The sequence below is a fragment of the Nocardia africana NBRC 100379 genome (assembly GCF_001612635.1).
GTDB lineage: Bacteria > Actinomycetota > Actinomycetes > Mycobacteriales > Mycobacteriaceae > Nocardia > Nocardia africana.
In genome coordinates, this window is record NZ_BDAV01000028.1 from 1 (window position 1) to 42791 (window position 42791).

At 65.4% G+C, this 42791-nt stretch carries 44 protein-coding genes and 1 pseudogene; 21 read left to right on the plus strand and 24 right to left on the minus strand.

Annotated features, from left to right (window positions below):
• Window positions 1-40 precede the first annotated feature (40 nt).
• The 8 genes from NA3_RS33370 to NA3_RS33400 all read right to left on the minus strand — a co-directional run bounded on the left by NA3_RS33370 (window position 41) and on the right by NA3_RS33400 (window position 6591).
• Window positions 41-1297, minus strand: a complete 1257-nt coding sequence (locus NA3_RS33370) for an IS256 family transposase (RefSeq protein WP_062968611.1) — start codon at window positions 1295-1297, stop codon at window positions 41-43.
• A gap of 629 nt (window positions 1298-1926) precedes the next feature.
• A complete protein-coding gene (locus NA3_RS37345) occupies window positions 1927-2364 on the minus strand; it encodes a hypothetical protein (RefSeq protein ID WP_128145642.1) in 438 nt (145 codons plus the stop codon).
• Window positions 2365-2546: 182 nt separating this feature from the next.
• Window positions 2547-3083 (minus strand): DUF8020 domain-containing protein, encoded by a 537-nt coding sequence (locus NA3_RS33380; protein WP_128145641.1) that lies wholly within the window; start codon window positions 3081-3083, stop codon window positions 2547-2549.
• Window positions 3080-3376, minus strand: a complete 297-nt coding sequence (locus NA3_RS37350) for a hypothetical protein (RefSeq protein WP_128145640.1) — start codon at window positions 3374-3376, stop codon at window positions 3080-3082. Before NA3_RS37350 ends, NA3_RS33380 begins: the two co-directional genes overlap by 4 nt.
• Before the next feature lie 53 nt (window positions 3377-3429).
• Window positions 3430-4587, minus strand: a complete 1158-nt coding sequence (locus tag NA3_RS33385) for an NAD(P)-dependent oxidoreductase (protein ID WP_167355079.1) — start codon at window positions 4585-4587, stop codon at window positions 3430-3432.
• Between the two features lie 195 nt (window positions 4588-4782).
• Window positions 4783-5595, minus strand: a complete 813-nt coding sequence (locus tag NA3_RS33390; RefSeq protein ID WP_227995599.1) for an SAM-dependent methyltransferase — start codon at window positions 5593-5595, stop codon at window positions 4783-4785.
• Window positions 5596-5750: 155 nt separating this feature from the next.
• Window positions 5751-5966, minus strand: coding sequence for a hypothetical protein (locus NA3_RS33395; protein ID WP_062968617.1), 216 nt, complete (start codon window positions 5964-5966; stop codon window positions 5751-5753).
• A 310-nt stretch (window positions 5967-6276) separates the two neighbouring features.
• Complete coding sequence (locus tag NA3_RS33400) at window positions 6277-6591, minus strand: hypothetical protein (protein ID WP_128145639.1); 315 nt, start codon at window positions 6589-6591, stop codon at window positions 6277-6279.
• A 275-nt stretch (window positions 6592-6866) separates the two neighbouring features.
• Between NA3_RS33400 and NA3_RS33405 the strand changes: the two genes are divergently transcribed.
• Window positions 6867-8243, plus strand: coding sequence for an NsdA family TPR-like regulatory protein (locus NA3_RS33405; RefSeq protein WP_128145638.1), 1377 nt, complete (start codon window positions 6867-6869; stop codon window positions 8241-8243).
• On the opposite strand, the gene NA3_RS37885 is transcribed toward NA3_RS33405, so the two are convergent.
• The 3 genes from NA3_RS37885 to NA3_RS33420 all read right to left on the minus strand — a co-directional run bounded on the left by NA3_RS37885 (window position 8210) and on the right by NA3_RS33420 (window position 11036).
• On the minus strand, window positions 8210-8785 hold the full coding sequence (locus tag NA3_RS37885) for a GNAT family N-acetyltransferase (RefSeq protein WP_167355080.1): 576 nt from the start codon (window positions 8783-8785) through the stop codon (window positions 8210-8212). The genes NA3_RS33405 and NA3_RS37885 overlap by 34 nt on opposite strands.
• A 522-nt stretch (window positions 8786-9307) precedes the next feature.
• Window positions 9308-9835: a VOC family protein gene (locus NA3_RS39120; protein ID WP_084492085.1), complete on the minus strand. Its 528-nt coding sequence runs from the start codon at window positions 9833-9835 to the stop codon at window positions 9308-9310.
• Window positions 9735-11036, minus strand: a complete 1302-nt coding sequence (locus tag NA3_RS33420; protein ID WP_062968628.1) for an ATP-grasp domain-containing protein — start codon at window positions 11034-11036, stop codon at window positions 9735-9737. Before NA3_RS33420 ends, NA3_RS39120 begins: the two co-directional genes overlap by 101 nt.
• Window positions 11037-11080: 44 nt before the next feature.
• Between NA3_RS33420 and NA3_RS33425 the strand changes: the two genes are divergently transcribed.
• Entirely contained in the window at window positions 11081-11773 is a 693-nt protein-coding gene (locus NA3_RS33425) for a DNA alkylation repair protein (protein ID WP_084492086.1), read from the plus strand.
• A 35-nt stretch (window positions 11774-11808) separates the two neighbouring features.
• On the opposite strand, the gene NA3_RS33430 is transcribed toward NA3_RS33425, so the two are convergent.
• The 5 genes from NA3_RS33430 to NA3_RS33450 all read right to left on the minus strand — a co-directional run bounded on the left by NA3_RS33430 (window position 11809) and on the right by NA3_RS33450 (window position 17795).
• Window positions 11809-12915: an IS110 family RNA-guided transposase gene (locus NA3_RS33430; RefSeq protein WP_372464294.1), complete on the minus strand. Its 1107-nt coding sequence runs from the start codon at window positions 12913-12915 to the stop codon at window positions 11809-11811.
• A 242-nt stretch (window positions 12916-13157) separates the two neighbouring features.
• Window positions 13158-14177, minus strand: coding sequence for a pyridoxal phosphate-dependent aminotransferase (locus NA3_RS33435; RefSeq protein WP_062968631.1), 1020 nt, complete (start codon window positions 14175-14177; stop codon window positions 13158-13160).
• Window positions 14174-15160, minus strand: a complete 987-nt coding sequence (locus NA3_RS33440) for a hydroxymethylglutaryl-CoA lyase-like TIM-barrel protein (RefSeq protein WP_062968633.1) — start codon at window positions 15158-15160, stop codon at window positions 14174-14176. The genes NA3_RS33435 and NA3_RS33440 overlap by 4 nt, the downstream gene beginning before the upstream one ends.
• A gap of 59 nt (window positions 15161-15219) precedes the next feature.
• On the minus strand, window positions 15220-16371 hold the full coding sequence (locus tag NA3_RS33445; RefSeq protein ID WP_062968635.1) for a pyridoxal phosphate-dependent aminotransferase: 1152 nt from the start codon (window positions 16369-16371) through the stop codon (window positions 15220-15222).
• Window positions 16368-17795, minus strand: a complete 1428-nt coding sequence (locus NA3_RS33450) for a coproporphyrinogen-III oxidase family protein (protein ID WP_167355081.1) — start codon at window positions 17793-17795, stop codon at window positions 16368-16370. The genes NA3_RS33445 and NA3_RS33450 overlap by 4 nt, the downstream gene beginning before the upstream one ends.
• Before the next feature lie 396 nt (window positions 17796-18191).
• Here NA3_RS33450 and NA3_RS33455 point away from each other — a divergent pair, with 396 nt between their 5' ends.
• From NA3_RS33455 to NA3_RS33475, 5 genes are all read left to right on the plus strand, one after another.
• Window positions 18192-18425, plus strand: a complete 234-nt coding sequence (locus NA3_RS33455; protein WP_084492092.1) for a helix-turn-helix domain-containing protein — start codon at window positions 18192-18194, stop codon at window positions 18423-18425.
• Window positions 18426-19505 carry an NsdA family TPR-like regulatory protein gene (locus NA3_RS33460; protein WP_501193626.1) on the plus strand — a complete coding sequence of 360 codons (1080 nt, stop codon included), beginning with the start codon at window positions 18426-18428 and terminating at the stop codon, window positions 19503-19505.
• Between the two features lie 17 nt (window positions 19506-19522).
• Window positions 19523-20425, plus strand: a complete 903-nt coding sequence (locus NA3_RS33465) for a phosphotransferase (protein WP_167355082.1) — start codon at window positions 19523-19525, stop codon at window positions 20423-20425.
• Window positions 20426-21270: 845 nt separating this feature from the next.
• Complete coding sequence (locus NA3_RS33470; RefSeq protein WP_128145637.1) at window positions 21271-22290, plus strand: hypothetical protein; 1020 nt, start codon at window positions 21271-21273, stop codon at window positions 22288-22290.
• A gap of 85 nt (window positions 22291-22375) precedes the next feature.
• Window positions 22376-22987 (plus strand): cysteine hydrolase family protein, encoded by a 612-nt coding sequence (locus NA3_RS33475; protein WP_062968647.1) that lies wholly within the window; start codon window positions 22376-22378, stop codon window positions 22985-22987.
• Window positions 22988-23132: 145 nt separating this feature from the next.
• Here the strand turns inward: NA3_RS33475 and def are convergent, their stop codons facing one another.
• Both def and NA3_RS33485 read right to left on the minus strand, forming a co-directional pair.
• Window positions 23133-23705 carry a peptide deformylase gene (def, locus tag NA3_RS33480; protein WP_062968649.1) on the minus strand — a complete coding sequence of 191 codons (573 nt, stop codon included), beginning with the start codon at window positions 23703-23705 and terminating at the stop codon, window positions 23133-23135.
• 19 nt (window positions 23706-23724) lie between these two features.
• On the minus strand, window positions 23725-24669 hold the full coding sequence (locus NA3_RS33485) for a helix-turn-helix domain-containing protein (protein ID WP_062968651.1): 945 nt from the start codon (window positions 24667-24669) through the stop codon (window positions 23725-23727).
• 147 nt (window positions 24670-24816) lie between these two features.
• On the opposite strand from NA3_RS33485, the gene NA3_RS33490 reads away from it, so the two are divergent.
• The 7 genes from NA3_RS33490 to NA3_RS33515 are packed head-to-tail and all read left to right on the plus strand — an operon-like array spanning window position 24817 to window position 29697.
• Window positions 24817-25977, plus strand: coding sequence for a glycosyltransferase family protein (locus tag NA3_RS33490; protein WP_062968680.1), 1161 nt, complete (start codon window positions 24817-24819; stop codon window positions 25975-25977).
• A complete protein-coding gene (locus NA3_RS33495) occupies window positions 25974-26678 on the plus strand; it encodes a hypothetical protein (RefSeq protein ID WP_062968653.1) in 705 nt (234 codons plus the stop codon). Before NA3_RS33490 ends, NA3_RS33495 begins: the two co-directional genes overlap by 4 nt.
• A complete protein-coding gene (locus NA3_RS33500; RefSeq protein WP_128145636.1) occupies window positions 26675-27523 on the plus strand; it encodes a glycosyltransferase family protein in 849 nt (282 codons plus the stop codon). Before NA3_RS33495 ends, NA3_RS33500 begins: the two co-directional genes overlap by 4 nt.
• The gene (locus NA3_RS37355) at window positions 27484-27858 is read left to right on the plus strand and encodes a glycosyltransferase (RefSeq protein ID WP_128145635.1); all 375 of its coding nucleotides are present in this window, start codon (window positions 27484-27486) and stop codon (window positions 27856-27858) included. Before NA3_RS33500 ends, NA3_RS37355 begins: the two co-directional genes overlap by 40 nt.
• Window positions 27855-28712: a glycosyltransferase family 2 protein gene (locus NA3_RS33505; protein ID WP_062968655.1), complete on the plus strand. Its 858-nt coding sequence runs from the start codon at window positions 27855-27857 to the stop codon at window positions 28710-28712. Before NA3_RS37355 ends, NA3_RS33505 begins: the two co-directional genes overlap by 4 nt.
• The gene (locus NA3_RS33510; RefSeq protein WP_218021937.1) at window positions 28679-29224 is read left to right on the plus strand and encodes a P-loop nucleotide/nucleoside kinase family protein; all 546 of its coding nucleotides are present in this window, start codon (window positions 28679-28681) and stop codon (window positions 29222-29224) included. The genes NA3_RS33505 and NA3_RS33510 overlap by 34 nt, the downstream gene beginning before the upstream one ends.
• Complete coding sequence (locus NA3_RS33515) at window positions 29221-29697, plus strand: GNAT family N-acetyltransferase (RefSeq protein WP_062968659.1); 477 nt, start codon at window positions 29221-29223, stop codon at window positions 29695-29697. The genes NA3_RS33510 and NA3_RS33515 overlap by 4 nt, the downstream gene beginning before the upstream one ends.
• An 803-nt stretch (window positions 29698-30500) precedes the next feature.
• Here NA3_RS33515 and NA3_RS33520 read toward each other — a convergent pair.
• Window positions 30501-32312 (minus strand): IS481 family transposase, encoded by a 1812-nt coding sequence (locus NA3_RS33520; protein ID WP_084492095.1) that lies wholly within the window; start codon window positions 32310-32312, stop codon window positions 30501-30503.
• A gap of 218 nt (window positions 32313-32530) precedes the next feature.
• Here NA3_RS33520 and NA3_RS33525 point away from each other — a divergent pair, with 218 nt between their 5' ends.
• The 4 genes from NA3_RS33525 to NA3_RS33540 all read left to right on the plus strand — a co-directional run bounded on the left by NA3_RS33525 (window position 32531) and on the right by NA3_RS33540 (window position 35561).
• On the plus strand, window positions 32531-33313 hold the full coding sequence (locus tag NA3_RS33525; RefSeq protein WP_128145634.1) for a hypothetical protein: 783 nt from the start codon (window positions 32531-32533) through the stop codon (window positions 33311-33313).
• A gap of 168 nt (window positions 33314-33481) precedes the next feature.
• Complete coding sequence (locus NA3_RS33530) at window positions 33482-33967, plus strand: hypothetical protein (RefSeq protein WP_062968663.1); 486 nt, start codon at window positions 33482-33484, stop codon at window positions 33965-33967.
• Between the two features lie 36 nt (window positions 33968-34003).
• Window positions 34004-34987: a hypothetical protein gene (locus NA3_RS37360; RefSeq protein ID WP_128145633.1), complete on the plus strand. Its 984-nt coding sequence runs from the start codon at window positions 34004-34006 to the stop codon at window positions 34985-34987.
• A 40-nt stretch (window positions 34988-35027) separates the two neighbouring features.
• Window positions 35028-35561 (plus strand): AAA family ATPase, encoded by a 534-nt coding sequence (locus tag NA3_RS33540; protein ID WP_062968667.1) that lies wholly within the window; start codon window positions 35028-35030, stop codon window positions 35559-35561.
• Window positions 35562-35751: 190 nt separating this feature from the next.
• Here the strand turns inward: NA3_RS33540 and NA3_RS33545 are convergent, their stop codons facing one another.
• Together NA3_RS33545 and NA3_RS33550 are read right to left on the minus strand one after the other, a co-directional pair.
• On the minus strand, window positions 35752-36432 hold the full coding sequence (locus tag NA3_RS33545; protein WP_227995598.1) for a cysteine hydrolase family protein: 681 nt from the start codon (window positions 36430-36432) through the stop codon (window positions 35752-35754).
• A gap of 527 nt (window positions 36433-36959) precedes the next feature.
• Window positions 36960-37895 (minus strand): nucleoside hydrolase, encoded by a 936-nt coding sequence (locus NA3_RS33550; protein WP_062968669.1) that lies wholly within the window; start codon window positions 37893-37895, stop codon window positions 36960-36962.
• Between the two features lie 253 nt (window positions 37896-38148).
• Here NA3_RS33550 and NA3_RS33555 point away from each other — a divergent pair, with 253 nt between their 5' ends.
• Complete coding sequence (locus NA3_RS33555) at window positions 38149-39018, plus strand: dihydrodipicolinate synthase family protein (protein WP_167355083.1); 870 nt, start codon at window positions 38149-38151, stop codon at window positions 39016-39018.
• On the opposite strand, the gene NA3_RS33560 is transcribed toward NA3_RS33555, so the two are convergent.
• The 3 genes and pseudogenes from NA3_RS33560 to NA3_RS33565 form a co-directional block, all read right to left on the minus strand.
• Window positions 38999-39649 carry a P-loop nucleotide/nucleoside kinase family protein gene (locus NA3_RS33560; RefSeq protein WP_084492094.1) on the minus strand — a complete coding sequence of 217 codons (651 nt, stop codon included), beginning with the start codon at window positions 39647-39649 and terminating at the stop codon, window positions 38999-39001. The two genes, NA3_RS33555 and NA3_RS33560, sit on opposite strands and share 20 nt — an antisense overlap.
• 169 nt (window positions 39650-39818) lie before the next feature.
• Window positions 39819-40223: pseudogene (locus NA3_RS36465) on the minus strand (transposase); the annotation flags it as partial.
• Between the two features lie 439 nt (window positions 40224-40662).
• On the minus strand, window positions 40663-41775 hold the full coding sequence (locus NA3_RS33565; protein ID WP_233427348.1) for an IS630 family transposase: 1113 nt from the start codon (window positions 41773-41775) through the stop codon (window positions 40663-40665).
• A 202-nt stretch (window positions 41776-41977) separates the two neighbouring features.
• On the opposite strand from NA3_RS33565, the gene NA3_RS35610 reads away from it, so the two are divergent.
• Both NA3_RS35610 and NA3_RS33575 read left to right on the plus strand, forming a co-directional pair.
• Window positions 41978-42214 carry a helix-turn-helix domain-containing protein gene (locus NA3_RS35610; protein WP_063917860.1) on the plus strand — a complete coding sequence of 79 codons (237 nt, stop codon included), beginning with the start codon at window positions 41978-41980 and terminating at the stop codon, window positions 42212-42214.
• A gap of 28 nt (window positions 42215-42242) precedes the next feature.
• On the plus strand, window positions 42243-42791 hold a 549-nt coding region (locus NA3_RS33575; RefSeq protein ID WP_233427349.1), incomplete at its 3' end, for an IS630 family transposase.

A 42791-nucleotide genomic window follows, 5' to 3' on the forward strand; every position in this document is an offset into this window, starting at 1 on the left:
AGTGTCGGAATTTTTGTGGGCAGAACAGTGAATTATCCTGCTAGTTTCCGGTTATCCGCTCACCGTAGAACAGGGCGAGCGTGTTGAGTATATCCTTCCATCCACTGATCTTTCCAGTGATATTCTGCCGATTCTTCAGCGGGTTTCTGATGACCAGATAGAGCACCTTGAGTGCGGCCTGCTCGTTGGGGAAATGCCCGCGCCGGCGGGTTGCTTGCCGGAATCTGGCGTTCAGGCTTTCGATCGCATTAGTGGTGTATACGAGTTTCCGGATCGGCGCCGGGAACCGCAGGAACGGTGTGAATTGCTCCCAGCTGTTACGCCAGACGGCAATCATCGCCGGATACTTGGGTTCCCACTCGGCGGCGAACTCCTCGAAAAGAGATTCGGCGGCCTCGACCGTGGGGGCGGTGTAGATGGCCCGCAGTTCGGTGGTGATCCGGCTCCAATATTTCCGAGAGGAGTATTTCAAGCTCGCCCGCACGAGGTGAACCACACACTGCTGGACATCCGCCAGCGGCCAGGTGTCGTTGATCGCCTCGGGCAGCCCTTTCAGCCCGTCGCAACAGACGATCATGACGTCCACGACCCCGCGATTCCGCAGCTCACCGAGAACACCGGCCCAATGCTTGGCCCCTTCGCCGCCGGTGCCGACCCACAGGCCCAGCACCTCACGCTCACCAGCCAGGGTGACACCGACCGCCACGTAGATCGGCCGATTCACCACCCGGCCATCCCGGATCTTCACGAAAATAGCATCGATCGGTACGACCGGATACACACGTTCCAGCGGACGTGACTGCCATTCATTCATCTCCTCGACCACCTTATCGGTGATCTTCGAAATCAATTCGCGCGAGACCTCTACGCCATAGATCTCCGACAGATGCTTCTGAATTTCCCCGGTTGTCAACCCCTTCGCATAGAGCGAGATGATCGACTCGTCGAAACCCTCCACCCGCCGGGAATGCTTCGGAACCATCTTCGGCTCGAATTCCGAATTCCGGTCCCGTGGCACATCGATACGCACCGACCCGACATCCGTATGCACCGTCTTCTGCGACCGTCCGTTGCGGTGATTCCCGTCCCCACGGATCGGCTGATCACCCTTGGAATACCCGAGATGCTCGTCCATTTCGGCGTTCAACGCCGTCTCCAGAACGGTTTTCGTAATCTGCGACAGCAAACTGCCCGGCCCGGCCAGCGACACCCCCTCTCTCCGAGCCTTGTCCACCAACTCCTGGGCGATTCGGACATCCAGACCGTCCACTGCCGACCGCTGTCCGGCCGTCGGCATCGACTCCTCCGACACGATGATCCCTTCCGCTGAGACAGGCCGCCTCAGCTTCTCCGATCACCGTCCCGCCCACAAGATCTCAGACAGTCCCTCGGTGGATCGAGGTTAAGGGGATTTCAGTTAGGTAGGCGCAGAGTTCGTCGTGCGGTATCGGCCCGGAGCATCGAGAGCCTGGGCCAGCACGTCGATCTCGTTGATCAGTGTGTTCAGTTGAGCAGCACCGCCTGTGCTGTCTGCTTCAGCAAGGACACGCTGCGTGGCTGCGTGTTGCCGTGCGAGCAAGGTGACGTGGTCGCAGTACGCATCGATCGTTTGCTGGCGAATTGACTGTGTGTCGGGTCGTTCACCGAGTGCTCGCGCCGCCTGTCTCTTGATGACCCATACGAGTATGGCCTCCAACTGCTCGCTGCGATCATCAAGGCCCCCACCATTCCGGTTGTGCACATGGCGCCACAGGCCGGATAGGCTGCGAATGGCCTGCAGTAATACGGTATCTGCTGGCTCTTCGCCGGTGAATATCTGCAGTAGCCTCGCACCGCCTGGAAGGGGGGCGGTTCCTCCGCCTGCACTAGTATGGTGCCTGGTGGAGGCGGTGTTCGATCGGTCACCTGCGGACCTGGGCCCGTTGATCATGAGCGATCGAGGTCTGGAGGAGGCAGGCGGACGCGGCCGGCCTGGATGTCTGCGGCAAGACTATCGAGATGTAGTTTGCACGCTTCGAAGTCGAGCGTGGCGTAGCAGGGATGCCCGTGAGCCTCCTCGAGGCTGGCATAGAGTTGGGCGAGGCTGGAGATGAGCTGGCCATAGGTGCGGCGCGCCACCGGTGCATCGCGGTCGGGCGCGCGAATGGTATCGGCGACGGTGTTGAGAACCTCGTTGTCGATGAACCACACCAAAGGTGCGACCAGATCCGCAGGTTGGACGTCGCGTGAGTTCGACGTATTCGGAGAGTTGCGGTGGTGGGCGTGCCAAACCTTGAATAGGTCTTGCGCTGCTTTGAGGAGGGGTTGTGATTCGTTGCTCCCGGTGAACGCGCGCAGAACCGTGGCGGAGTCTGGGAGCGACATTGTTTTCCTTCCTTGTCGCAGGCTCTGGTCCGGTCGTTCGTCGTGACCGATGAGGCATCTGAGGCGATGGATTGATGTCCGCGGATGGACGGCAGGCCGTCGCAGCGGCTGTCGAAATGCCGTTCGAGGACGGTGGTTCCAGTGGTCGGGTGGCCGCGATGTGGCTACGCTGCGGGCCGTTTCTACGGTGTGGAATATCCGATGAGCGCGCCGATCCCGGCGCCTATCGGAATGGTGACCAACGCACCGACGCCGCCGAGGAAGAATCCGAGGACCGCGCCGATCCCGCCGCCGACCAGCGCTCCGACCACTGCGTTGTGCTGTTTGCGTGCGAGGCTGTCGGCGTCCTCATCAATCGTTTGCGTGGGCGCAGGGGCGGATTGCCGGGCGAGGGCGAGCGTTCGGCCGCTGTTGCCGATCGAGGCCGAGACCTCGACCAGATCCGAGGGGGTCTGCGAACCGAGCGGGATAGTGGTGACCACTGCGCCGGCGTCATCTGTGAGCACGACGGAGAGGTCATCAGCCGCAGTGAATCGGCCGTGGTCGATGGTAGCGATCACACCCCCGTCGGGGTTGGCGGCGACGGTGTAGGTGACGCTTTGGTCGGTGGCGATCACTGTTGCGGTGGGCTGGAGTGTGGTGGGTTCGGCGTGCGCTGTTGCCTCCGCCGTGGCGATGGCGACGCTGACCAGTGCAGCGGTGGCGAGGGGTTTGATCATTGGTTGCTCCATTGTCCGATTGGTGCGGCCGATGTTTCCGCCGATCCGCGCGGCGAGGATTCCGTCGGCGTCGCGCCGACTCGGGTGGTCGCAGCGGCGGGGCGAGGGGCGATGGTGGCAGATCGGACACCATCGGCGATGCGCCACTGCTGTCTTCCAGAGGGGTCGCGAAACTCCGTACGGCACAGCAGCTTTTGGTCGCTCAAGGCTTTCACTGCGCTGTAGACGCTGCGCTTGCGCGCCGGCAGCTCCGCGTCGATTTGCACGCAGCTGCGCGACGCGCCATCGCTCATCAGCTGAAGGATTTGTAGCTGGCAGTGGCCTCTACCTCTCGGGGCCATGCCCCTCACCTCCCAATCGCTTCATCGGCCGAGCCCCGCAGGTGGCCGCTTTCCCCGCCCGCGGTCAGAGATCGTCCGCCCCCAGCGGAAGTGGCTGTGCTGCAGTTGGATGCGCAGTGTCCGGTTGCCTGCTGCGGGGTGGTGGATCGGGCCGGCGGTACACGGTCCCAGGGCCACGGGGGAACCCCACACGCGACACGGAAGATGTTCTCGCTCAACACGTCTGCGACCGCAAGGTTGGCGTCTCGCGTCTTCCCGGCGATGCCCGGTGTGTGGATCATGTTGTCGCGGCCCAGGATCGGATCGGCCGGGTCCGCGTGGTCGGATTCGTATACGTCGGTGGCCCAGGCCAATTCGTTGCTGAGGACCCGCTCACGCAGGGCTGCGATGTCGATGCCGGTGCTGTCGAGGGTAACCACCAATGCCCCGGGGGCCAGATCGTGAACGACGTGTGCGGGCACCTGCAGCCGGGGAGATCCGTAGGCCACGATCACGATATCGGCGGCTGGCACCTGCTCCATCTCGGCCCTGTCGACTCCGCAGACGAGGTAGTCAGTGTGCTCGGCGTCGGGATCGACCACCGATACCTTGGCGCCGAAGGCATTGCACAATTCGGCGACATACGTGCCTACCGGATCCAAGCCCACGACGACCACGCGCTTGTCGCGTAGCGTTCCGCCGACGTATAGCAGGTGGTCGGAGAACTGCCAGCGCACCGGCACGGCCACCGTGTAGCGCATGGCCATCGCCGTATGCCAGGTCGGCAGCCGTCGTAGTGCTGCCAGTGTCAGCATGATCGCCATCTCCGCCTTCGAGTGGGCGTGGCCGCGGGATCCTTCGACGAGGGGAATGCCGCGTGCGGCTAGCGCCTGCGCGATCGCCATGCTGCGGCCGTCGATGTCCGCGACGATCGCCAGCTCTGGCAACGCGGCGAGGTCGGCCTCCTCCAGTTCCGCGCCGAGCACAACCAGTGCCGTCACGGACGCGGTCCCTGAAAGTTGCCGAATGGTTCGGCCAGGCCGAAGCGTTTCCCACTTGATGGCGCACCCATGCCTGGTCAGTCCTTCGCGCAGGCGCTCGCCCAGAAAAGGCCAGCGGGCCCGCAGATTCCCGTCGTCGACCACCAGCACAACCGGGCTGTCCGGCGCCGCCGCCTGGTGCATGTGCCCGAACCGCTCGATGGCTTCTGGCCGTGCCGGCTGTCGCATCGGTGGTGTGCCGAGTGATCTCGGCACAGGAATACAAGTCATCGGATCCTCCCTGCGGTTGCCGCGCAGGACTCTCGGCAGGAGGCGCGCGTCGCACGTAGTCGTTCGGTGGGTTGTGCCGTGGCGGTATCTGATCGCCCTAGGGGCACGTCATCGCTTGACACCGACACCACCCCACAGTGAGATCTGCTTGTCCAGGCTCTGCGGGGGCTCGATTCCCCGGGGCCGCCAGCGATGGACCATCGCGACGCCGGGATCGATCAAATCCATCCCGCCAAAGAGGGACTCCACCTGCATGCGTGTACGCGCGGCCGTGGGGATACCGCTCTGGTCGTAGACGTGGATCACCCGGCCGATGCCATTGGGGTCGTCGGGGCCGTCGTCGAGGTCGGTAGTCACGTGCGTGACAGTGAGGGTTGAGCCCGAGGCCAGCGGATCCAACAATGTGCTGACAATCTCGGCGACATCGCCGCGAATGAAGTTCAGCAACCCGATGAGCGATACCGCTACCGGCTCCGTCAGATCGAGGGTGTCGCGGAGCTCCTTAGCGGCGAGGATCGCCGTTGGGTCTGTCGCCTCGGCCTGCACGTAGGCAGTGCGCCCCTCGTCCGTGCCGGTCAGAAGTGCGCGGGCATGCGCGAGGACGCAGGGGTCGTTGTCGACGTAGACCACCCGGGACTCCGGCGCCACGGATTGGGCGACCTGGTGGAGGTTCGGTTCCGTCGGGATACCGGTGCCGATGTCCAGGAACTGGCGAAGACCCTGCCGTGCGACAAAGTGTGTTGTCCGGTGCATGAATTCGCGATTGGCGCGGGCAGCCAACCGCACCGAGGGGAAGGCAGCCAATGATCGTTGGCCGACCTCGCGGTCGAGCTCGTAATTGTCCTTGCCACCGAGGAAGTAGTCGTAGATGCGCGCCGGGTGCGCCACATCAGTCATGGGATCGGTCAGGCCGTTGAACACGGCGGAATCTCCTTAGAATCGAAAGTGTCAACGGGATTACAAGGGGCTCAACGCGACTGGACATAGCCCGCGATCTGGCCGCGGGATGGAACCGAGACCATATAGGTTGGGCAACGCTTGAGCCGTTTTCCCCTGACGGGGGCGGTATCCGCTCATTACGCACCGCCGTTGTCCAGCTCGGAGCGCCCGCTGCGGAATTCGTCGATGCGGGCGCGCGCCCGGCAGATCGGCGAGCACTGGGCGTGTAGTCGATGCGCGCGTTCAGCCTGATCGAGTGTCAGTTTGCCGGGGTCGGAGAAGCAGTCGTGCAGCGTGGATGTCACGTGACTCAGCAGGGCGGGCGCCAGATAGTCACGCTGAAGGCCGCTCATGACTGGCCACCGAGCGGTCCGGCAGTGTCTGCGGACCTGGGTGTGGTCGACAGGTGCCCCAGTGGCGACGGCTCGTAACCCGTTCCGAAGTCCAGTGCGTAGTGCCGGACGACCATTGTGATCCAGGCAAGAAAGCGGTCGTAATCCGCAATGGAATCCGGGCGCAATGTCAGCAAGTCGTCGGGGTCATAGCCGATGTTTCTATCGCGAGTTTGTACTGTTGGCGATAGACCCCGGTGTGGCCCGAATGTCGGCAGGTCACGTTGAACCGGATTGCGGTCATGTCGTACTGCTCGCGCAGTCGTCCCATTTACGCGATGATGTTGTGCGGGTCGCGGACTCGAATGGTGTTGTCCGGGTTGGTGCTTACTCTCGCGCCGCAGAAGGAGCAGTTGCAGGGGCGGCCGCGGGTGCCGACCATGCTGGCTTCCCGGCGGCCGACTTCGAGGTATGGGTCCTGGCACAGGTAGGTGCGGTCGACGAACGGCAGTGCGTTGATGTTCGGTGCCAGATGACGGTGCATGCCCGGAATCCCGCCGGTGGCTGACGTTTTCAGGATCGAGTCCAGCCACATCACGCAAGGTAGCCGAGTGCGGTTGTGGTGGTCGGCCAGCAACTCGGTCACCCGGGTTTCGGCTTCTCCCGGGACCAGGACTGCACACCGGGGACCGGTGGGTCACCTCGGTTTCCATCAACATCCCTTACGGTCGTCTTCGTTTTGGAAGGCGCCCGCCGCCGGGGAATCACGATGCTGCGTGTAATGGGCCTTCGTCCCGGCGGCGCGCGCTGAAACCACCATCCCGCCATTGCTGTTCCGGTGGAACCGTCCTGTGTTGCAACAAGATGCACGGAAATGCCATAGCGTTGCCATTGCGCGTAACGACGAAGGGAGCGACGAATATGGTCCTGTCGAGGCCATGGACTGGGCGCGACGCCACCATGCTCCGCGAAGCGCTACGCCTTTCGATCCGCGATTTCGCGGAAGCATCCGGGGCTGGCGTGCGCACCGTTGCGCGCTGGTCGGAACCTGCTGGACTCGCCGCCCGGGTTCGTCCCTTTAACGCTGGTCTGCTCGACGAAGTACTACGCCGCGCCGGGGACGACGCCCGGCAACGATTCGAGCAGATGACGGCCGCAACCACGGTGGCGCCGATCAGTACCAATGCCCCGGTTCCATTGCCTCTGGAACAATGCCAGGTGGATCCAGATTTGAGGCAGTGGATTGAGATGAATCGACGCGAGTTGCTCCAGTTGTTTGGCGGCGCGACCTTCGGATTGCCCGCGGTCGCCGCGATCCTCGCCGGACTCGACGCCGACGAGCGCGTGCGAGTCGAGAAAGTGCTGATCAACCCGACCCGTGTCGACGCCACTGCGATCGACAACATCGAGACCGCGTTGCGGATCCTGCTCGCGCAGAACGACAGCTACGGCCCGCAGGTGGTGCTGTCGATGGTGACGGGCCAGACCGCGATCGCCGAAGCCCTGCTGCAGCAGTGTCCCACCGCGCTCGAACCCCGCCTGTACGGGCTGCACGGCAGCCTGTCGCAGCTGGCTGGCTGGATGCGATTCGACCTCAAGGACCACCCCGCGGCGGCACGCCATTGGGCGGACGCCCGCAAGTCCGCCCACCGTGCGCATGATGACGCGCTGGCCGCCCTTGTTCTGTGCAACCTCAGCTACCTCGAAGTGTGGAACGGTGACCCCCGCGTCGGGATCGACCATGCCGTGGCGGCACAGAACTGGGCGCGTCGCTGCGACGACTGGCGGCTCCGCGCCTACGCCGATGACATAGCCGCCTACGCCTACGCCGCCGATGGCCTGCACTCGGACACCTACGCCGCACTGGATGCCGCCGACGCTGTTATCGCCGCAGCGCCGGCCAATGACGACACCCCCCGCTCCCACGCCTACTTCCACGGCCCCGGCCTGGCGGCGTCCTTCCGCAGCGACTGCTTCCACCAGCTGGGCGACGGCCGCTCGGCGCTGGCGGCCGCCGAACACGCACTGTCCCTGATCAATCCGGCACATGTCCGGAACCGGGCAATCGCTCATCTGGATCTCGCCACCGCCTACGCCGACATAGGCGATATCGAGGCCTCCGCCGCCGCGATCCGCGACGGCGCCCGCCTGGGCGCTTCCTGCCGTTCCGACCGGCTTACCGATCGCGTGCGCGAGGCCAGGACCGACCTGGACAAGTGGAGCACCACCAGCCCGGTCCGAGCCCTCGACGAGGAACTGGATGCTTACGGCTGCGCCGCCCTCAAATCCTTGACGTAGATGTCGAATTCGTCGGCCGTAAAACCCATGTCGGGCACATGCTGGCGGCCGACGACCTCCCAGCCGCCGACTGCGGCATAGAACGCGTGCGAACCGGTGGACTGCGGCTGCACCGCCAGCGTGGCCCGCTCCTCGGGGCGGCCGTCCAGCAGTGTGTCCATCAGACGGCGGCCGACCCCGCGCCTCCGCCAATCCTCACGCACCGCCAGGTCGATCACCGCGAAGGTCCGGCCGAGACGTTCCCGCATCACCTCGGGGCCGACCGGGGTGGTGAACCCTTCCCACCAGTTGGTGCCGACCGTCAACGTGTCGCCGTAGACGAACCCGATCAGTTCGGTTCCGGCGAAGGCGAGCGCTGCGCCGAATGTCGGTCGGCCCGCGAGTCTTTGCAACATGGCGCGCTGCCGTTCCTTTTCGCCTTCCGGCCACACGAACGGCGGCGCGGAGAATGCCGCTTGGTAGAGGTGGCTGATTGCGTCCATATGCGTCAGGACGTCGTCGGCTGACACCACGGTGACGGTGACGGTCTGCTCGTCGCTCATACAGCCCGACGATAGAGCTGTCACCGCTCCCACGCATTGGCCCAGCCAGCCCGCCGCTCGCCAGCGGGCGATCCGGCGGTCCCGTCGCGCGATCCGGAGCGGACCGAAACTGCGGGCCAGGAGATTTCGGATACGCGACTGATTCCACCTCTGCGCGACGGCGAGACGTTGTGTGGTGTCCATGCGCTTCGAATGGTGCTGAAACGCCAGTGGTTGCCATACGCGTACCACAAGGCGGCGTGCGATTGGGTGCGCGTACGCCGACTTCTTGGATGGCGCGCTCAGCGGAGTAGTTCGGTTGGGGCGTACATGCTCTTGTCCGAGCTGGACAACGACGGAACGATCGTTCGACAATTCGATTACACAATCGTCTTCGACGGCGCTGTTGATCCTGAGAACGGGCGCTACTCTGCGAACTTGCCTATTCGGTGGATTCGGGTGTGCCATTGATTCGTGAGTGGTAGCTGCGGCTGTGGACGAATGTCGGTGGTTGGTCGTGAGTGCTGTTGTGGCGGAGTGAGTTCAGTGTGGTGGTGTGGGAATGTGTGCGATTTCCCAGCGGATTCCGTCGGGGTCGGTGATGAAGACCGCGTAGTAGCCCTCGGCGTAGTCAGGATAGTGGCGAGGGTCGTGCACCACGTTCCATCCGCCTTGAAGGACGGCGTTGTGCACGGCGTCGACGGTGGCGCGGTCCTCGACACGCATCGCGGCGTGCTGCCAGCCGGGGCGGCCGTGGGTGTGGCGGCTGTGGTCGTCGCCTTCGACGGCCCAGAGCAGGATCTCCGGTGCACCCTCGGGCCGATCCAGGTTCGCAGCGCATCGCCGGTGTAGCCCGATCGGTAGTCCAGCAAGTCCAGGACGGCGTCGTAGAAGGGGCCGGACTTCGCCAGGTCGGTGGCAGACAGAGCAAGGTGGTGCAGTGACGGCACAGGATTCCTTTCCGGTGTATTCATGGGGCGACCTGGGCTTCGAGGCCGAGGTCGTTGTGTTGGGTAGTGAAGTGCAGTGGCGCGGTGAGCGTGTGCATCCGTGTGGTCGCGGTTGCTGCATCGGCGGCGCCGATGCCGATCGAGAGTCCTGAGTCGGGTTCGTAGATCGTGTCGTCGACATCGGCGATGTTGAGGTGCCAGCCGATGATGTCATCTGCGCGACGCAGTGTGTCGGCGAATGGGCTGTAGCGGTCGATGCGGATATCGCGACGCAGGCTCGGGTGGACGTAGCAGCAGGCGATGCAGGTCGCGGGATAGGTACCTTTGGCGGAGTGGACCGCCGCGGGGTGCAGGGGCTGGCCGATGCTGGCGGCGGCGTGCAGCAGCCGTGGGTCCACTCCGGTGCGGGCCAGCGCGGCGTGGGCGACCAGGCCTGCGCCGGGTCGTACGCCGACGTCGAGAACGTGCCAGCGCTGCTGGTGCAATCGCAGTTCGATGTGCAGGGTTGCGTCGTCGACGTCGAGAGTGGCCACGACGGCGGCGAGTATGGGCGTCAGAGCGGCGAGGTGGTTGGTGATGCGGGGATCGGTGGGCGGGCTGATCATCAGGTTGTCGATGTAGGGGGGTTCGGCTGTGGCGCTGCGTTTTTCGTGGATAGTCAGCGCGCTGATGCGGCTGTCGCACACGGGCACGTCGACGCTGATCTCCACCGGCCGCTGGTCGTCGCCGAGGTATTGCGCGGCGATGATGGTGGTGGTGCTGTCGATGTGGCCCAGGCGCAAGATCTGGCTGTAGAGGGCCAGGTTGTCGTCGATGTCGAGATCGGGCCGGTAGCGGTAGACCCCGCGTGAGCCCGCGCCGGTGGCTGGTTTGAGGATGGGGGCGGGACCGAACTGGTCGACGGCGACCCGGAGGAAGGAGGGTGAGAGTGTCCCGGATTTGAACGCGGCAACTGGGACACCGTGCTGTGCCAGCCGGGCATAGAAGTGGGGTTTGTCGGTGACCAAAGCGCGCGCGCCGGCGAGCGGCGAGCCGGGATTCAACGCGGCCAGGGCGATGTTCCACCAGTCGTCGAATCCGACGGCACCGAGCAACGGCATGCCGTGGTGGGTCGCGAGGTCCGCGAGCGTGGTGTCGGTCAGGGCGGGTCGGCCGGTGTCGAGGACGGCGAGCTGGTCGGTGGGAATCCGCGTCCAATGCAGGCCGTTGCGGCGCGCGGTGTCGAGGGTCAGCGCCCGCGGGTCGAGAGCTCCGTAGAGGGCATAGACGGCGCCGGAGCTGTGGGGTCGTGGGGCGGTCATGTCGTGGGCTGTGGCGCTCATGCGATGCTCCCGGAATCTGTCGGTGCCGGATCTAGGCTGTGGGGATGGACGCTGGGCGGGAAGAACGGATTTCGTCGCTGGTAACTGCGGTACAGCGGGGCTTGGATGCCCACGCCGACCCGGACTACGTCGCCGGCACCGTCGCGGCACGTCATCCGGGCAAACCTGTTCTGGGCGTGCGGATTCCGCTGCTGCGCGGTGCAGTCGAGGCCGCGTTGAAGGCCGATCGGGTGACCGGCGCGGACCGAGATGTGGTGCTGTGGGCGGCAGATGCGTTGTGGCACGGACGGACTCACGAGGAGGAATTGGCCGCGGCGAAGATGGTGCGGTCGACCCGGCTCACGCTCCCAGCGGGGATGATTCTGCGGTGGGCGCCCCTGCTGGACAACTGGTTGTCGGTCGACGAACTGGGCGCAGTGGTGGGAATCGGTATGGCTGTCGATCCCGGGATGCTCGATGAGTTGGTTGTGCTGGCGGTTTCGGAGTCGCCGTGGCAGCGCCGGCTGTATGTCGTGTCGCTGATCACTCCGGTCAAGGAGGGCATGTCCCCGGCGGACATACCGGGTTTGGCGCCGTTGCTGGCCGAGAGTCTGCCACCGGTACGCAAGGCCGCGGTGTGGTTGATCAAGGAGGCGCTCAAGGCTCGGGGTAGTGAGGCCGCGAGGGAATTCCGCACCGCGGTGCCCGGCGCGGAACCCAAGCCCCTGGTGCGCCTCCTCGATGCCGCCCTGACCTGATGTAGATGGCATCCGGTCTGATGCCCCTATGGATGTCAAGCGGCTGTGAGTAGTGCCGTGGCCGCTGGTCCGGGTTGAGATTCGGTGATGATTCGGTAGAGCTCACGCGCGATGTAGCGTTTGAGGCATCGGATAGCTTCGCGCCTGCTCTTGCCATCCGCCTCGCGGCGGGCGATGTAGCTCTTTGTGGCTGTGTCCCAGCGCAATCGGGCAATGACGACGGTGTAAAGGGCGGAGTTGGCTTGGCGGTCACCGCCGCGGTTGAGCCGCCGACGGATGGTCTTGCCGGAGGAGGCTTCGATCGGGCTGACACCGCAGAGGGCCGCGAACGATGCTTCGCTGCGGAGACGGTCAGGATTGTCGCCGGCAGCGATGAGCAACGCGGCCGCGGTATCGGGACCGACGCCGTAGCAGTCGAGCAGCGCTGGATGCGATGTGGCGATGGCGGCGGCGATGTGGGTTTTGAGGTCGTCGATCTCGCCTGTCAGGGCGAGGATCCGCCGTGCGAGCGAGCGCAGCGTGTAAGCCGCGGCGCCGACGCTGGTCGTGGGTGCGCTGCAATCCAGGTCGGCGCAGCGACGGACCAGCCGCGCGTTGCTCAATCCGGTCAGTGCTTCGCGCAGGGCCGGGTTCGCGCGCACGATGACCGCTTTGAGCTGGTTGATCGCCTGCGAGCGAGACTTTATGGCGGAATCCTTTGCCATCTCGAGCATGCGGAGTACTTCTGCTGGCCCATCACCGGTCTTGGCAACGGCGGTCGCCCGCCCGGCCAGCACAGCTCGGGCGGCTGTTTCGGCATCGATGACGTCGGTTTTGCCGCGACGCCGCCGATTCGCCTTATCGGGCCGGTTGACTTCGAGGACTACGACGCCTGCGGCGCGCAGGACGCGGGTCACGGCGATGCCGTAGGAGCTGGTTCCTTCGACGCCAGCGCGCTTCAGTTTTCCGAAACCGCTGGCCCAATCCAGCAACTGCTGGTACCCGGTTGCGGTAGTGGCGAAGATTCTGTGTCCCAGCGAATTTCCCTGAACGCTGATGACGAACGCGACGTGGAAGTCCTTGTGGGTATCAATACCTAGGATCACGGTCTCGTCATTGGTGTCTGGTTGGCTGGGGCGGTCGTCACGAGGAATGCTGGACACGGGTCGGCTGTCTCCTGATCGGCTTTCGGGGACCGAGCTGGCCGACGCCGGGCCGGGTGGGGCGGTCAGGACTGTGACGGTGCCTTGTTTGCGGCAAGGCCCCTATCGGGACACGCCCTGCCGGTCCGGCGGCAGCAAGCACCGCCCCAGGTGATGGTCGACAGATCAAACTCAAGGCACTCGCGGCCAGTCATAGCGCGGGTCATCCCGTTACCTGGGGCGGCACCCATTCATCATCACAGTCATAGCGCCTGGATTCGTGTGGCGGCCTGGTCGATCACGTTGCTGGGCTGGGCGATGCACAATCTGACCGCGCTGGTCTGCCCGTGGAACACCGGACCAGGGATTCCCACGACGCCTGCCTGCTGGAGCCGTTGCCAGGCGTCGCTGCCGTCGTGGGTGTGCACGTACAGGTGGGTGCCGTCGAGGGCGGGATCGGCGCGCAGACTCTGGCTCGAGCCGATTGCTTCCATGATCCGCTTGCGCCGTGCCGCCAGCCGCGCGGTCCGCCGGGCTAGCTCCTCAGCAGTTTCCGGATTGCGCAGCACACGTAGTGCTGCGTGCTGGCCGGGTTGGCTCGTCGACATGGACAGGTGGGTTTTCGCGCGGGACGCGGCGGCGATCAAGTCCAGATCGGTGGCGATGAGGCAGCCGACGCGAGCACCGGGCAGCCGCAACAGCTTCGACAGGGAATACACCACGATGTCGGCGGGGCCGAGTTCGGTGGTGAAGGCCGTGAGCAGGTCGCTAGCCGGTGAGGTGTGCGACAGATCCCAGATCACCCATCCGTCCCCGCCCCCGGCGCCGCAAGGGGCTGTGACCAACCCGGTCGGATTATGTGGCGTGCACACGACCAGCGGGGTACGACCGCGGACCGGGACCGGCCCGGGCACCGGATACGAGACCACCGACAGTCCCAGCAGCCCGGCCAGTTGCTCGAACCCAGGGAACGCGGGTCGCGGAATGTGCACGGGCGCACCGGGATCAGCGATGCACAGCAGGGCCAGAGACAGTGCTTCGCTGCCTCCGGCGGTGATCAGTACCTGATCTGCGCCGACACCGAACAGCTCGGCGAGCCGGGCCCGCAGCGCGGCGTCCCCGGCGACGTCGCCGTAGTCGGCGAGATCGTGATGGATTTGCAAAGGGGTGGGGGCGAGTGCGGGCATGTTGTCCCCGCGCAAGTCCAGTTGCCCTGCGAGGACCGGAAAGTCGTTGTAGCCGTAAGCGATGACGCCTCGAGCGCGGCAGCTGAGCGTGTTCATGCTACGGCCATCGTGTCGTGCCAGTGCGTGTGCAGGTCCGCCGTGCGCAGCGTCGGCAAACCGCGGGTATGGGTGAGTAGCCATAGTGCGGCCTGGTCGGGGCGTAGGTGCTCGTGGGCGGCGAAGGTGCGCAGTGCCTGTTCCTCGACCGGGGTCAGGTTCAGGGCGGCGCAGACTGCGGGTACCAGAGACGGCGCCAGTTGGCCAGTGGTGGCCGCGAGGGCGGCGCGGCATTTCAGCAGCAGCTCGGCTGCGGCGGGATCGGCGGCGGGCAGGCGGTGGGCCAGCAGCAGTGGTTCCGCGGCGAGGTTGCCTCCGCCGCGGCCGAGCCCAAGCAGTGAGCAATCGATCCAGGTGGCGCCTGCTTCGACCGCGGCGAGCGCGTTGGCGTAGGCCAGATTCAGGAAATCGTGTGCGTGGAAACCGATTTCGAAATGGGGGCCGACCGCGTCACGCACGCTGGTGACCAGCTCGGTGACTTGGCCGGGACGCAGTGAGCTGCAGGTGTCGGCCAGATATAGCAGATCCGGTCCGGCGGTATCGGTGATCCGGGCGGCGTGTTGGGCGATCTCGCGTGTGCTGTAGCGGGAAGCCATCGCGATGTTGATCGCGACGGTCAGGTCCAGCTGGTGCGCCTGGGTGGCGACGGCGGCGATGTCCGCGGTCCAGGAGGGATGATAGACGAGCCGGACCATGTCAAGCCCGGCCATGGCGTAGGGCTCAAGGTCCAGCGGGTCGGCCAGAGCGGTGGGGTGCACCATTGCGGCGAGTCCGTGCTCGTCGTGTGCGGCGGCCGCGACCTGCGCTGGGGTGACATAGGCGCCGACACCGGCGCGGGCCACGCTGTGGTCGAGCGGAACGCCACCGAGATAGCCGAGTTCGACGATCTCGACTCCGGCGGCGTGGCTGGTGGCCGGGACCAGGGTGAAATGGTCGGCAGGCCAGTGGAAGTCGACCTCGAACCCGCCATCGCGCAATGTCACATCCAGCAGTCTTGCCCATCGACCGGCCGGAGCAGTGGGGGCCGGCTGGAAGTGGTCGATCATCCACGCCTCCGTAGTGTCTCGATGACTCCTGCCGCGGCCGCGGCAGCGTCCAGACCGTCACGGGCCGTGCACACCCGCACCCGGCCCGGCGCGCCGAACCCGGACCCGTCGCTCACCTGAGCGGGTACCGCTCCCGGCGTGGTGGGCAGCAGCGCCGCCGGATTGGTTGCGGCGCACCACAGGTAGAGCGCGCCGTGGGAAATGACCTTGACACCGGCGCCGGTCAGCACGGCCGCGGTCTCGGTCCGCGTGGCCGCAACGTTTCGGCGCACCTCGGCGAACCATGACCGCGCCACTGCGCTGGTCAGTAGTTCAGCGGCGACGCGCTGAGACAGCACGCCAGTGTGCGAGGCGTACGCGCCGCGGTAGGCCGCCAGCGCCTCCACCACTGTGCGGTCGGCGACCAGGAATCCCACTCGCAGCCCGGCCACGGTCAGTGACTTCGATACCGAGTCCACGATCAGGTGCCGGTGCGGATCCCAGGCCGGCGCCGCGGCCGCCGACACCCCGGTCGGATCTCCAAAGACGCGATACACCTCGTCGGAAATCACGGCCACGCCCGAACGCACTGCGGCGGCGATGATTTCGTCCATCACCGCCTGATCCATCCCGATCCCGGTCGGGTTGTGGGGGTAATTCAGCACCAGCACGCCCGGCTGGGTACCGACCAGCGCCCGGGTCACGATGCCAGGATCGCGGGATGCCGCGATCGGGTCGTAGCCGATCACCGGCGCCCCGGCGGCTTCGGCCCACAGCGTGTAAGGCTGCCATCCTGGTGACGGTGCCAGGATGGGGCCCCGGTGGTGGTACAGCAGGTAGCGCACCGCGAGACCGGCGGCTTCCTTGCCGCCGCAGGTGATCAGCACCGCCGCGTCGCGGCCACCGGCCTCGCACAGGTCGGCCAGGTAAGCGGCCCGCAACGGTGCGTACCCGCGTGGGTCGCCGTACCACTGCCGGTCGGCCTGACCGGCGATCCGACCGATGGCCTCACACAGGTTGGACGGCAACGGGTATCGCGCCTCCCCGACCCCGAGATCGAGCCCGGCGGAAGGCCCGGGCGGCCGCGCGTATCCGATGTCGGGGCTGTTCAAGGTTTCCAGCAGTCGAGCAAAGAACGGGTCCCCGACCACGGTGTCCGCGACTCTCACCGGCGGGATCCGACAAGTGGGAGCCGACGGCGGCTCGAGGCACCGGGCAGCGCGGTGGCCGCGCCCATCGCCGCGACCCGGGCCGCCCCTGCCTGCCATTCGCGTTCGTCGATCACACCAACTTCGGTCGACAGGCGGCGCACCAGGCGCTGATAGACGCGTGCCTGCATGTCGGAGAAGAAGTGCGCCATCAGCTCGGAGTAGACCGACTCGCCCGAGGTGGTCAGCCGCAAGGTGTCGCCGTCGATTTCGGCGTGCCCGGCGGTCATGATGGATTCGATCCGTTCCCGGTAGACGTTTTCGAGTCCGAGGATCGGTAGGTCGCGCATGTCGAAGGTGAGGCGTTTGGGGAAGAACACCAGGCCCTTCTCGTAGGCGTGGCCGGGGGAGGACATGGTCACCGGCAGCACTCCAGTGCCCGCGGTTTTCACATACCGGCGTTCGTCGGCTTCGTTCATCCACGCCAGGCCCTTGATGAAACTGTAGGCACCGGACCCGACGCCCACGGCTTCGTCGCGGTAGCCGCCGTAGAGGGTGGAGAACATATAGCGGGTTGCGGGCGCGTTGGCTGGCCCGTAGCAGTACATGTTCTGCACACCCATCGACTCACCCAGCGCGGCGCGCGCGACATGGAACATCCGCGAGCGCTCGTCCAGCGCCGCGGGTGCCGGTAGCTGCCCGGAGCGGATGCGCTCCTGCCAGCCCGGCATGGTCATGACGTAGTCGACCGGGTAGATCGACACCGACGCGATCCCGGAGTCGGCCGCGGTTCGGGCATCGAGATATGCGTGGTCGCGGTCCTGGCCCGGGAATCCGGCCATCATGTCCAGGTTAGTGTTCGTGAAATACGTTCCGGCCCAGCGGATCGCGTCGTAGACCTGGTCCAGTGACGCGGTCAGGTTGACCATCTCCCGGATCTTCGGGTCGAACGACTGTACACCGAAAGACACCCGCGTCACGCCCAGCTCGCGCAGGGCAGCGAACTTATCGTGGTCGACGCTTTTGGCCTCGAATTCGAAGGAGATCTCCGCATCGTCGGTGATCTCGAAGTTGGCGCGGATCTCGGCCATCAGCGCGGCGATCTGTTCGACCGACAACACCGAGGGGGTACCGCCGCCCATGTAGATGCTGTCGATCTTCCAGTCGCGTATCCGCGGTGTCCCGCCCAGGACGCGCAGCTCGGTGTGCAGAGCCGCCAGGTAGGCGGTGATGCGTTCCGGTGTGCCGACGGACTTGGTGAACGGACAGAAACTGCAGATGCTGTCACAGAACGGGATGTGCACATACAGCGCCCGGTGGCCGGACGTGTGATCGCTGGGAATCGGTGTATCGGTAGCGGACAGATACGACGACACGACGCCTCGGTGGTCCGCGGCGGTGCTCAGGTCGAAAAAGGGATAGGAAAAGCTCTCGAACGGCAGCATCGAAACCTCATGTCGGTGAAGCGATTGCAGGAACAGATCGGAGGCCGAGGCTGCCGGCACCCGCAGCAGGAGAGGCGGGCGCCGACAGCTCTGGCAAGGGTGCGCCGGACCTCGACGTCCGGCTTGCTGGTTTACGCGCCGCCCGCGACCCACTCGGTCATATCGGTCACCTCCCTTCTGCTGTCGACGTGCCGGGCGACCAGTGGCCCTTTCGCGAGCACCGGTGCCGGCGACAGTGGCGACTCGAACTGCGTTGTCGCCCAGACAGGTCCGGAGACGCCGTATCGTCTCGCCGGACCCTGAACAGTCTGTGCCGGACATTAGGATCGACGAAGCCTTTCGATGCGCACAGAAATTTGTGCGCATGGATGAGCGAATCCCAAAGGGGGACCTGCAATGTCACAGCGAATGCGGGAGCTGACCATCGAGACGCCGAATCAGGTATTCGGCGCCGAACTTCGGCATTGGCGGACCCTGCGTGGCCTCTCTCAAACCCAACTGGGCGCTCTCACCCGTGATTCGGGGTCGCTGATCGGGATGATCGAGAAGGCCGATCGGGTCGCGAGCCGCGGTCTCGCGCAGCGAGCGGACCGAGCCCTCAACACCGGCGGGGCACTGGAATCGATGTGACTGCGCCTCGAACGCGCCGCCGCCGAAACCCGGACCGACACCACCGAAGATTCCCGCCAAGTTTTCCCGCACAATCCGTGGGCCACCCTGGCTGTGCCCGACCTGTTGCGCGAATGGCACGCCGACACCACGGGATTCACCATCGGACTGACCAGCATTGGTCACCGACGTGTCGGCCGCGTCGACATCGACATCATGTGGTCGATGGGCGATGCACTGGCCACCGCTGACCATCACCTCGGCGGCGGCTATGCGCGAGCGAGTCTCACTGCATTCCTCACCGGCACCGTGGCCTCCGCGCTGCGCGGGGTATACGACACCGCGACGGCGAGCGAGTTGCACACCGTCAGCGCCCGCCTGGCGAACCTAGCCGGATTCATGCACTTCGACACCGCCCGTCACCGGGCCGCGATTGGATGGTTCCACACCGCACTGGCATTGGCGAAAGCAGGCGGTAACGGCGCACTCGGCGCGCACATCCTCAGCGATATGGCCATGCAGGCCCACCACCAGCGCCGCCCGGCGGACGCGGTCGCCCTGGCCGAAGCGGCCGTCACCACGGCCCGGCACTCCGGATCGCCGGTCACATTCGCCCGAAGCAGCGCGCTGCTGGCCCGCGCGCACGCCCTCGCCGGGGACCGCGCCGCGGCCGCGCGCGCCCTGACCGACGCGGGCCGTCATCTGGATCGGGTCATTGTGGACGATGAACCGGCCTGGGTCCGGTTCTTCAACGCCGAACAACTCGCCGCCGAAATCATGTATGTCGCCGCTGACAGCGCACAGGACACACTCGTCCAGCGGCACGCGCCGCTGGTGCTGGGATCCACCGGCGCGATGGAGCGCCGCCATGTCCTGGCCTCTGCCGCGCTGGCCAGCGCCCAGCTCGCTGGCCGCGCCGGCGATATCGACCACGCAGCACAGACCCTTTCCGATGCACTACCCACGGCCAGCACCGTGGTCAGCAGCCGCGGACTCGACGCGATCAACGCCGTGCGCAGGCAACTGGCGCGTTACCCGGATCGGCCGTCCGTGCTCGCTCTGGAAAACCTGTACGCGCGGACTATGGTGCCGGTGAAATGATGAACCCCACCACCGGCTTGCGCGCCATCCTGCGCGCCGCCTGTCGCGAAGTCGGCTTCAGCGACGAGGCGGCCCACCTCATTCACCACTCGAGCAACGCCGTCTTCGTCCTACCTCACCATCAAGCCGTCGCACGCGTGTCCACAGCGGCAGCCGACCTGCGCAGAGCCCGATCCGTGACATCGCTGACCGCATGGCTGGCTGCACGCGGCTTCGGAGCCACCGCTCCACTCGCAGGCGCGCGTCCGCTCGCCGTGCACGGGCACGACGTCAGCTTCTGGCGCTACTACCCACAATCGGACGCGTTGCCTCCGACCTCGCGCGACCTCGGATCACTACTGCGGGAGCTGCATTCGACCCCGCCGCCCGCACACATCGACCTCCCGAACTGGGTTCCTCTGCAATCCCTGCGCACCGCCCTGCACGACCCTCGCACCGACACCGGACACATCACCGACCTCGAACGCTCGACTCTGCTGAACATGATCGAGACCGTGGCTGGCGAACTCGCCGACATGAGTTGGCCATTGGGCCACGGTCTCATCCACGGTGACGCCTGGGCGGGAAACCTACTGTGGGACAGAACGAACGACGACGCGGCACGACCGCGCGCCATTCTCGGCGACTGGGACTGGGTGAGCATCGGCCCATTCGAGGTCGACCTCATTCCGACCTGGCACGCTGCGATCCGTTACGGACGGGACCAGCACTGGGTAACGGAGTTCATCGCCACCTACGGCTACGACCTTTCCGAATTCGCCACCGGCTACGAGACCCTGCGCCGGATGAGAGACCTCGTGCAGGTCACCGGCCCACTCCGCAGGGCCGGTGACTCGCCAGCCAACGCAGCACGGCTACGCCAACGCGTCCACGCAATCCTCACCGGCGACACGACATCATCCTGGAGCCAGTACAGCTGACTCGCCCCCAGTCACCGCCACGGTGACCGTGCAGTGGACGTGCCGACCGTCAAAAGCGCACGCGCGCAAGCGCTCGCGCTGACCGCTCGGATACTGGTTGCGATGGCAGGGCAACCCAACCCAATATGGCTAACAGACATCTCCTGTGCCCTGCTCGGCAACTCGATCGAAACCTCTAGCGACGCAGGGTACTTGACCCCGCAACCTCTCCGGCCACCGCGCTGCCGGGCGTTCATCTGTCGCTCCTCGCGCCAAGCGCAGACGAGCGGCGATAGGTGTACCTCGATCCGGCGGCAAGAAGCACTGAAGCAGTAAGTACTGAATTGATGAAATACGCATCGTCGCAACGGCACCCAAAACTGCAACGCACCTGTCGGCTGCATATAAGGGTATAAGGCTTTAAGGGGATCGGGATATAAGGGTGTGGCGGGTATTCAGGTGGATCAGTAGGGCAGTAATTCAGTAATTAAGGACGATGAGGGGGATCGGCGTTAAGTAATCATGCTGTCATGTTGGCATGACAGCATGATTACTGCTGGTCAGTCCATGCGGCTCAAGGTGGGGAGCTCGAGATATGTGAAATCTCGAAAGGCGCAGCGGATGGCTCCGAAGCGATCTTGTAGCGGGAATTGGACAATTGGGTGAGTGGCGGTTCTAAAATCGATGGGCTGGTAGTATTAATCATTGTCATGCCGAAAAAGTCTGCCCGGAGAAAGGTGCGCAGGCACCATTCGAGAAGGTTGCGGCAACCTAGGTTGCGGCCTTTGCGACCGAGGAATGAAGAAGACCAGCCCGCAGTCGTGTCGCAGCCGGCGCCTGGTGCGGCAGGCGAGTCCGTCGAGGACGTGGGTGAACAGGTGTGGAGCGATCGAGAGTTGCTGCCGCGGCCTGGATTCGGTGCGCGGGACGCGCTCGTCGAGGCACTGCTGCGTGGGTGGGAGCCGCCGTTGCAGTACGACGTCGAGGGCGCGGCCTACAAGCTCGGTCTGGCGCCGTGGCAATTCGAGGTCGCGGTCCGGATAGAACTGCTCCCAGATCACAGCGGGACCGGCTACTGGTCAGAGCGTGTCCTGGACTCAGTCGCGCGACGCGTCGACGAGATCCGCGAGCGTGTCGGGAGCGAGTACCCTGTCGGGACGAAGAGGGCGGCGGAGCGGATCGAGAGGAACGTCGGAAAGCCCTTCTCCGTGGCGGACTTTCGGGCACTGATCCACCAAGGCGTCTTTACGCCGGTCAGCGAATACAAAGGCTGGCCCGTGTACTCCGTGGTCGACATCGATCACTACTGCGCGACCAATGCGGAGCGGATCCGCCGCGACATCGCCGATCGGGAGCACAGTTCTTCGCAGCTGTCTCCCCGGACTGCAACCGCGGCCCGGACCGAAGCTACACGCTGGGTGCGGGACCGAGAAACCGCCGCGTGGCGCGAGCAGCCAAGTCCGCCAGCCCGCGTACAGATAGAGCGCAATGTGCCACCGAAGGCTGTGATGCCCACATCCTGGGAAGTGTTGCAAGCGAAGTTGGTCGAGCGATTGGCCGCATCGCGTTCGCCGTCCTTGACGCGCCCCGACGCGGCAGCACTTGCAGCACAGCTGCGAGCGGTCTGCGTGCAGCCCGCAGACCTCGATCATCGTGAGCGGCTCCAGGGCGCTCGCCCATGGGACCATGAGAAGATCGTGCCCGGTAGCCCCGAGCACATCGCGATTCTGTGTGCATGGCTGGAAGCGGCTGTGGCGCAGCGGTTCGCAGCCAACCTGCGCGGCGCGGATGTGCAAGCGCTGCTCGACTTCATTACCCGAGCCGACTGCCGGGCCGAGCCCGGAACGCCTCTGGGGAACACGATGGAGGACACAGGAATTCGATAACTGCCCGGGCTGGGTCAACCGTGGGCGCTGCGGCCGCGGAGCGTGTGGCGAGACACCGGCAACGGCCATCATCGATGATGGTGCGATGACTGAATTCCCGTCTCCCTCGGTTTCGAAGGCTCCGCGTCGTGTGTGCCTCGACGCGGAACGTGCCGGGCTGATGGTCATCGACGTGCAGAATGGATTCGTCAACTCGTCATCGGCGCTCGTGGTGCCGCCGATTGTCGATCTCGTAGAGCGCTGGACCACGAACAATCGTCCTGTGCTGATGAGCCGATACCGGAACTATTCGGGAAGCCCGTACGAGCGGTTGCTCGGCTGGCGTGAGCTGCACCGTGCGCCGGACATCGACATCATCGATGCACTCGTCGGCTTCCTCGACCATCCGATGACCACGGTGATCGACAAGACCGGATACACCGCGCTCACCGTTGAGGCTGTCGAGCATTGGCATGGAGCCGGCGTCACCGATCTCATACTGTGCGGAATTGCTACCGATGGTTGCGTTTTCAAGACCGCGTTAGACGTCTTCGAAGCAGGATTCACTCCCTGGGTGGTGGTCGATGCTGTCGCGTCCAACACCACGCGCCATCGCGCGCAAGAGATCCACGAATCTGCGCTGCTGTTGCTCGCCCGCCTGATCGGCGCCGACCAGTTGATCCTGGCCGCCGACATCATTTCCGCGCTCATCCGGTAGAGCGACGGGAATGCGAACATATGACCGCACCGGAGGACCACGGCGGCGTACCACTGGAACCGAGAAGGCTCGTTTGGCTCGCCGCCTTCACGTGCTGGGGCGCCTCGTGGAGGCGAGCCTTGCGTTCCAGAAGCGTGTTCGGGCGTTACTGCTTGTTGTAGACCCACTTTCGGCCGGTCTGCTTGTACTGTTCGATGGGGATGGGTTCGATCCCGGATCGCATCCGAGCCCGGTACAGCGACCCGTCGAGATGGTCGATCTCGTGGCCGACGAGCCTGGCCAGGCCGTGGGCGTAGTTGGTGGTGACGAGTTCGCCAGTGAGCGTGGTGGTTTCGACGGTGATGTGCAGCGGCCGGGGCACCAGGCCGCGCACGTCGAAGAAGCTAAGGCAGCCCTCGTATTGCTCGTCGGTCTCGGTGGACTGGTCGATGATGCGGGGGTTGAGCAACACGATCGCCGGGGCGTCGGGGTCGGCTGGGCGCACGACGGCCGCGCGGCGATCGATCCCGATCTGTGGTGCGGCAAGGCCCATGCCCTTCGCGAATGAATGTACGCGGGCGACTCGGTCCATGACGGCGAACATCTCGTCGACGACTGTGGTCGCGGTGTCGGATTCGGCAGGCAGGGTGAATGCTCGGGTGGGCTCGGCGAGGATGGTCGCGCCGGCCTGCACGATGCCCAGTTCCGTCATCGTCGCCGATGGTTTAGTCTCCATCATAGTCGAACTCCATTCCTGCTCAATGGTTTTCCGTTTGTGAGCGGAACCGCCATTCGATGCGGTATCGGGTGTGTTGCGGCGGGCTGACGGTGTTCCAGGTGAATACCGCGGTTCCGTCGCGGTCGTGGCGTGCGGGAGGCGTGGCAATTGGGCGGGCGTCGGCGGTCGGGGAGGTTTCGATGCCCCACACCAAGGGGTCCAGGGCGGCCGGGAACGCCATTTGCACCTCAAGGCGGGCAGTGGGCAGCCGGATCGCGCGCTGGAACCAGCGGCCCCATTTGTCGTGTCCGACCCGATACGCATACTCGATCCATACACTTTCGCCCGGGTACAGGGGGAATCGGCCGCTGCTGTTCTCGAACAGTAGCCACACCTCCTTGAAGGCGTCGTGGTCGTGTTTGACCTCCCACCGCATCGGCTCGCCGCGGCAGGTCGCGGTCAAGGCGAGTTCGTCCCAGGTCAGGGGGTGTTGTCGGTAGTGGGCGCGGGAGGTGTCCGGTTCGCCGGGGTAGCGGTCGACGCTGATGCGGATCAGGTAGCGGGTGACGGGCTCGGTGCCGGTGTTGCGTAGTAGCCGGCGCATCGACAGGCTGTAGCTTGCGCCGTCGTAGTTCAGGTGGGCGGCGTCGTGCTCACACACCAGTGCGGCGGTAGCCAGCGCCGGATCCAGTTGCGGGGGCATCGGGGCGACGGCAGGACCGTGGCCCCGGGAGCGGGCTGTCTCGTAATCACGCCAGCGCCGCCAGAGCGCATCTCCGGAATTCAATGCGGCGTCGGCCTTGCGGGCGAAGTCCTCGGTCGGCTTGTGACGGCCGGCTTCGACATGGCTGACGTAGGACGGGTCGAAACCCATCTTCACTGCCAGTGCCTTCTTGCCCAGGCCCGCGATGTCGCGCCAGTAGGCAACTTCGGCGGCGAATGCCTCGGCGGCCTGGTCACCGGCATCGTGCGGTCGTGTTTTCAAAGTCTCGTCCCCCGGCGGCGTGCGTGAATGGAGTGAATCGTGAATGAGCTCAGTTCATTATTCCCTCACGTTGGCCACCAGCGTTTTCCTTAGATCCCCAGGCCGGCGCGGACACCCTGCCGCAGGCCCCTGCTCGTGGAGGACATCATGCGGTTGCTGTATCTGCTCAACATCTCCAATCCTGACCGGCTGGCCGCCGATTCGGGTTTCACGGTCGCCGAACTTCTGTTGCCCGCGTTGGCCGATCTCGGTGCCCAGATCACCATGGTTGCTCCGGTCAGGGTCACCGACGAACGGGTCTTCTTCGAGCGCACAGAGTTTCCGGGCACGAAGTACCGGGTCCGGTTCGGCGTCGACGCTGTGGCGCTGGCGCAGATCGTGGGTCGCGCTCGCCCGGATGTGGTGGTGGTCAATCAGATCGAGAACGCCCCCGCGGTCCGGGCCGCCCTGCTCGAGACCGGCATCGATGCGGTGGTGGCCGGGTACGCCCACTACTTGCCGTTTTCGGTCACCGACGTCGGTGAGGTGAAGCTGGATCCGTCCCTCGATGATGCTGGGCTCGGTTCAGCGGTTCTGCTGGCGTTTTCCGCTGGCCTGGCTGCTTGTGATCGGGTGTTGGTGCACTCGGCCGCCGCGTCGGCCTGGACGCTCGCCGTTGCCGAGCGCCACGGCATCGACCTGAGCAACCGGCTCGCGGTGGTGCCGCCACCCCGGGACGAGCGCCTCGTACGCGATCCGGCTGAGGACGGCGCTGCCTGGGCTGCAACGCTGATCGGCGTCTACAACCACCGCTTGTATCGGCATTACGGCACCGCGAAGTTCACTGAGCTGGCCACCCGTCTCACTGCAGGGTCGCAAGCGCAACTGCTGGTGACCGATCTGTTCGGGCGGCGCAGTCCCGCGCGGGTGCGGCTGGATCCCAGCCCCGAAGTCCACCGCGCCCAGCTCGCCGCCCTGCCCGGCGTCACGGTCGTCTCCGACAACGGTGACCGTCTCCGGTATCGGGAACTGCTGGCAGGCGCGCATTTCGGGGTCGCGCCACTGCGGGCGGGCTGCCCGTGGTCTATGAGCGTGATCGACTGCCAGGCAATGGGCCTGCCGGTGATCGCGCCGCGGATGGGGTGGTTCGCCGAGCACATCGACGAGGAGCTGTTGTTCGACACACTCGATGCCGGAGTCGGCATTGTGCAGCGGCTGGCCGGTGATGAGGAGTTCTATCGGTTGCACGCAAAACGCGCCCACGCCGCCACCGCTGACCTGACCCCGGCCGTCGTGGCGCGGGCCTACTGGGAGGCGGTTTCGCGATGACCGGTTTCGACGTGATCCAGCTGTCCTACGACGAACCCCTCGCCGATGTGTTGCACTCCCGGCTGACGCGGGTGTTCGGCGGCACGGTGAAACGCCTGCACGGGGTGCGGCCGATGCGCCGCGCCTACCGGCTCACCGCCGAGCTGGCTGACACCGATCAATTCTTACTCGCCGACGGCGACTTCGCCATCGACCAGGAATTCCCCGCTGCCGCAGTGCAACCCCTCGCCGAGGGGACGTCGATGCGGGTGTGGCGGGCGAGGAACCCTCTCAACGGCCTGACATACGGCTACGGCGGACTGAAGCTGATCCGCGCCGAAGCGCTGCGGCAGCTCGGCGACGCGGTGGATGTGCTGGCCGCCCTACCCGGCCGAGTCGAATTCGTCGAGGCCACGGCAGGGAATACGCGATTCAATCAGAGCCCGTATCACGCCTGGCGAGCCGGGTTTCGCGAATGCGCGATCCTGGCACGCGGCAGCGAATACGGCATGGACGACGTGACGGCGCGGCAGCGGATCGGTGCATGGCGGGCGAGTCGGACCGGCGAGTTCGCCTCTTACGCCGCGCTCGGTGCCCGTGATGGTGTCGCGTTCGCGCGCGACGCCGCCCGTGACGCGGAACAGTTCACCGCGCTCAATGACCCGGTGTGGCTGCATCGACAGTTCACCGGCCGCTACGGCGAGCAGGTGATCTCAGGATGAGCTGCCCTGCAACACGATTCGTGCTGATCGAACCCTACGCCGATCGGGTCGGCGGCCACTACCAGCACACAGTGGATGCTCTGGCCGCCGCCCGCCCTGACAGTCTGATCCTCACCCCGCCCTGGATGAGGGGTCCGGCCGCGCACGCCCTGGCGGCAGGTGCGGCCGTGGTGCGGGTGCTGGCCATTGGCAGCGGCTGGCTGCTGGGGCCGAGATGGTGGCCGGTTCGGCTGCGCCGCCTCCCGCACCAGGTCGAACTGGTACGGCGCTGCCTGGTCGAGGCCGCCTACCTGCGCACCGCCCGCCTCGACGGCGGCCGAAATGCGGCGGTTGTGATCCTGACCGCCAGTGAGGGGCTACACATACTCGCCGCGGTCCTCGGCGGCCTGGCGCACCTGAGGTACGTGCACGAGGTCATCACCACCGAAGACCTGCCGTTGCGTCTGCTAGGCCGACTGTTTCGGCGATGGGCGGGAGCTGTTCGGCTGGTATGCCCTACCGAGGCCGTGCAGCGGGCACTGCACGCTCGATTCCCCGAACTGGCCACCGTGGTGCGCACCTACGCCATCGACGACGGGCAGCGGTTGACCGACCGCGAGATCGACGGAGCCCGAACCATTTTCGGCATTCCCAGGGATGCAACGGTCGTGTGCCTGGTCGGCGGCTGGTGGCCACACAAGGACGTCGACACCATCGACGCGGCCCTGTCCCGGATCCGCAAGCCGCTGCATCTGCTGGTCACCGGGCATCCGATCGACCACGGATACTCGACCGGTGGCGAGGACTGCCGCAGGTCCAGCTGTGCGTGGAGCCCGGCCCGGTCCCCGAACAGATACTGCGGCTGATCTACGCCGCGGCCGACGCAAGCCTGGTCGCACGCCATCGCGGAGTGGACAAGGAATCCGGGCTGGTGCTCGGAGCGGCACGGCTAGGGGTGCCGCTGATCGTGTCAGACCACGCCCCGGACCTGACCCACCAGCTCATCGTGTGTGACTGGGTGCGGGTCTTCGCGTCCGGCTCCCCGGTTAGCCTGGCCACCGCACTGGACCGGCTTACCGACGAGCGGCTGCCGCGCCCACCGATCTCGGCGGGGAAGGCCGTGAACATGGCCACCCCGAGTGAGCAGGCGGACTTTCTGCTCGACGCCTGCGGCCAGCTGCTGGCGGGACGACCACGGTGACGCCGCCAGTGATCGCGGTGATCGGACCCGTCGAACCCGCCCTGCTCACAGCCTGGACCAGACACTATCGACGGATCGGCGTCGAAAAGTTCCTGATCGCCTTCCACTTCCCCGATCACGTCACTGCCCGGCACCGCGAGGAGCTACTGGCCACCGCCAACGATCTCGGCATCGGACCAGCACTGACAAGCACCGGCAGCTGGCACGAACACACCAACACCGAGCTACGCGAGCAACTGCGCACCCTGGCTGGCCCAGGATGGCACCTCCTGGCCGACAGCGACGAATTCCACCAATACCCCACCGCCGTCGCCGACGCGATCACCGCTGCTGAGAACTGCGGGGCCACGGTGATCGGTGGCCTACTCCTCGACCGGATCAGCCGTGACGGCCAACTGCGGCCGATCGCTCCCGGCATGGATCTGGATCGGGTGTTCCCGCTCGGCGGGCACCTGACCCACCGGATTTTGCACGGTGATCCCCGCAAGATCGTTGCGGTCCGCTCGGATGTCGTGGTGGCCTCGGGCAATCACCGCGCCCCGGGCCACCGGCCGGACCTGCAGCGGCTGGTGTGCGTGCACCACTTCAAATGGCGCCGCGGAGTCCTGGCCGATCTGCACCAGCGGGTGACCCGCTTTTCGAGCGGAGAATGGATCGAACACACCCCCGCGGTCCGCGACGAAGCCAGCCGGCTGCTCGAGCATGTCGGCCGCCGGCGCGGGCGCATCGATCCCACCGACCCGCGCCCGGCCTACCGGGCGGTGACTCTGGCCCGACTCCCCGCCAGCTGGCAGGCCGAAGCCCGTAACATCCTGGTCGGGTGGCGGCCACCAACACTGATGAGAGGGGACTGACCGTGGGCGAATCCGTCGTTGTCCTGTTGTGCGGCATCACCGGATCCGGAAAGACCGTGCTCGCAAAAGCGCTCGCCGACAAGGGCTTTCATCGACTGTCGGTTGACGAGGAAGTCTTCCGCCGGCACGGCCGCTACGGCATCGACTACCCACATGACACCTACTTCGACAAGGAACGCCCCGTCGTCGACGATATCCGCAACCAACTGGCGGGCCACATCGCCGCCGATCACAATGTCGTGCTCGATCACGGACTATGGCTGCGCAGAGACCGCGATGCATGGCGCGAGTTCATCGAATCCGCAGGCGGGCGGGTGCGTTTGGTGTATCTCCCGGTCGAGAAGACAGAACTGCTGCGCCGCCTGGACGAACGCAACCAGCGCGAAGATGCCAACGCCCTCACCTTGTCCCCGGAAGCGCTCGATGACTTCTTCGCCCGCTTCGACCCACCCGCGCCCGACGAGCACGCCATCGTCTACACCGGCGGCGACCCCGCCGTGGTACTGGAATGAGAATCGAGCCCCTGTCAGTGGCCCGGATCGGTGAGGTCACCGATCTCATGCGCACCGGCGCCCCCTACATCACCGCCCGCACCAGCTCGGACTACTGGCTATACGCGACACTGTTCTCCAGCACGTGCCCGCTCGCCGTCGTCGACAACCGGCTCGCAGGTGCCGTGATCGCCTTCCGTAGCCAGGACAACCCCGACGACATCTACCTCCAAGACGTCATCACCCACCCCGACCATCGGCGACAAGGCATCACCCGCGCCTTGATCGACGCAATCGCCTACATAGGCACCGACTGGGAGTGCCGACGGTTGTACCTGACCTCCGAACCCGACAACCACGCAGCTCACCGCGCATGGACCATGCTCGGGTTCACCAACATCCCTGGTGATCACGTCATCGACGGCGTCTCGGTGACCACCGACTACAAAGGGCCTGGCAAGACCCGCGCGGTGTACGAACGACACCTTCCATAACCGCCGCGACATCCTGTGCGTCGCCCCAAGCGTGTGCTGGGGGCAATCGCGTAAACAGAGGTCTCCCGCCAACCGGGCCCGTCGAGCCGCTCCCGCGCCGAGCCCGGCTCTTCGCTGTCATTCGCGTATCCGCGGGAGAGCCGGTCTTCGGCCATCAGACCGTCCCCGCCGTGGATACAGACGACCGAGGCGAACCGCTCCGTTGGCATCGCGCGCCCGTGCCTGCGCGTTGTGCCCCGTCGCGGTGTCCGGGTCTACCGGCAGGCCAGTCGATGAAACCTGATCCCGCCGACCATCCGGGATGTTGCTGTGCTGGAGTGTCCAGGTCCGCAGTCGTTACGACTTCCCACCGACCGCAGTGCGCCGCCTTCACGGTTGTGTGCGAGGGCGAGGCGGTCTCGGGTGAGCAGGTCCACGCTGCACACGCGGTCAGGGCACGGTGCGCAGAGCCAGCGTCGTTAGTGAATCCGATGGTGCGGGCGTGCTCGGACCAGGCACGAATATTCGCTTGCAGGGGCTCTTACTCTGAAAAGTTCGGTCCGTTTGCTTGTCGCGATAGGGTAGTTGTGGTCACCGTTTCAGCAAAATATGAGCTTCTGTCGCTTCCGCACCATCTGTGGGTTGGTTCTCAATGAGGTGTTGGGGACCCGGTTCGACACCTACATCGGTGATGTTCGCGCCACAGTGGTGACCCCGTGACAGCGGCCATGGAATCCTCCCCGTGTGTGAGGGTTCAACAGGTCCTTGGCTTCGGTTGCGCATCAGGTTCTTGACGGGTTCAGGACGTGGTGGACGAATTTCGTTCAGGTTGTTCGGGTTCGGGCGCTGGCCTTGTATTGCCGGATGGGTCCGGGGTTCTTGCGGGTGTGCACGGACAGCTCGATGTCGTTGTGCAGCACCCGGAACAGGGTGTCTTCGATGACGACGATGACCGTCTTCCCCGCGTGGCTGGCGCCGACGCGGAGGCGTTGCTTGGCGACCATGATGATTCCGTCCTTCGGCACCCGCCGCTGCGCGCGTGGCGTCTGCGACGGAGCGGGCGGGAGCGACTGGTCGGGGACACGGGCTCCGCGGAGCTTGGTGACCTGGTCAACGGTGACGGGCGCTGGGAGAGTCCTGGCGAGCAAGCCGTCTGCGATGACGTGCATGAGGTGACCGTCGATGCGCAGGGCGACTCGTTTGCCGGCGAGCTGGGCGCCGAGCGGTATGCGGTGTCCCGCGAGCTGGATATCGCCGTCGCGGCCGACAGTGCGCCCGATCTCGACGACCATGGCCGCGGGCAGCGGCCCTCGCGGGATCGCCGAGGGCCCGGGTTCGGGTCCTGCGGGGCGAGCGCCGCGCAGAACGAGGGTGGCCAGGTCTGTCGCCGACAACCGGGACGGCCGGGTGCGCAGCAGCTCGCCGCCGATCAGCACGTGGATGGTGCGGTCGCTGGCCCAAACGGTGACGGTGCGACCGGCCATGGTCGGGTTGAATTTCAGGTCCTGTCCGCCGGGCAGCACGATCCGCCCGGCCGGAGAGATCATCATCTCCAGCTCGACCGCGTAGATCTCGCGCTCGTCGACGGTGATCGGGAACTTTTCCGGCGATGGCCCGTCCGGGCGCATAGACCGCGCCGCGAGCCGATCTGGGACACGGACCGGCATGGCCGGCGCGACCGGCAGCGACTCCGGCGTCGCCGAGGCGACAGGGTGCGGGCGGAACAGCGAGTAGGGCGTGGCCATCTGCAGCGACTGGTGCGGGCGCCGATAGTTGTATCCGTGCACCCAGGCGTCGATCGCTGCCTGTGCGGTCGCGAGATCGGCGAAAGGGCCTGCGTCGTCGAGGAAGTCGCGACGCAGACTCTGGTGCCACCGCTCGATCTTGCCGGTCGTGGTCGGTGTGCGTGGTTTCGTCAGCCGCGCGGTGATCCCGTTCTCCCGGCAGATCCGTTCGAACAACACCTCCGCCGGATACGGCTTGCTGAATCGGCCGGTGAACTGCTTACCGTTGTCGGTCAATACTTCCGATGGCACGCCATAGCGAGACATGGCATCGGTGAACGCCTGGCAGATGGCACGTCCGCTCGGCTCGGCGACGACCTGAGCGATCACCACGAACCGGGAGTGATCGTCAATTCCGGTGACCAGCTTGCATTCTCGGCCGTCGGCCAGGAACACCCCGCCCATGATGTCGAGCTGCCACAACTGCATCGGCGCATCGCGCTGCCAACGTCGGTACTTACGCCGATGCTGTTGCTGCTGCTCGTTGACCAGCCCGTGACGCACCAGCACCCGATACGCGGTCGACCGGCTCGGCGCCGGCCGGACACCACGCTCGGCCAGCTCGAACGCGATCCGCTGCGCACCCCACCGCGGATGCTGCCGGCGCATCTCACAGATCGCGGCCTCCACCTCCACCGGCACACGGCTGGGCGAGTTCCGCGGCCGCGACGAGCGATCCGCCAGGCCCTCAAGCCCGCCCGCGAGATACCGGGTCTTCCACGTGTAGATCGACTGCCGCGTCGTCCCGAACTGCCGGGCGACGTCAGCAATGACGCCGCCGTCGAGTACCTCCCGGACTGCCCGATACCGATGCTCCACCACCCAGGAACGGTGCGTGCCGTCCTCGCCGATTCTGTTGCCCACCACGGGCACAACATCAAACCAGACCCGTCCAGCATCTGCTGAACCCGTCCAGAACCTCATGCGCAGCCCGCGTCAAACGCCTCCTGAACCCTCACACCAGCGGGGACAAACGTTGGCCGCCTGCGGGGACGAACTACTGGCCGTTGACAACCCCGCCTGTACCACTTGGTCTGACGGTGAATCTGTGTCACCCGGGGCTGCCGGGCGTGCCCGAGGACGCATGGGATCACACGACACAGTGGACAACCCAATACGCCGCGTTTGGTGCCGATGATGGCACAGCGTTGCGCCACGTAGGCATCGAACTGCGTGAGGACGGTCGAGTTGTGGCTCCCCGCTTCTCCTTCCATGCTGATCGGCCTGCGGAGAAGGTGTTCGACCATGCGGCCCGGTATATCGCCTACTGGTTCGCCCGGGTCGAAGACTGGGTGGCCGTGGCAACGGGCGAGGATGTCTATTCGCGCGAACCGCTCTTCGCAGCCAACACCATCGGACCCGGACTCTTAGCGTGGCAACACGGAAAGTGGCGGGACGCTGGGATGACCATCGACACCCCTCGGCCGGCGCTGTTGTCCGCGGACCTCTTCGCGGCGATCCTGGAACGGGTCGGCGAGAATGTCGACCCGCCGATTGAATGGCAGTTGGTGTGCAACGCTTGCAGGGCGCATTCGCGTGGAGATACTCGCAGGACGATCCTCGATGCGGCGACCGCCGTCGAAGTTTGCCTGATCGAGCAGATACGGCTGGTCGAATCCACCACAGGAGAAAAGTTCGAAGGCCAACGCGGGATGCAGTACCGATCACAGTGGCTCGCCGCGCGCCACCCCGGCTACCAGGAGCATGCCTCCCTGGATTTGCTTCGCAAATCCCGAAACGAGGGGATCCATGCGGGCGGGATCATCAGTTTGGACGACGCTGCCAGCGGGTTGCGCGCCGCGATCGCTACCGTCGGTGCCCTGGGACGGAGCCGAGACCCCCGGGCGAGGTGATGCGGTTGCGGCCGGTGCGCCACAGTCTCGAGGAAATCGGTGGGCATGACGTAATCCATGGTCAGGCACACGTTCCCGCACGACGCGTCGGGCCCTCGGTTAGTGTGACCGCGGACGAACTTGAGCGCACCGAGATGAGCCGTCACGACATATGCAGGGGAAGCAGTGATGACCGACGACCAGAGCCAGTTGGGTTTCGAGATCGAGTTCGACGACCAGACACAGTCATGGCTGGAGTGGAGCGACCCCGACCACATGGAATCGGCGATTCGTACGTTGCTGCGCGAAACCGTCCCGGGTATCGCGGACTATTCCGATCTGTGGTGGCAGCCACCACTGTCGACTCGGATCATCGAAGCGGCCCGCGTGCGGTTCGAGAGCTGGGACGGGTTCTTGGCGCCTGAAAACCATTCCAACGCAGATCAATTCATACGATTCGTGGGCGAGTGCATTCGTCGTCAGCATCCCGGAATGGTGTGGACCACCAGCAAGCTCACCTACAACCCACTGTATGCCGGCTATGGTTTCCGTCCTGCTGTGCATTTCCCTGATGGCCATCGTGAAGAGCCGGTGAGCATGGTCGAGACGCTGTTTCGGATCGAGAGCGCAGAGCACTTGGACTATGCCATTCGCGAAGCGGGCACATCCGCTTAACGGTCGCGCAGCGCCGGGGAAACGCTGTGATGTCGCATGGGTGACCGCCGCCCGGAGGGGTACGACGCCCTTCGCAACGGGATGCCGACGCACGAGCGGGGCCGCTATTTCGAGATCGGCCGGGCATATCTCGAGAAGGAGACCCGCGAGGCCGGGTGGCAACAGCAGGTTCCGCTCGGTAGCGAAGGGCGCATTCTGGATTCAGCGCAGGTCAACCCACGCACTGGCAAGATCGACAAGGCCCGTGAGCGGAAGTCGGGTCGCGTGGAAGGCCGTGACGCGGTCCGGCAGGTCGAGAAGGAGATCGACGCACTGCGAGAGGGCAGCCTTGTCAGTAGCCGCTGGGAGACGGTGGAAGGCGAGACGATCTCGCGCGAGGTCCAGATCATGCTGGACTTGGCTAAGCGGGAGTTTCCTGACAGGTTCGAACATCGCGTCGTTTCGCGTGAGGACGCGCGATTGGCGATCCTGGAAGGCCAACGCATCGCGCGGGCGCGGCAGCTGGAATTGCCCGGGTTGTCTCGCGACCGACTGAAGCAGCGCCAACAAGAACGGGAGGCCAGACAGCGAGCGCAACGAGAAGCTGACCGCGTTCGGAAATCGCGGGAGCAGCAGGCTCGCACGCGAGGTGAGCGGCTGGCGAAGACGTACGGGCGCTTCCGTGACGGCGCCGAGCGAGGATTCGACGCGATCGCGCGAGCACACCATCGTGCCGGCAGGCTGACCTACGCCCTCGAGCGTTTCCGTGACGTGTCCGAGCGGGCGCGAACCGAGGTCGAACGACGCGCAGCGGCCGAACGTGAAGCGCGGCGCCTGCGTGAGCAGCGCGAAGCGAGGGAACGCTCGCTTGAGCGTTTGCCCGAGGATGTCGCCGACGCGCTCCGACGTTCGTTTCCGGCCCCCGGCGAGGAGTTGCGACACCGCGGCATCGAACCCCACGGCGGTTCCACCCGCGCGGGCCGGGAAGCTCGCGTGCGGGCACTGGAAAGAGAACGCGGCCGAGAAGGGCGCTCCCGGTGAGCGCCGGCCTCCGCCCCCCATCCTCTATACGCTCGATCCCGTGATTGTCTGGTTGAATGGCACGTTCGGCGCCGGGAAGACGACGGCTGCAAGGGAACTGACCACGCTGCTTCCCGGCTCGCGAATCTTCGACACCGAAGAGGTCGGCTTTATGTTGCGCCACGTCCTCGCGGCCGAACCTGTGCGCGACTTCCAGGACTGGCGACCGTGGCGAGGTCTGGTCGTCGCCGCAGCCACCCAGATCCTCGACTACGTCGGCGGGACCGTCATCATCCCGCAGGCGGTTCTGGTTCATCAATACTGGAACGACATTCGCACCGGGCTCGAAAAAGCCCGGGTTCCGGTCTGTCACGTCGTTCTCCATGCCGAGCGCCACGAACTGCGCCGCCGGATCGAGTCTGACCCCGCCATGCCGAACTGCGCGTGGCGCCTGGAACATCTCGACGATTACGAGGCCGCCCGTGCCTGGCACGAGAAGGAAGCACACATCATCGATACCACCGCGTTGCAGCCCAGCGAGGTCGCGACACTGGTGGCCGCTTACGCCGAGCGCGCCGCGCCGACGTCGCGCTGACTGCAGCCGCAGATTGCGCCAAGTTGCTGAGCAGCGGGAATGGAATGACACCGGACCGGACTTTACGTCTGGACTTGACGATGATTCCTGCGACTCTGGCGCCGTGCTCGTACGTGAGCACCATTGGTCGAGAAGCGTCTTTATCGGCGGTGGCGAACCGTGCTCCAGTCGGCCCGCAGCTGTGCGGCATTCAGGGGTGGGTGAGCTCGTGGGGATCTCGCCAGTAGTTCGGGTCGCGGCCGTAGTTGGGTGTTCGGTAGGCCTTGTCCCAGGGTTGGGTGAGGAGTCCTCGCCAGGGGCGGACTTCGACGTAGAGCACGCGCACGGCGTTGAGGGCTGCTTCGTGCAGGGCGGGTCCGTCGGTGGTGGCGGCGTCTTCGGCGACGGCGACGTGGAAGTTGTGTTCCAGGGCTGCGCGGCATGTCGCTTCGACGCATACGTTGGTTTGCAGTCCGGCAAGCAGAACACGTTGCACTGCAAGGCTTCTGAGGACGGGCGCAAGTTCGGTGTAGGCGAAGAAGCTGTGCCTGGTCTTGTCCAGCACGATATCGCCCTCGGCGGGAGCGAGATCGTCCATGATCTGACGACTCCACTCCTGTTCGGCCTCGGAGAGCTCGGGAAGCAGATGTGCGCGCGACTGCAGGTGGCGGCGGGCCCGCGGGTTGGCGGCCAACTCACCTGCAGAACTGGCTGATTGGCGGGAGTAGATAACGGGATAACGCGCGGCGCGCGCTGCGGCCAGAAGCTCGGCGCATTCGGCGACGACCTCGTGTAGCCGCCAGATCGGTGGCCACCCGAGAGGGGCACGCACCTTCTGCGTGAGATACCCGTTTTGCATATCGATCATCAACACCGCGGTATCCACCATCATTGCCCCTCCGCTGTCAGCATGAAAGATATTGTCCGGCAGCAGAATTACGCGCGCACCATGATCGGGCAAAGTGCCCGAACATCAACTGGACGCAGCCACCCGGCGCCGCCGTCGGCCCGGAGGAGAGTTGCCTCCGCCCGTGGTGCGACTGTTCGCCGGTCGGCTGATACCCGCTCGACGGCGACCTGCGCTGGTGCCCGCCCGCAGTGTTGGTCGTTGCTGGGTCCCGGCCCACTCGGAGTCATAGCGCGACGGCGCGGGTACGGTACCCATCAATTCGCCGATGGCGCCTCGAATATCGGGTGGCGTGGGTGCGAATGGTGAGTATGACTCGGGCGCAGGCTGTATTAGATACGGTCGCCGCAGGGACGGACGCACTATGATCCGCTTCCGGTCTCCTGCGGCGACGCCGGCCTCCGAGTAACCCCTGTTGCCTCGCCGATGTCATATGCAGTGTCGGCTGCGGCTATTCGCGTCGCGCTCTACCTTCTGCGGAGTTGTTGTCGGCAGTTCAGGGGGCCGGTGTTTCAGGTGAGGTGTGCGTGTATTTCGGCCATGACGCAGGCCATGACCTTTTCTCCGTCGGCGGTGGTGGCGACGAGTGCGTTCGGGTCGGCTTTGCGGGGGACTCGGAACTCGCAGATGGTTGCGCCGCGGCTGATAGTGCGGGCGAGTTCGACGTCGACCCGCGCGGGGGCGAGTTCGAACAGGTCGGGCCACAGCAGGTAGGCGGCGGCCGAGGGATCGTGCAGCGCTGCGGGCCGGGGAGTGGTCGGGTCGGACATGCGCAGGTAGAAGCCGACGTGGTCGGCGACGATGGCGGCGCGTTCGGTGCCGATGGCCCGTAGCTGGTGCTCGTGGTCGGGGGTGATGAGGACTTGGCGGGTGAGGTTGAGGCCGAACATACGCAGCGCGGCGCCGGAACGCAGCACGTTGTCGAGTGCTTCAGGGTCGGCGTAGGCGTTGAATTCCGCTGCGGCGGTGTGGTTGCCGCTGGTTGTCGAGCCACCCATCCACACCACCGAATCGATGGCCTCGACCAGTTCGGGGTGGAGTAGCAGCACGATGGCGATGTTGGTCAGCGGCCCGGTTGCCAGGATCGTGATCGACTTCGGCGCGGCTGCTAACAGCGTGGCCGTCAGCGCTTGGATCGCGTCGACAGGCTCGGCGGTGCGCTGGGCGGTCGGGAAGCAGCGGCCCAGGGTGCCCATGGCGCCGGCGCCGAGAAGCCGTTCGATGGTGTGCGGTTCCTGGGCCAGTGGTTTGGCGGCCCCACGGTAGATCGGTGTGTCCACTCGGCAGAACTCGGCTACGGCCAGGGTGTTGGCGGTGGTGTTGTCCAGACTGGTATTGCCCACCACGGTCGAGATTCCCACGAGTTCGATCTGCGGTGCTCGCGCGAGCACCATCACCGCGAGTGCGTCGTCGAACCCGCTGTCGCAGTCCATCCACACAGAACGCATGCATTCCCCCTCTCACGCACCGCCGCAGGTAGCGGAGACGCCGATCGCCCACAACCGCGTCCCGGGTCACGAAGGCCACTGCGTGCGCTGGGCAACCATATCGGGCTCAGGGCCCGGGCGGCGCCCAATTTCACTCGGGCCGAGGGGGATGTCGAGACGAGGAGGTGGTCTCGCCGGGCTGCGGCGCGGTGCTGATTAGAGTGTGGTTCGTGGCAGGGGAGGATGGTGTCGAGTGATCGGTGAGTGTCCGATCGTGGCCGCGTTGACACCGTTTCGTGTCGACGGCGGCGTCGACTACGGCGCGTTGGGGGACTATCTGGACTTGCTCGCGGCCGCGGGGGTGCCGAGTGTGCTGGTGGGTGGCACGACCGGTGAGTTCGCGTCGATGACGGTGCGCGAACGCAAGCAGGTCCTCGAGTTTTGCCGTGGCCGTTGGTCGCGGCAGTTGATCGCGCAGGTCGGTTCGTCAGCGGTGGGTGATGTGGTCGAGCTGGTCGTGCACGCGAACGATGTAGCCGACGGTGTTGCGGTTATCGCTCCCTATTTCTTCGCCGGCCCGCCGGAGGCGGGAGTGGAAGCGTTCTACACGCGAGTGTTGCGCTTCGCGCGAAAACCGGTGCTGCTCTACAACTTTCCCCGCCACACCCAGGTGGCGTTGGCACCCGATCTGTTGGAACGGCTGGCGGCCCGGTTCCCGATGGTGGTCGGGGTCAAGGACTCCGGAAAGGACGTCGCGGTCACCCGCGAGTACAAGACGCGATGCCCGCATTTTGCGGTGTTGCTCGGTGACGACCGGGTCGGTGCTCGGCTGGGCGAGCTAGGTCTCGACGGCGTGGTCACCGGCGCCGGTGGACCAGTGGCGGAACTGCCGGTAGCGATCGCGGCCGCCGCCCGCCTCGGCGACAGTGGCGCCGCGCGGCGGTGGCAGACGGTGTTCGACCGCTACACCGACCGCAGGAAGTCAACACCGTTGCCCGACATCGCTTTTGCGAAATCAGCTGCTGCGGCCCGGCTCCCCGGATTCCCCACCCACGTGCGCCCACCATTGACCGCCGCCACGCCAGACTTGACCGCCGACATCGCGGACTTCCTACGAACCGAGATCATCCCCGAGTTCGGGTAGGTCGATCACGAACCGCGGCCCGGCTGTGCCGGGATGTCAGTTGAGGATGACGCGGTCGACGAAGTTTGTGCGCGAGCGGGCGGATCCCGCTGTCGAGAACAGTGGACTGATAGGTGTCCCAGTCGCGCAGCTTCGGCATATCGCGTCCGGCGCCGCGTTCGCGCATGCGGGTGCGGATCTCGGGGGCGGCCGAGTCCAGCCACACCGTCATCACCGGTACCCCTTCGGTCACCCCGGCGAGCTCGTACAGGTAATCGCTCAACTGCTTGCCAGCCTGCGCTGCGTCTTGAATCGCACCGAGGAACGGCCCGTCGATCACTACCGGATGTTTGTCGGCGACCGTGAGCCCGGTGCGGATGAGGGAGCGGTAGAGGTGTGGCGCGACCAGCGTTTTGTATGTGTCGCTGTCGCGGTCGTGTGGCTCGGTCAGCCGCGACATGATCGACGTCTCGAGTTCCGGAGCATGGGTGTCTTTGTCCAGCACCACTGCGTCGGTTAGGCCGGCGACGAACCGGGCGGCGGTCGATTTCCCTGAGGCAGGGAACCCGCACACCACGAGCGCGCCGTCGAGATGGCGGGCAATTCGGCGCAGCACGGACTCCGCCGCCGGGTTCAGCGTCGTATTCACCATTCGAAGTCTGCCAGATCCTCCGCCGACCGGACCATCGCGAACGTCCTGTCGGCCATCGTCTTTCGAGCCGTCGCGCCGCCGAGGTCATGTGTCGGCATTCCGAATGTCGGGCAGTCCGGTCGATGCTGTATCCGAATCGCGGGTTCTCGTGACGGCTGCCCGGCTGTCTAAGATTAGAAACCAGCTCCCGGGAGACCTGCGTACCGTACACCTCCTTCAAATGTTCTTCGATGTCCCGGGTCGTCATGCCCCGAGAATACAGCGACAAAATAGTGGTATTCAGATTTCCCAGCCGACGGGCACGCTTCGGCACGATCACCGGCTCGAAATCACCGTTCCGGTCCCGTGGAACAGAAATCGTTACCGGCCCCGACTGGGTTTGCACCGTTTTCGAATTCTTCCCATTCCGGGAATTTCCGGTACCACGCCCTTCCGGATCACCGGACTCATATCCGAGATGCGCGGTCATTTCCACATCCAAGGCGCGTTCGAGCACCTTCTTCGTCAGCTCGTTCAGAAGGCCCTCGACGCCGGCCCGCGGGCCGGCGTCCGACGCCATCGCCTCGGCGACCATCGAGTCCAGCTGCGCGGGGTGAACACCTCCGAAAGCTTCTGCGCCGCAACCCGGTCCGACTTCGCCGACGATGTGTCCTTGCTCACAAATCACTCCTTCAACCGCCCGTCCGAGGGCTATACGATCATGAATCGCCCGGACTTACACGGTTGTCATGACACCTCCTCAGGCCGCTGTCCGGAATCCGCCGGGCCCCTCACTCGGCTCCGAGGATTCCCGCAGGTCGAATCCCGTGAATCCGTAACTGCATCCGTGTATGCGCCAATGTCAACCCGCTGGGGCTGTGCTGGACCTGTGCCGCCCGATGGGATGACTGGAACGCCAGAACGGACAACTCCGTATAATCCAGCTTCATCCACATTCTCAACGGGAACGGTGCCTTCGTCGGATACGATGGGCCGTCGGCCAACCGCCCAGGCAGCCGTCTTCTAGTGCCTCGTCAGGCAACGTTCGGTAGGTAATCGGGATGGCGGATCTTGGAACCGACGGCGAAGTCGCGTACCGGCCCGGCATGCTGGTTGCGCCAGCGGATGTAGTCCGCGATAGCGTCGTCCTGCTCGTCGTGGCTGCGGTGGTCGGTTCCGTTGAGCGCGAAGTATCGCAGCGCGGCGAACTCGCACTCGATGCGGTTCAACCACGACGAAGACGTCGGCAAGAACACCAGCTCAACGGCGTTGTCGGCGCACCATTCGCGCACCTCGCGGCGCTTGTGGACGGAATAGTTGTCCAGGATCAGGTACAGCTTTCCCTGGGGCCAGCGGGTCCGCAGCGACTTCAGGAATGCCAGAAACTCTGTCCAGCGTTTCCGGTCCCGGATCCGGTAGTACAACCGGCCGGTGGCCAGGTCGAGGGCGCCGAACATGTGCCGCACGCCCTGGGTTCGATGGTAGGTGGCTCGCAAACGGGCAGGTCTGCGTTGCGGGAACCAACCGCGCCCGGGCCGCGGTTGCAGGTTCAGCGGCCCGAACTCGTCCACACAGACCACACGACCATCGGCGGGCGGATGGTCGTACAGGTCGAGGACCCGGGTCATCTTCTCGACAAACTCCGGATCATTACTGGCTTTCCAGGTCTTCGTGGCCTGCCACGACACCGCGCCAGCGTGCAGGATCGCCCGCAGCGTCTCCCGGCTGATATCGGCTATCCCGTTGATACGCAACACTTCTACCAGCTTCGACAAGCTCCACACCGAGAACGGCCAGCCCAGGTCACGGGGGCAGCACCGGGCGATCTGACAGATCCGGTCACGCGTCACCTGATCGGTCTTCGCCGGCCTGCCCCCGCTCCATTTTGGGTCCAGCGCGTCGAACCCCTTTTCGTTGAAGTCGTGGATCACTTGCCGCACATAGGATTCCGAGACCTGCATCAGCTTCGCGATCAACGGCACCGACTGATGCTGCGCCGAGGCCATCACCACGATCGCGCGCCGCGCCCGCACCGGCTGCTTGCTGCGGCGAGCGACCTGCTGCAGCTTCCGGCCTTCCTCCGGGGTCACCGCTCTGACGAACACATCCGGTTTCCGAGCCACCGACACCACCTCCACCGGCAGCATCGATGCTGCCGAACGCCGGAGCAAGCCGACACCCGGTTACCACAACAACCTATCCAGACGAGGCACTAGTGCCTCGTCCAGAAGAGTTGGCGGCATAATCGGGGCAGCGTGCGCGCCGGGTTGATCTGAGGTCCGGGTCCAGCGATGCTGCTCGCGGAGGTGGTGTCGGGTGGCGAGGAAGCCCGGAGTATTCGTTCGGCCGGTGTCCCCGGAAGAGGGGCAGAAGCTGGCAAGGATCGCCAAGACAGCCAAGGTGCCGGTCCGGATGCGGCGCGCGATCGTGGTGATGGCCTCGGCTCAACGGCAACCGGTCCCGTTGATAGCCAAGTTGATGCAGGTCAGCGAGGATTATGTGCGTGAGGTGATCCACGCGTTCAACGAGAAGGGGTTCGCGGCCCTGGACCCAAAATGGAGCGGGGGGCAGGCCGAGCAAGACTGATCGGGGCACGCGTGAACGGATCGCCCAGATCGCTCGGTGCTGCCCCCGAGACCTGGGCTGGCCGTTCTCGACCTGGAGTTTGTCGAAACTTCAGGATGTTTTGCGTACCAACGGTATTGCTGATCTGAGCAGGGGAACGATACGGCAGATTTTGAAGGCGGCAGGGGTGTCGTGGCAAGCGAGCAAGACATGGAAGGCCAGCAACGACCCCGAGTTCGCTGACAAGATGACCCGGATCCTGGATCTCTACGATAATCCGCCCGTCGATGGTCGCGTGATTTGCGCTGATGAGTTCGGGCCGTTGAACCTGCTGCCTCGCCCCGGCCGGGGCTGGTTCCCCACACGCCGCCCGAAACGGTTGCGGGCCACCTACAACCGCACCCAGGGTGTGCGGCACATGTTCGGTGCGCTGGATCTGGCGACCGGCCAGATGTATTACCGGATCCGAGACCGTAAGCGGTGGACGGAATTTCTCGCGTTCCTCAAGTCGCTGCGTGCCCGTTGGCCGGGGCAAAAGTTGTATGTGATCGTGGACAACTACTCGGTCCACAAGCGTCGCGAAGTGCGGGAATTGAGG

Coding starts and splice junctions, on each gene's coding strand:
- NA3_RS37885 (WP_167355080.1), bottom strand. CDS start 8,785: ATGAGCGACGAGCAGACCGTCACCGTCACCGTGGTGTCAGCCGACGAC.
- NA3_RS33450 (WP_167355081.1), bottom strand. CDS start 17,795: ATGCTGCCGTTCGAGAGCTTTTCCTATCCCTTTTTCGACCTGAGCACC.
- NA3_RS39120 (WP_084492085.1), bottom strand. CDS start 9,835: ATGCAGCAACCGCGACCACACGGATGCACACGCTCACCGCGCCACTGC.
- NA3_RS33420 (WP_062968628.1), bottom strand. CDS start 11,036: ATGAGCGCCACAGCCCACGACATGACCGCCCCACGACCCCACAGCTCC.
- NA3_RS33475 (WP_062968647.1), top strand. CDS start 22,376: ATGACTGAATTCCCGTCTCCCTCGGTTTCGAAGGCTCCGCGTCGTGTG.
- NA3_RS33380 (WP_128145641.1), bottom strand. CDS start 3,083: ATGATCAAACCCCTCGCCACCGCTGCACTGGTCAGCGTCGCCATCGCC.
- NA3_RS33395 (WP_062968617.1), bottom strand. CDS start 5,966: ATGAGCGGCCTTCAGCGTGACTATCTGGCGCCCGCCCTGCTGAGTCAC.
- NA3_RS33490 (WP_062968680.1), top strand. CDS start 24,817: ATGCGGTTGCTGTATCTGCTCAACATCTCCAATCCTGACCGGCTGGCC.
- NA3_RS33560 (WP_084492094.1), bottom strand. CDS start 39,649: ATGGTGAATACGACGCTGAACCCGGCGGCGGAGTCCGTGCTGCGCCGA.
- NA3_RS33545 (WP_227995598.1), bottom strand. CDS start 36,432: ATGATGGTGGATACCGCGGTGTTGATGATCGATATGCAAAACGGGTAT.
- NA3_RS33385 (WP_167355079.1), bottom strand. CDS start 4,587: ATGCACCAGGCGGCGGCGCCGGACAGCCCGGTTGTGCTGGTGGTCGAC.
- NA3_RS33550 (WP_062968669.1), bottom strand. CDS start 37,895: ATGCGTTCTGTGTGGATGGACTGCGACAGCGGGTTCGACGACGCACTC.
- NA3_RS33515 (WP_062968659.1), top strand. CDS start 29,221: ATGAGAATCGAGCCCCTGTCAGTGGCCCGGATCGGTGAGGTCACCGAT.
- NA3_RS33530 (WP_062968663.1), top strand. CDS start 33,482: ATGACCGACGACCAGAGCCAGTTGGGTTTCGAGATCGAGTTCGACGAC.
- def (WP_062968649.1), bottom strand. CDS start 23,705: ATGATGGAGACTAAACCATCGGCGACGATGACGGAACTGGGCATCGTG.
- NA3_RS37350 (WP_128145640.1), bottom strand. CDS start 3,376: ATGAGCGATGGCGCGTCGCGCAGCTGCGTGCAAATCGACGCGGAGCTG.
- NA3_RS37345 (WP_128145642.1), bottom strand. CDS start 2,364: ATGTCGCTCCCAGACTCCGCCACGGTTCTGCGCGCGTTCACCGGGAGC.
- NA3_RS33435 (WP_062968631.1), bottom strand. CDS start 14,177: ATGAACACGCTCAGCTGCCGCGCTCGAGGCGTCATCGCTTACGGCTAC.
- NA3_RS33565 (WP_233427348.1), bottom strand. CDS start 41,775: ATGCTGCCGGTGGAGGTGGTGTCGGTGGCTCGGAAACCGGATGTGTTC.
- NA3_RS33405 (WP_128145638.1), top strand. CDS start 6,867: ATGGTCCTGTCGAGGCCATGGACTGGGCGCGACGCCACCATGCTCCGC.
- NA3_RS33495 (WP_062968653.1), top strand. CDS start 25,974: ATGACCGGTTTCGACGTGATCCAGCTGTCCTACGACGAACCCCTCGCC.
- NA3_RS33425 (WP_084492086.1), top strand. CDS start 11,081: ATGGACGCTGGGCGGGAAGAACGGATTTCGTCGCTGGTAACTGCGGTA.
- NA3_RS33455 (WP_084492092.1), top strand. CDS start 18,192: ATGTCACAGCGAATGCGGGAGCTGACCATCGAGACGCCGAATCAGGTA.
- NA3_RS33370 (WP_062968611.1), bottom strand. CDS start 1,297: ATGCCGACGGCCGGACAGCGGTCGGCAGTGGACGGTCTGGATGTCCGA.
- NA3_RS37360 (WP_128145633.1), top strand. CDS start 34,004: ATGGGTGACCGCCGCCCGGAGGGGTACGACGCCCTTCGCAACGGGATG.
- NA3_RS33500 (WP_128145636.1), top strand. CDS start 26,675: ATGAGCTGCCCTGCAACACGATTCGTGCTGATCGAACCCTACGCCGAT.